Below are 46,067 nucleotides of genomic sequence, written 5' to 3'. Positions count from 1 at the left end.
CAACCGACTCGTCGGCATCCTCCACGGATGCCTCAAAACCCACACTCACTACAACGAAACCACCGCCTGGGCCCACCACACCACCATCGCCGCTTGACAACCAAAACCCAGGGATGTCTTCACGGACCGAACGCGTTTCATCAAGTTTTCATCATTCGTCTTTAGCGTGAGGTCGTCTGGTGAAATCAGTGATGGAGGCGAAGTGGATCACGCATTCCCGCCCGCAGGCGGGCAGTGGCCGCCGCAGGGTTGGGTTCCTCAACCGGCACCGGCACCGCCCGCCCGGAAACCCCGGCTTTGGCTCCTGTTCGGCGGAATCGCCGCACTCGTGCTCGTCCTCGTCGCCGGGCTGACGACTTGGCTGCTGTGGCCGTCGAAGGGTGACCGCGGGCCCTTCGAGCAGGCGCTGGCCGGTCTCTCGTCGGCGCCGGCGGTCCGCCACCACACCTCCGCGCTCGGCGGGATGATCGAGACCGACGTCAAGACCACCTCCTACGGCGAGACGTCGGGCACGATGTCCTTCCAGGGCCGGAAGTTCGAGATCCTCGCGGTCGGCGGCAAGGTCTACTTCAAGGCGCCCGACGGCCTGCTGCCCGGGTCGCAGGTGGACTCTTCGGCGGCCGAAGGCCTCAAGGACCGGTGGATCACCGGTGAGGACGCGCTGTTCGGCCCCGTCCTGCAGCAGTTCGAAGCGCCGGAGAAGCTCGCCGCCCGGCTGCGCGAGGCGCTGGAGCGGGCCGACGAGATCCCCGACGACCAGAACGAGTCGGTCCGGGAGATTCCGGCGCTCAAGGTCAGCACCCCCGCCGGCGACCTGTACGTCTCGAAGGAGGCACCGCATCGCGTGCTCCGCTACTCGGTGAAGGTGCCCAGTGGAATGCCGTCCGTCCCCCGGCTGCCGACGGCGCCGGGACCGGAATCGCGGCCCGCGATGCCGACGGGAGGCGGGCTCGGCGAGTCCGATGTGGACGCGTTGTCGCCGGAAGAGACCGACGCCGTCTACGAAATCCTCATGTCCAACACCCGGAAGCTGACCGACGCGGTCGATACCGGTATCCGGTTCGACATGGACGGCTCGGCCACGGTCACCTGCGGCGCCGGAGGGTGCACGGTCACCGCGAACGTGAACAGTTCCGCGTCGGCGACGAACGGCGGGAAGGTCACCGGCCAGGTCAACGCCACCATGACCGCGAACGTGAGCATCGAGGGCCGCTCGGCCGGCAGCTGCACGAACACTGCTGTCCTCCCGTTGAACGGCTCCGGCTCGGTCAGTTGCGTCAACGGCGGGGCCGGCGGCGTCTTCTCCTCCGTCGAGGCGGAGAAGAAGGCGGACGCGGAAGCGCGGTCACAGGCGGCGGGCGGCGTGCCGATCCAGTACCAGATCCTGAGCACCGCCGCGGTTTCCGTGCTGGCCAACGCGATCGGCCAGGCCGAGGTCACCAGGCTCGTCGACGAACTGGGGCAGCGGCGAGCCGAGGTCGGTGGCGGGTGACGCGGTTCACCAGGGGAGTGGCCCCGAGGATCTCGGGGCGCAGCCGAGCGCCGCCTCAGCAAGGGCAGGGAACGCGTGCGTGACCCGTGCGATGCCGAAGACGTTGGTCTCGAACGTCGTGCGCAGGTCGTCCGCCGTCATTTCGGCGGCGCTGATCACTCCGCCGTCCGCGTTCGGCGTCCCGGCTGCCGAGGTGGACGGTGTGGCCGTCGGCGATGAGGCGGCGGGCGGTTTCGTAGCCGAGGCCTTTCCGGGTACCTGACGCCTGGAGTCCAACGGCTGCTGGACCGGCTGGCCGGGACGCCTGTCGCGGTGTTCGACGCCACCTGGACGCTGTTGTCCGCGAGCCCGGCACACCCCGGAATCGCTGCTGGTCTTCGAATCCGTTCTCGTCGCGGACCTGCGCGCGGCCGCCGCCCGTTATCCGGCCGACGAGCGGCCCCGGCGCCTGGTCGCGCGGCTGTGGGACTCCGGTGCCGTCGGCCGGCACGAGTCCGCGCGCAAGGTCATCGACCATCCGTCGATCGGGCCGATCGAACTGGACTGCGACGTCCTCACCGTCGAGGGCTGCGACCTGCACATCATGGTCTACACGGCGGAACCCGGCTCCGAGGCCGCCGAGCGGCTCGCGCTCCTCGCCGTCCTCGGCACCCAGTCCTTGACCGGGTAAAGAACAGCGCCGGGCGAACGGCTTCGATGCCGCGCACCCGGCGCTTTCGCGTCCCGTTTTCGTTCGGGTCAGTCTGTTCCGGATTCGATCGCCGCGAGGTCGAGCAGTTCGTCGTCGCCCGAAGCCTTGCCGCGCGAGGCGATGACCTGGGCGCCGCCCGCGTCCATCGCCCCGATCAGCCCGGTCGAGGCCGCCTGAGCGGCCCCGATGAGCGTCGGGTGCCCGCCGCCGACCATGCCCAGCCCGGCGTACTGCTCGAGCTTGGCGCGCGAGTCGGCGATGTCGAGGTTTCGCATGGTGAGCTGGCCGATCCGGTCCACCGGGCCGAACGCGGAGTCCTGCGTGCGCTCCATCGAGAGCTTGTCCGGGTGGTAGCTGAAGTACGGGCCGGTGGTGTCGAGGATCGAGTAGTCCTCGCCGCGCCGCAGCCGCAGGGTGACCTCGCCGGTGACGGCGGCGCCGACCCAGCGCTGCAGCGACTCGCGCAGCATCATCGCCTGCGGGTCCAGCCAGCGGCCTTCGTACATCAGCCTGCCGAGCCGGCGGCCCTCGTTGTGGTAGCTGGCGAGGGTGTCCTCGTTGTGGATCGCGTTGACGAGCCGCTCGTACGCCGCGTGCAGCAGCGCCATCCCCGGCGCCTCGTAGATCCCGCGGCTCTTGGCCTCGATGATCCGGTTCTCGATCTGGTCGGACATGCCGAGCCCGTGCCGCCCGCCGATGGCGTTGGCCTTCAGGACCAGGTCGACCGCGGTGGCGAACTTCTCGCCGTTGATCGTCACCGGGCGGCCCTGTTCGAAGCCGATCGTGACGTCCTCGGGCACGATCTCGACTTCGGGGTCCCAGAACCGCACACCCATGATCGGGTTGACGATCTCGATGCCGGTGTCGAGGTGTTCGAGCGACTTGGCCTCGTGGGTCGCGCCCCAGATGTTCGCGTCCGTGGAGTAGGCCTTCTCGGTGCTGTCGCGGTAGGGGAGGTCGCGGGCCTGGAGCCACTCCGACATCTCCTTGCGGCCGCCGAGTTCGGTGACGAAGGCGGCGTCCAGCCACGGCTTGTAGATCCGCAGGGACGGGTTCGCGAGCAGGCCGTAGCGGTAGAACCGCTCGATGTCGTTGCCCTTGAAGGTGGAGCCGTCGCCCCAGATCTGGACGTTGTCCTCCAGCATCGCGCGCACCAGCAGGGTGCCGGTGACCGCGCGGCCGAGCGGGGTGGTGTTGAAGTAGGTGCGGCCGCCGTTGCGGATGTGGAAGGCGCCGCAGGCCAGCGCCGCGAGCCCTTCCTCGACCAGCGCGGCCTTGCAGTCGACGGCCCGCGCGATCTCGGCGCCGTAGGCCTGAGCCCGGCCGGGGACCGAGTCGATATCGGGTTCGTCGGCCTGGCCGATGTCAGCGGTGTAGGTGCACGGCACTGCACCCTTCTCGCGCATCCACGCGACCGCTACCGAGGTGTCGAGGCCGCCGGAGAAGGCGATCCCGACGCGTTCGCCGACAGGCAGAGAGGTGAGTACCTTGGACATGTTGGAAGTATATGCATAGCTATGTATGACCATGCAAGCCGGGGTGAGCAGCGCAACTCGGGTGGGTGGTCCCGGACCGCGATCAGAGGACTGAACGCATGAGTGACGTGAGCACCGGCAAAGTGGTCGTCAACAGGGCGATGTCGCTGGACGGCTTCATCGCCGGTCCCGGCCACGCGATGGACTGGATCGCCGATTACCTGACCCCGGACACGTTCCCGGAGGTCATGACGGCCACGGGCGCCATGCTCGTCGGCCGGGGCACGTACGAGGTCGCCAAACGGATGGCCGACCAGGACACCCCCTACGACGGGGGAGCGCAGTTCGTGCTCACCCACGAGCCTCCCGAGGAGCCGGACCCCTCCGTCACCTTCCTCACCTGCGGGCTCGAGGAAGCCGTCGCCACCGCCCGCGGCGCCGCGGGCGGCAAGAACCTGGAGATCCTCGGTGCCGACGTGGCCGCCCAGTGCCTGCGGCACGGGCTCGTCGACGAGATCCTGGTCTATGTCGTACCCGTGCTCCTCGGCGACGGCGTCCGCTTCACGCCTCCGAGCATCGACAGGATCGACCTGGAACCTTTCGGCAACATCCAGTCGGGCGCCGTCACGATGCTCCGCTTCCGCGTGCGGAAGTAGGCGGCACCCCTCGGTCCACTGTGGACGGGATCGGCCCGTGTCTCATTTGTGACCTGTCCGCGAGGGCATCCGTCTCGAATACTTGTCGAGGCCCTGTGTGGGCTTGAGTTTTTCCTTGCTAGACAAGAAAAAACCAGTCCGAAGCCGGAGCTGCCACGAATACCGGGCATGAAGACTTCGCAAGCCGTCCGGGAACGACGACTTCCCCTGTTCGGCGCTGCGCTGCTCGGTGTCGTGGCCCTCCTCGTGGCACTCGCCGCCGGGCATCTGGTGGCCGGGTTCATCAGCGCCAACGCCTCGCCGTACCTGGCGGTCGGCAACGGGGCGATCGATCTCACCCCGGTGGAACTCAAGGATTTCGCCGTCCGCACGTTCGGCGTCTACGACAAACTCGTGCTGCTCGGCGGTATGGCCGTGGTGATGGTGCTCGCCGCCGCGGCGGCCGGGGTCGCCTCGCGCCGGTCACCCATTCCGGGCATGGTGCTGATCGCCGCCTTCGGTCTTCTGGGCGCGTTCGCCGTGTCGCAGCGGCCCGACCTCTCCCTGATCGCGTTGCTGGCCCCGCTGGCCAGCCTGATCGCCGGAGTCGCCGTGTTCGCCTGGCTGCACCACTTGGCCACGGAGCGAATGCTCGCCAAGGAAGAGGATTCCGACGGCGAAGTGGCCCCCACTCGCCGGTCGGTGCTGCTGGCCGGCGCCGGTGCCGTCGTGGCCGCGGGTGCGGCCGGGGCGGGAGGACAACTCCTCGCCGGCAGCCGCGACGCCGAATCGTCGCGAGCGGCGGTGGGTGCGCTCACCGTGGCCCGCCCGGCGCCGCCGATCCCGGCCGACGCGGATTTCGCCAAGCTGGGCACGCCGCCGTTCCTCACCCCGAACCGCGACTTCTACCGCGTGGACACCGCGTTGTCGCTGCCGCAGGTCCGGACCGAGGACTGGAGCCTGCGCCTGCACGGCATGGTGGGCAAGGAAATGCGGTACAGCTACTCGGATATCCGCGACCGGCCGCTGATCGAGCGCACGATCACCATGACGTGTGTGTCCAATGAGGTCGGTGGAACCTATGTCTCCACGGCGAACTTCATCGGCGTCGACCTCGGTGATCTGTTGCGAGAAGCCGAAATCCTGCCCGGTGCCGAGCAGATCTTCTCCACCAGTGTCGACGGCTGGACCTCGGGCAGCCCGGTTCTCGCCGCGCTCGAAAAAGAACGCGGCGCGATGCTGGCGATCGGGATGAACGGGGAACCGCTGCCGATCGAACACGGTTTTCCGGCTCGTCTGGTCATTCCTGGTCTCTATGGCTACGTCTCGGCCACGAAATGGGTCAAGGATCTGGAGATCACGACGTGGAAGGCGCGCCGGGCATATTGGCTCGACCGAGGTTGGGGTGAACAGGCCCCGATCAAAACCCAATCCAGGATCGATTCCCCGAAAGGTTTCGACACGGTGCCCGCCGGCAAGGTCCGGATCTCGGGTATCGCCTGGGCGCAGCATACCGGGGTCGAGCGGGTCGAAGTCCGGCTCGGTGCCAACGGAAACTGGCAGCCCGCGATGCTTTCTCGCGAGGTGGGCCTCAACACCTGGCGGATGTGGTGGACGGAATTCGACGTCCCGGCCGGTAGTCACCAGGTCGTCGTCCGCGCTGTCGACAAATCCGGCTACACCCAGACCGATGCCCGCGCCGGAACGGTTCCGGACGGCGCGACGGGCTGGCACACCATCAGTTTCACCGCACGGTGATCGGTGTCACTCGAAAGAGGACCAATCCGATTCCGAGCCAGTTCCGAATACACAGTAAGAAACAGGCCCCGGGTTCGGGCTTGTTCGTCCGCAGAAATAAATGGAGTGATTTTCAGTGAGCAAGCTTCGCGTCGCAGGAATCGGTTTCACCGCGGTCGCCGCGCTGGCCCTGGCCGCCTGCAGCAGCAACGACACCGCCTCGTCCGGCAGCTCCAGCAGTGCCCCCGCTCCCGCCCCGTCCTCGTCGGCTCCGATGTCGAGTGCCGCTTCGGGTGACGGCGTCACCACCAACGCCGATGTGTTCGGCCCGGCCTGTTCGCAGCTGCCCCAGGGCAATGAGCCGGGTTCGCTGGACTCGATGGGCCCGCAGCCCGTCGCCAGCGCCGCCTCGACCAACCCGCTGCTGACCAAGCTGGTCGCAGCGGTGAAGGCCACCAACCTGGTGGACACCCTCAACAGCCAGCAGGCCATCACCGTGTTCGCTCCCGCGGACCCGGCGTTCGCCGCTCTCGGTGACGCGAAGTTCACCGAGCTCGCGGGCAAGCCGGACGAGCTGGCCCCGATCCTGCAGTACCACGTCGTCGGCAAGCGTTACGACGCCAAGGGCCTCGAGTCCGCCAAGACCCTCGAAAGCCTCAACACCGCCGGTGGCCCCCTCAAGATCGAGGGCTCGGGCGACAACATGACCGTCAACGGCGCCAAGATCCTGTGCGGCAACGTCCCCACCAAGAACGCCACCGTCTTCGTCATCGACAAGGTGATGACCCCCGGTACCAACAAGAACTAGTCTCCCGTGACGATCGCGGTGGCCACGCCCTCGGGCGAGGCCACCGCGATCATTGCTGTGTCAGGAAAGGTGCTTCAGGGAATCAGTGCGGCCGCGTCCACATCGGTCACGACGATCCGCAACGTCGCGTTCTCCCAAGGAGTTCCGGCCAGGACCGGACGCAGCGCAAGCCCGGCCGCTTCCGTCAGCGGCGGAATGGGCACCGTCAGCGCGACGACCCGGATCTCCACCGCTCCTTCGGTGATGTCCACGGCCATCACGTCGAGGTCCCACGGCAGGCTCGCCCCGGCGGCCGTCGTGGACGGCGTCGCCGGGCGCAGTCCGGGTACGTCCCGGAGCACGGTGAGCAGCGACGCGGTCAACTCGGAACGAGCGGTCACAGGAGCCCTCCACGGATTTCGATATCCAAAATGGACACCGAGACGGCCGAGGGGATGAGCCCCGTCGCCTCGGTGACGGCACGGGTGACCGCGCGCTGCACCGCCTGCGCGGTCGCGGCCGCCTGATCCAGCCCGGAGAGCGACAGATCGATTTCGATCCGGACGTCGGGCGGATCGTGTTCGAGGAAGGCGCGGACTCCTTCGGTCGGAGCCGGGTCGAGGCCCTTGATCCGCTGCCGCGCGATCCGGGTCAGCGAACCGGCCAGCCCGCGCAGACCGGGTTCCAGGCGTACCACGCCGGGGACCTTCGCCGCGGCATGCGCGGCGACCGCCGCGATCACCGGCGGGGTGATCACCGTTTCGACCAGCCGGGCCGTCGGTGTCATCGGCGCCGTCCGTGGCTGTTCATTCGTCATAGATGTCCTCCACCACGAGATCCAGCCGCGCGAGCCGGATGCCGATCCGCGCACCCGCCGCCGCGGTGACCCGCTCCCGGACGACGTCCAGCGAATCGCCGTCGAAATCGGGGGCGATCGCGAGGCTCAGTTCCACGTCCACGGCGAGTTCGTCCTCCGTCGATCGCCGGACCCGGCAGTGCCGAGCGCGGACGCCTTCGACGGTGTCGGCGGCGAACCGCAGCACCGCGGCCACGGCCTGATCGCTCACCTGGACCTCGCCCGGCTCGGGGGTGACCAGCGGAACCAGGTCCCGGCGGCGCACCTCGGCGCGCACCGCGGACATGATCCGGCTCGCCAGATCCGCCGACGGCTCGGCGTCGTCGTCGGCCAGTTCCCTGGTCAGCCCGCGCAGCACGCGGAGGCTTTCGCGGGTGGCCCGGCAGTGCGGGCAGTCGAGTTCGTGCGCGTCCGCCCGGCCGGCGTCGACCTCGCCGAGCCGGTCCCAGATCTGTTCGACATCCCGGCCGCACGGCAGTAGGTAATCCTGAGTCGCGTGGTTCATCGCCATGGCGCCATCACCTCCGCCAACTGTGCTCGTGCTCGTGCGATACGTCCCCGCACCGCGGTGGGGGTCGCCCCGATCGCCTTCGCGATCTCGTCGTAGGACCGGCCGTGGACCTCGCGCAACAGCCAGCAGGCCCGTTGCTCGGCGGTCAGCTCGTCCAGCGCGCCGGTCAGCGCCGTCATCTGCGCGCTCGTCTCGGCGGCCCGCTCCGGTCGTCCGGCCGAACCGGCGGATTCCTGCTGGTCCAGCTCGACGTCGGCCACCGGTTTCCGGCCGCGGAGCACGTTGAGGCACCGGTTGGTCGTCATCCGGTAGAGCCAGCCGATGAACGCCGCGTCCTCCTGCAGCTGGTCGAGCCGCCGCCAAGCGGTGAGGAACACCTCCTGGACGGCGTCCTCGGCGTCTCCCTTGTTCCCCAGCATCCGCAGCGCCAGCCGGTACATCGGACCCTGGAACCGCAGGACGAGCTGCTCGTACGCGCGGATCTCGCCGTCGCGTGCCCGTGCCACCAGCGTCGCGTCGTCCAGCACCGTTTCGCCGGCGGCCGGCGCGGCCGAGTCCTCTCTCGCCGATGTCGTCATCCAGCGCACCTGTGCAGTGCCGCCATGCCGAAGCTCCCTTCACGCCACCGACCGCGGTGACACCCGTAGGACACGGCTACCCCGGAATCGTCACGCGGAAAACCCTGATGCCCGGTGACCAGCCGACCACGGCTCGCCGGATCGCGCACCCTGAGGTCAGGTGAAGACCCGGAGCGCGGGGTAGTCGTCGAGCGTGATGTCGGTGGCGAACCTGTCGGTCACCCACAGCATCCCGCGCAGCATCAGCGGGCGGCGGAACATCTGGTTGCGCAGGCTGATCCGCAGTTTCGTCGGCGGCGCGAGGAACGGACCCGCGTTGGCCTGCCGGGCGACCTTGGCGTAGCCGCGGAACTTCTCTTCATACCGCCGGAAGGCCACCGTGTGGTCGCCGTCCGCCGAGGCGAGTTCGCCCGCGATAACATGCGCGGCCACGATGGCGAGCCCGGAGCCGAAACCGCCCAGGGTGTTGCCGTACGCCGAATCACCGATGAGCCCGACCCGGCCGGCGGAGTAGTGGTCCATTTTGACGCGCGCGAGCGAGTCGAGGTAGACGTCGTCGGACCGCTTCACCGCTTCCATCAGCTCGGGCAGCCGCCAGCCGCCGTCGGCGAACGCGGTGGTGAGGATGTTCTTCTGCTGATCGATGTCCATCCGGTCGTAGGCGAGTTCGGGCGACGAGAACACGAAGAACGCGGGAGCCTTGGGCCCGCCGGCGGCGGCGAGGCGGCCAGGCTCGTTGTACATCACGGAAATGCCGCCGGGGCCGCGGAAATCGTCGCCCTCGCCGAGTTCCACCAGGGCGTAGTAGTGGCCGAGATGTTCCACGTAGTCGACTTCCGGGCCGAACGCCAGCCGTCGCACGGTGGAGTGGATACCGTCGGCGCCGAACACGAGATCGAACCGCCTCGGCGCTCCGCGTTCGAAGGTGACGTCGACGCCGTCGGCCGTTTCAGTGAGCGAGGCGATGGAGTCGCCGAAGACGTACTCGCAGTCCTGCGCGGTCCGTTCGTAGAGGATCTCGGCCAGGTCGCCGCGCTGGATCTCGACGTCGCCGCCGGTGAACTCGCCGCTCATCACGGCGAGCGGCCGCTCCTCGGCGTCGATGATGGTCTGGTCGTGCCCGCCGGTCTGACGGCGGTGGACCTCGTCGAGGATGCCCATCCGCTCCAGCACGGTGCGGTGGGTGGCGCCCTTGAAGTCGACCGCCTGGCCGCCGGAGCGGAGCGTCGCCGACCGCTCGACGACGGTGACCGCGTAGCCCTGGCGGGAGAGCCAGAAGGCGAGCGCGGGGCCGGCGATGCTGGCGCCGGAGATGAGGACTGTCCTGTTCGTCATGGCCCGAAGCTTCGCCGCGGGCGTTGACGAGGTGCTGACGATCCGCTGACGGTCGCCGTCAGCTCCAGCCGGGGAGCGGGAGGGTGAGCTGCCCGGGGTCGTCCGGCGGCGCGGTCTCGTACCTCGCCGGTGTCGCGGACAGGCCGATCGGGTTGCGGGTGAGCCGCACGGAGGTGCCGTCGGGCCGCGGGAGGTCGACGGTCGGGTTCAGGCCGAGCCGCTCCGCCAGCGCGAACGCGCCCGCGACGTCGTTGACCTCCCCGGCGGGCACCCCGGCCGCGCTCAGGTCCGCCGCCCACTCCGCGGCCGGTCGTCGGCCCAGCTGTGCTTCGAGCAGCGCTCGGAGTTCGGCGCGATGCTCGACGCGGGCCGGGTTGGTCGCGAACCGGTCCTTCTCCGCGACCTCCGGCAGGCCGATGACCTCGCATAACGCCGCGAACTGCCGGTCGTTGCCGACGGCGAGGGCGATCTCGTGGTCGGCGCAGGGAAGGAGTTCGTAGGGGGCGATGCTCGGATGCCGGTTGCCCATCCGTGCCGGCACCGCGCCGCCGGAGGTGTACGCGCTGCCCTGGTTGACCAGCGCGGCGAGCAGGCTGGACAGCAGATCGATCTTGACGCGCTGTCCCTCACCGCTCCGGTCGCGGTGGCGGAGGGCGGCAAGAATGCCCACGCTCGCGAACAGCCCGGCCAGCACGTCGACGAGCGCGACGCCGACCTTCTGCGGCTCGCCGCCGGGGTCGCCGGTGATGCTCATCAGCCCGCCGACGGCCTGGATCAGCAGGTCGTACCCGGGCAGGGCCGCACCGCCGCCGGAGCCGAATCCCGTGACGGAGCAGTAGATCAGCCCGGGATTGGCCTCTCGCAGCGTTTCCGGGCCGAGGCCGAGCCGGTCCATCACGCCGGGCCGGAAGTTCTCGACCACGACGTCGGCCTCCAGCGCCAGCGCGCGCGCCTTCGCGAGGTCGTCCGGATCGCCGAGATCCAGCGCCACACTCGTCTTGTTCCGGTTCACCGACTGGAAGTAGGTCGCCTGGCCGGAGGCGTCGAACGGCGGTCCCCAGCTGCGGGTGTCGTCGCCGATACCCGGCCGCTCGACCTTGACCACCGTCGCGCCGAGGTCGGCCAGGAGCATGGTGGCGAACGGACCGGCCAGTACCCGCGAGAAGTCGAGTACTCGCAGCGGCCCGAGCGCGGTGTCCGGTGTCGGCATGCCTCGACCCTAAGCCGACGTCCTCGGCGGCGCCCGCAAGGATGTGATGCCGGTCACGAAAGGCCGGGTTTCCCATTACTTTCCTCTAGGTACCTACTATCTCCGCGAAGGTAGCTTCGGTCGCGTCAAGAAGAACGCGAACCGAGGAGCGAACATGATCGTGGTGACCGGAGCGACCGGGAACGTGGGCCGGCGACTGGTGGAAACCCTGGCCGCGGCAGGGGAAAAGGTGACGGCGGTGTCGCGCCGGATCTCGGCGGGCGACGTGCCGGACGGTGTGCGACACGTCCGAGCCGACATCGCGGAGCCGAGCGGGCTGAGTCCGGTGCTCACCGGCGCGGACCGGCTTTTCGTCCTGACGTCAGGGGAATTCCTGGGAGCGGGCGGCGACGTCGCGGAACTTGCCGCGGTGGCAAGGGAAGCCGGGGTGAAGCGGATCGTGTTGCTGTCGTCCCAAGGCGTCGGGACCGGGCGGCACGCGCCGGCGTACGAAGAAGCTGTCAAGGCGTCGGGTCTGGAGTGGACGGTGCTGCGGCCGGGAGGCTTCGCTTCCAACGCATTCCAGTGGGCACCGGGGATCCGTGACGGCCGCGTCCTCGCCGCACCGTTCGGCGACGTGGCACTTCCGGTGATCGACCCGGCCGACATCGCCGACGTCGCGGCCGCCGTCCTGCGGGATCCTGGGCACAGCGGGCAGACCTACGTGCTGACCGGTCCGGAGGTGATCTCGCCCCGGCAGCAGGCCGAGGCTATCGGTGCCGAGCTGGGCGATCCGGTGCGGTTCACCGAACTGACCGAGGACGAGGCTCGCGCGGCGATGCTGGGCTTCATGCCGCCGCCGGTAGTGGACGCCACGCTCGCCATTCTCGGCGCGCCGACGGCGGACGAGCAGCGTGTCAGCCCCGACGTCGAGCGGGTGCTGGGGCGTCCGGCGCGGACCTTCGCCGAGTGGGCGGCGCGGAACGCGGCGGCGTTCAAATGAGTAGAGGGTGAGCTGCTCCACGCGGGCTGTGCTTAGACTGGGGTCTATTCAAAGGGGCCCATATGGACCAGCTCACCCTCGGTGTCATTTCCCGCTCGCGCAAAGAAAACGAGCGACGGCTTCCCATTCATCCACGGCACCTGGACCGGATCGACCCTGGTCTCCGGAAGAACATCTATCTCGAAATCGGCTACGGTGAACGGTTCGGGATCCCGGACGAGGATCTGGAGCCGCTCATCGGCGGCTTGCGTTCCCGGGAACAACTCATCGCCGAATGCGATGTCATCTTGCTGGCCAAACCGCTCGCGGACGACCTGGCCGAACTCCGGACCGGGCAGATCCTGTGGGGCTGGCCGCACTGCGTCCAAGACGAAAAGCTCACTCAGCTCGCCATCGACCGGAAGCTGACGCTCATCGCCTTCGAAGCGATGAACCACTGGCGCAGCGACGGCTCTTTCGGCCTGCACGTCTTTCACAAGAACAACGAACTGGCCGGCTACTCCTCGGTGCTGCACGCCCTTCAGCTGATCGGTTCGACCGGCGACTACGGCCGTCGCCTCCGTGCCGTGGTGATCGGCTTCGGGGCGACCGCGCGCGGCTCGGTGACGGCGCTGAACGCCCATGGAATCCATGACGTGCACGTGCTCACCCATCGCCGCGTCGCCGCGGTCGGTTCGCCGATCCACTCCGCGAACATCGTGCGTCTCGACCACGACGTGCACAGCCAGGGTGATCTCCGCCGTAGTCACGCGATCACCGAGAACGGTCGCGTGCCGCTCGCGGATTTCCTCGCGGACCACGACATCGTCGTCAACTGCGTGTTGCAGGACACGAACGAACCGTTGACGTTCCTCATCGAGGAGGACCTCGCCGCGTTCAGGCCGGGCAGCCTCGTCGTCGACGTTTCCTGTGACGAGGGCATGGGTTTCAGCTGGGCGAAGCCGACGACCTTCCAGGAACCGACCTTCCTGGTCGGCGGCGCCACCTACTACGGCGTCGACCACAGCCCGTCCTACCTCTGGGATTCGGCCACCTGGGAGATCAGCGACGCCCTGCTGCCGCATCTGCGGCAGGTACTCGCCGGGCGATCCGCGTGGGCCGCCGACGAAACGCTCGACAGGGCCATCGAAATCAGTGAGGGCACGATCCGGAATCCCGACATCCTGGCCTTCCAGCACCGGGCTCCGGAGTATCCGCACGCCCGAGTCTGATCCGTGCGGCGTCCGGGCCGGATGAGAAAGTTCTCATCGACCTCTCATGGGTGACTCACCCGCGCCCGGCACGCTGGAGAACATGCGAGTCCGAACCTTCGTCCTGGCCGGGGTCGCCGCCTTCGTGGTGGCGGCCGCCGGCACGTTCGCCGTGATCGCGGCCACCGCGGCCTCGCCGCCCGACCTCGGCCCGGCGGTCGTCGCCCCGGCGGGGCACGCCGTCGCCGGGCCGGGGGAGAGCGGCGCACCGCCCGCCGTCGTGCCGCCCCGGCTGGCCGGGACCGACGACGACCCCGATGATGATCCCGATGACGTCGACGACCACTTCGACTTCGATCTCGACGACGACTGAGCGGGGGCGCCGCAGATGAGTGCCCGCGCCCGGATCCTCGCGTGGGTCCTGCTCGTCGTGCTGCTGGCGCTCGCCGGATCGCTGCTGGCGACCCGCACCGTGCTGCACAACCAGCTCGACCAGCGGCTCGACAACGAGATCGCGCACGAGACCAACAAGCTCCGGGCCTACCTGGCCTCGCCCGATTCCCGCCCGGCCGGGCAGCCTGCCACCGTGGAGGCGGTGCTCGGCCGTCACCTCGAACGGAACCTGCCGGAGAAGTACGAGACGTTCTTCTCGATCATCGACGGCGCCGCGTCCCGCCGGAGCGCCATCGAGCCCCCGGCCCGGCTCGACACCGACCCCCAATTCGTCGCCGAACTGTCCCGGGTCACCAGCCCGGCGTACGGCACGGTCACCACCGCTGTCGGGTCCGCGCGCTACGGGGTCGTCCCCGTGACCATCGAAGGCTCGCCGGGACAGGGCTCCCTGGTGGTCGTCGAGTTCGTCGACCACGCGGCCGGTGAGATCAACGACGTCGTCGGTGTCATGGCCGCGATGTCGGGAGCCGCACTGGCGCTGGCCGGGCTGATCGGCTGGCTGGTCGCCGGCCGCATCCTCGCCCCGGTGCGCGAGGCCCGGCTGGCGGCGGAACAGATCGGCGAGACGGATCTTTCGCGGCGTATCGAGGTCCGCGGCTCGGACGACGTCGCCGCGCTCGGCCGCACCTTCAATACCATGCTGGACCGGCTGGAGCGCGCCTTCGCCGGACAGCGCGAGTTCATCGACGACGCCGGGCACGAACTGCGCACCCCGATCACCATCGTCCGCGGCCACCTCGAGCTGATGGGCGACGATCCCGAGGAGAACGCGGCCACCCGGCACCTCGTCCTCGACGAACTCGGGCGTATGCAACGGATCGTGGACGACCTGCTGGTCCTCGCGAAAACCGGTAGCCCCGGCTTCGTCTCACCCGGCGACGTCGACCTCGCCGACCTCACCGTCGAGACACTGGCCAAATCCCGGCCGCTGGCCGAGCGGGCCTGGCGGCTCGACGCCGTCGCGGAGGTGGTGATCCGGGCGGATGGCCAGCGGCTCACGCAGGCGTTGCTGCAGCTGGTCTCCAACGCCGTCCGGCATACCGGGCCGGGTCAGGAGATCGCCCTCGGCTCGGAAGTCACCGAGACCACCGCCCGGCTCTGGGTCCGCGACACGGGGGAAGGCGTCCCGGCCGATTCGCGGAGCCGGATCTTCGAACGGTTCAAACGAGGCAGCAATTCCAGCGGTGACGACGGCGCCGGTCTCGGCCTGCCGATCGTCGCCGCGATCGCCGAGGCGCACGGTGGCCGCGTCCTGCTCGACACCGTGCCCGGCGAAGGCGCGCGGTTCACCATCGAGATCCCCGTCGGAGGAGGTGCGGACCGGTGACCAGTGTGCTGGTGGTGGAAGACTCCGCCCGGATCGGCGCGTTCGTCGAGAAAGGCCTGCGGGCACAGGGATTCGCGACCCGCTGGGTCAAGACCGGCTCCGAGGGGCTGACCGAGGCGCTGACCGGCGCGCACGACCTGGTCGTGCTCGACCTCGGGCTGCCGGATCTCGACGGCTCGGATCTGTTGCGCGCCTTGCGCGCGGCGGGCCGGACCGTGCCGGTGATCATCCTGACCGCGCGCGACAGCGTCGTCGACCGGGTCGCCGGGCTGTCCGGCGGCGCCGACGACTATCTGGCGAAACCGTTCGCGTTCGAGGAACTGCTGGTCCGGATCCGGTTGCGGCTGCGGGGAAACCAGGAAGCCGAACCGGCGGTGCTGCGGGTCGGAGACCTCTCGCTCGACCTCCGCACGCGGAAGGTTTCGGTGGCGGGGGAGGAGAAGGACCTCACCGCCCGGGAATTCGCGCTGCTGGAGACGTTGCTGCGCAACCGCGGCCAGGTCCTCTCGCGGGAGCAGTTGCTCGGCGGCGTCTGGGGTTTCGATTTCGATCCCGGCTCAAACGTGGTGGACGTCTACATCCGTTACCTGCGCGGCAAGATCGGCGCCGAGCGGATCGAAACCGTGCGGGGGATGGGATACCGGCTCGGTGAGTCCTCATGAGAGGAGTTCTCATCGGGTTCTCATGGCCCTCTCGTTCCACGGCGGCACAGTGGTTTCCATGACCACGACACTGATCCATCTCGCCGTCGACCTCGTCGCGGCCGTCATCCTCGCCTACGGTCTCTACGCCCGCAGGCATCATCGCGGTGACCTCGCCTGCGCGTATCTCGCGCTGAACGTCGGCGTCTGCGTGTCGGTCGCGGTACTGCTGTCCGTGTCGACCGCGAGCGCGCTCGGGCTCGGCCTGTTCGGGGTGCTGTCGATCATCCGGCTGCGGTCCGATTCGATCAGCCAGCAGGAGGTCGCGTACTACTTCGTCGCTCTGGTGCTGGGTCTGGTGAACGGACTGCCCTCCGCGGACTGGCGGATCGTCGCGGTCTTCAACGTCCTGCTGCTCGCCGTCATGTACATCGCCGATCACCCGTCGCGCGCCCGCGGCCCGCAGCGCCGGACGGTCGTGCTCGACACCGTGTACCCCGACGAGCAGACGATGCTGATGGAACTGCAGGCGCGCCTCGGGGGAACCGTCGTGCGGCACAGTGTGTCCGAAGTGGACTATGTCCGCGAGGTCACCGTCGTCGACGTCCGGTTCCGGCCGGGTCCCGCGCCGGTCGTCCACGGCGAGCCCGCCGGGGCGAGTCACCGATGAGCGGGCGCGGAACGGCGACGGTCACCGCCGTGGCCAAAGGACTCCCTTCGCTTTCGCTGCCCGAAGTCGTCGCCACGAGTGGGCTGATGAGCCGGACGGACCGCAAATACGTCCTGCGGCTCAACGACTTTCTCGCCGTCACCGAGGCACTGGGGGAGTCACTGTCGTGCCTGGAGATCGGCGGGCGACGGGTGTTCGGCTACTCGTCGACCTATTTCGACACACCGGATCTGGCGATCTTCCGGGCGCACCGGCAAGACCGGCGGCGCCGGTTCAAGATCCGCACCCGCACCTACACCGATTCGGCCGACACCTTCTGCGAACTGAAGGTCAGCGGCCGCCGGGACGAGACGGTCAAGGTCCGCCGCCCGCATCCCGCGGAAGCGGCCCACGGCCTGACCGCACCGGCGCTCACGTTCCTCGACGACGCCCTCACCGCCGCCTACGGCCGCCCCGCGCCCCGGCCGCTGGCCCCGGCGCTGGTCACCGACTACCGGCGGACCACGCTCGTCACCGCCGACCGCCGCACCCGGATCACCTGCGACACGTCCCTCGTCTGGCGTTCCGGCTCACGGAGCCTCGCCGCCGGGGGCGATCTGGTCCTGCTGGAGGTGAAGTCGGCGGCCGAGCGCACCAGTGTCTCCGAGGCGCTGGCGAAGCTGCGGATCCGGGAGCAGTCGGTGAGCAAGTACTGCGCGGGCCTGGTGGCGCTGGGGCTGGCGACCGGCGGGAACCGGTGGCGCCCGGCGTTGCGGCGGCTCGGGGTGGCGTAACGGGCGCCGCGAAAGCCACCGGTCACGTGAGGTCTGGGTCGGGTTGTCGTGAGTGATTCGGGTCGTTCTAACGACCCAAATCACTCACGACCCCCGCCATGCAATACCGCAGCCTCCCCGGACGTGACTGAGCGGACGACACGCCCGCGGCCGGATTCCGCCCAGTGTCGTCCGTCTGAACACGCTCGCCGTCCGTCTGTACACACATGTCGTCCCTCCAGTCACGCGAAACCGCCGCCCGCGGACAGGCCGGCAGAGCCACCAACCTCAAGCAAGCGGAGAGCGCAAAGCTCGCCCGACGTAGGTACCTAAACCGCGCTTGCCCCGCCATCGAGGGCCGGTCGACCGTCCACAAGGGACTCAGGTTACCGGGGTCGCGGCGAGGGCCGGTCGCGCAGTTCGTCGGTGAAGATCGCGTCGATCCGCAGGCTGGCCCGCCGCAGTGTCCGGACGCTCGCTCTCAGTAGCAGCGCGGCGCTCAAAGCGCCCACGACGCCGAGCCCGATGGCGACCGAATTCGCCACGAGCGCCTCCCTGTACTGGTGGGCGAGAAACCCCAGGCCCATCCCGATGGTCAGCGTGTCCCCGAGCGCGAGCAACCAGGTCCGATGCACTCGTGGTGCGGCTGGGAAGGCAGGCATAGGTTTCACCGTCCCCGCCCGCACTCGGCGTTTGTCCCTGCAACCTAGACGAGGTGACGCCGTCGCGCGGCGGAAACCAGTCGATTGGCCTAGACGATCGCGGCTGGTGAGCGCTGTGATAACTTGGAGCGAACTGGGACTTCTGTGCGTTAGCAAACCCGCTGCCAGGGCTGGTGACAGCCTTGACCGAGGTCCCGGAACACCGTTGGGGCCGGTAGCTCAGTTGGTTAGAGCAGGGGACTCATAATCCCTTGGCCGTCGGTTCGAGCCCGACCCGGCCCACCACATCGACATCGCTGCCGACCTGCGGGGATGTTGGCGCTTCGGCGGCAATTTCGCCTCGGCGTTGATCGCGACTGGGCTCCGTTATGTCTCCGTTTGCTCCGGTGTGCCGATAGGCGGAGGAGTGCTCTGCAGAGCCGGTTGGTGGCGTAGCAGCCTTTCTGCTTCCTCGTCACAATCGCTGTGGTGGGGACTTCAGCAGGTCCGGCGTTCTTTGCTTCCACCGCTGGACAAGCTGGGTGTGATCCGTGTTCTCGAGCAGAAGGCCAGTGACGTCCACGGTTTCACCCTCTCCCTGCGCACTTTGGAACCGACGCGGTCACGTCGGGCGGTGCATTTGAGGTAGCCGATGGGAGTCATGAGCTCGGCGTGGCATTGGTTGAGGTTCGTCCCCCTTCGCCATACACGGCGGGTGTGGGTCAAGCGTCGCGTGGAGTGGGCCAGGCGAGTGGATCCAGGATCTACGAGGTCTTGTTCGTCGGCCGGGGTGTGGGGTCGCGGTTGTACGGTCGCCGGCCGATTCGGAGGTTCCAAGAGGATTCGGACTGGGGCTTTGAGACGTCACCTGCTGTGTGGCGCCAGTCCTTCGTTTCCGGCGACGACCAGGGAATCGACTAGCATCTGCCACTCGTCTGGATGACCGAGTTCCTCTGCCGTGCCGCGAATCTCTTTGAGCCAGTCTTCTGTTCGCCGCCGTGGTTCAGATGGTCCAGCGGGCGCGGACGATTCCGTCGTCGTCGGGTCGCACGGCCACGAGCAGTGGGTTGTGGCCGTCGGTGGTGTGCGGCAGGAGGATGGCCGCGCGGGCGCCCGCGAACGCTTCGGCCAGGGCTGCCCGGTCATCGCCGTCGGCGTGGAAGCCGTGGATGCCGCCGTCCGCGTGTTCCAGGACGGCCCAGCCGGTAAAGGTCGGCGACATCGTGTGCAGCACTGCTGGAACATCGGTGGACAGGTCCGGCCACACGTGCAGCAAGGCGCGCGGACCGAGGTCGGGCACAGTGTCAGCGGTGAGCCGATGCCAACGAGAGTGGTTGCCGACGACCTGCTCTTCCAGCAGGACACCGCCGCCTTGTGCCACGAGTGCCGCCACCTCGGCCCAGAACGCCGCGTCCGCCGGACGCGATTCGTACGGCCCGTCGCCCGGGTCGTAGGGCGAGCCGTCCAGCGGTTCGGCGAACAATCCGTTCGCGGTGGTCAGCGCGACCGCATGTCCGCACGGTTGGTCGCTTCCGATGTACAGGTACTGGTCGTAGCCGACGTGGACGAAGAACCGGTCTTCGGCCTCGAGTCGGCACCACGCACCGTTGTCACGCAGCATGACGCGCACCAGCACGTCGTGCTTCTACCGGATCACCAAGTACAACCCCGCCGATCGCGATGACCAGGGCGCGTACCGCGGGTCCGAGGACTCATGATCGGCTGGCCCTCCCTCGGGGAGCGTGGATGATCGATCCGGTCACGCTAACCGGGCCACCACGCCGACAACGACCCGGCGGTCCAGTCGCCTGTTGGATCAACTCTGCGGTAGCGGTCGCGCTGCCCCGCGCGCACAGCGATTCTGACCCCTCACTGCCAGTGAGATTCGGGCAAGCCTCCGACTTGCGACGATAGAGAAACGCCACGTCAAACGCTGCCGTATGGCACAGTTCAATGCAGTTGAATGCAGTTCAGAGCGCGCGCGTGCTCCAGATTTGCTCCAGGAGTACCAGCGTGAACACGAATCAACATTTTGCAAAACTCCCCTAACGCATGACATAAAGACTACGCCTCAATCTGATCGACATCAAAGGTCACGGCGCCACCCACAAGAGGCCCCCGCCCGCTGCCATTAAGTAAGAATCTAAATCGAGGAGTCGAAGGGCACCGTCTGCACGCTGCCGTCCTACCCCTTCGTGGACGCCGTCAGTCCGTGCGTGTCGCGCTAGGGCGAAAGGCAGCGTTCAGATCAGCGGCAGCGGTGCCTTGCGAAACGAGCCTGTGCGTCCCGATACCGCTGTTGGACGTAGCTCTTGCGGAGATGGCTTCCCCGGGGGAACTCCTCCTGGTGGCCGCACCGCGCGCACACCAGCTCAGGCATACCCTCGGGCGGGGGTTCAGTAAGGGCGATGTGGTGCTTGGGTACCGTCAGTCGCACGGCGTTGCCGTGGCCGGTGACGCCGACCTCTTCCGCCGCGGTCGATCCGATGATCCAGCCGGCGATGAAGCCGAAGGCCATCGCCACGGAACCCCAGACGACCTGGCCCGCGACGAGGCTGGCGACTCCGGCGAAGAAGAGCACCACACAGGCCCAGGTGGCTGCCCGCCAATAGCCCTGCCGTCGGCGTGTGGCCGCGACGCTGTGCACGGTGAAGGTCAGTTCCCTGGCGCATTCTCCACACCGGACTGCCAATCGTTCCGCAGATTGTCCGTCATCGGGTCGCACCACCTCCCGGTTGACACCTTGGTATTTCCACGAAACTGTCGATGGCCCGCTCGGTTGCCCGAAGAAATTCGTTCTGTGGGACACTACCGCATGCTGTTTCTTCGCAATTCCGAGCGGCATTCTCATTCCTTTCCGGCATGACGTTGTCCGAGTCGATCCTCCTGTGGCGCGAACACGTCGTCAAGAGGATCTTTTCGGTTGCCCTCGGGCGCGCTACTGAGGAGTTGCCAAACTGCTGTCGACCGCCGGCTTTGCGAAATCGCAAGGGCGTCGTCGCGTCCACCACCACTACATCAAAGTTGAGACGCAGAGCCAGCGGCTCGCCGGCGTGGCCCAGTTCCAGTCGCTCCTAATGAGCGGCGGTCTCGCGAATCGGCGTCGCAGGTATCGATCCCACGGGCTCCTGGAACCGACGTCGGGCCCGTTGCGCTCCGTGCCCTCGTCGCGCAAGCTGAGGTGGTCCTCGATCCGGCCGTCGAGGACTTCGACCCCGTTGCGGTAGAAGGTGTCAGTCCAGGTGATCGTCGCCGGCCCCGCGTCGGTGCTGAGTCCGACGCCCATGACAGCGTGATGCCAGTTTCCGTAGTCCCATCGTGCGGGTTCGGAGGCGAAGTTGTGGACATCCCAGTAGTCCACTGCCAGGAGCCGACGGCTCCGGAGTCCGCTCAGCCTTGCCTCAAAACGCCCGCGCAGATCGTCAACCTCATCCGTCATGTCACCGGCAGGACTCCATGGCGCTTAACCTGGGTCTTTCGCGCAGTGTGATGTAAAACTGTTCTGGAAATGGAGGAAGTGCCTGTCCTGTAAGGAAAAATGGTGTTCGCGAAGACATCAAGTTCTCTCAGCAGGAAGGCACTTCCTTGGTGCAGGCGGACGGCACGGGACTGGTGTCGCGGGCGGGGGTGGCGCTGCTGCGGGAGATGACGATCAACACCGGCCTGGGCACCGGCTGGTCGGAAACGCTGCTCGACACCTACGACGGGATACCAACCCACCTGCCAGGGCGGGTCCTGGCGCTGGCACATCTGGCGACGCTGCGGGACCAGGACAAACTACCGGAAGACGTGCGCGTCCTGCTGCGCAAGGCCGCGGTGCTCGGTGACGAGTTCGACCTCGACCTGCTCGCGGCGATGGACGACGACCACGGACCAGAGCCGGACTACGACGCGGTCCTCGAACGCGCTGAAACCGGGCTGGCGACAGGAATCCTCGACGACGGAACCACCGAAGGCACCCTGCGGTTCACCCATGCCCTGATGCACGAAGCCGTCTACGCCGAGATCTCCACACCACGACGGACACTGTGGCACCGCAAGGCCGCGGCCACCCTCGAACGGCTCCAGCCGCACAACGTCCAAGCGCTCGCCAGACACCACCTGCAAGCACCGAGCGCGCGGACGGCGACGTCCGCGATCCGCTATACCCGCATGGCCGCGGACCAGGCGACAGCCCGATTCGCCTACCACGAAGCGGTACGGCTGCGCACCGCCGCGCTGACCGTCGCCGACCGCTTCGGCGGCACACTCCGCGACCGGTTGACCATCGTCGGCGAATTGCTCCAGGCGCACGCTTTCCTCAGTGACAAGCCCGCCATGCGTGCCTTGCGCGCCGAGTCGCTCGCGCCGCTGGCCGAGCTGGCCGACCCCGCCTTGACCGCGCAGGTCGTCATTTCCCTGGACCCTGGAAACCCGGTGCTCGCTGAACGACGCGTGGCCCCCGAACAAGCCGTTCACCTGCGGCGCGTGGTGGACCTGCTGGCACAGAACCTGAGCCGGCTGACCGACGAGGACAGCGAGCTTCGCGCCCTGTTGCTGACCAAGCTGGCCATCGAGCTCTACGGCCACCCCGACGACCGCGAACGCGACCGGGGCCGCGCGGCCGCCGCACAAGCCGAGGCGATCGCCCAGCGGATCGACCTCTCCGCCGGTACCAGGGCGGAAGTGCTGATCGCCGCTCATACCCAGGCTTACGCCACCCCGGGCGGTCTGGCCCGGCGAACCCGGCTGGCGGCCGAACTGGTCGCACTGGCCCAAGAACACGAACTCGTGGTGTCCGAACGCCTGGGCCTGCTGTGGCAGCTCTACGCCGCCGAGCAACGCGGCGACCTGACCGGAGCAGAGCACGCTCTGTCCAATCTGGACAGTCAGGTCCGCAGGCTCCCGCACCCCGCGAGCGCCGCCAGAGTGCAGTGGCATCGCGCCATGCTGCTCGACCTGGCCAACGCTCCCGACGAGGACGTGACGAAGGCCTATCAGGCCGGCGCGCAGGCTCTGGAAGCCGCCGGGGTCCAGCGAGCCGACCTCCTGCTCATGACGGTGCGCTGGTGCCGGGCCTACCGCACCGGCCGCGCAGCAGAACTCCTGCCCGACTACGCGGACCGGTATCCGGCCTGGCCCGCCTCACCCCAACTCTTCGCGCCCACCCTCGCCTTGGCAGGCGACCTCGACCGGGCACGCGAAATACTTCCGGCGGCCCTGCCGGCGTTTCCGGACGCCACTTACGAACTCGACATCGCGCTGGTCGGCTTGACCGCGATCCGCACGGATGACAAGCACATCGCCGAGATGGCCTACCAAGCGCTGCTGCCGTCGGCCGACGAGATCCTCGGACCAGGAGCCTGCGTATTGGTCCCGGCCCGGCAGGTACTCGCCGAACTCGCAGATTATCTCGACGCGAGATGACTCAGAACCACAGCCGACGACGCAGGCACGGACGCACGTTGTCGGCGTCACCGCGCTGTCTCCGATTGGGCTCCGTTGCCGAAGTAGAGCCTGATACGGCCCGACGGGACGCGATACTCGGCCATGGCTTGGTACGTCGCTGAACTTGCCGACATCGCTGAGCTGCGGACTTCGGCATTAGCGGCCGTGAGAGAGACGAACTGCGAAACCGTCGGTCACGCAAGATCAACATGTCAGGTGCGATGAGACCTGCAGTCGGCGGAAGTCTGATCAGTTGTCCGCGGCGCGAAGATGTCCGCGAGCGCCAATGCGGTGGCGGTGTCGTGTCCGGGCGCTGGTGCTCACCCGGTTGGAGGTTCGCGGTGTCGCGTTCACATGGTCCAGGTTTCGACAGGACCGTTGGGTGAGCCGAGCGTTCGTTGCGCGAGGGTGGCGGTGATGGTGGTGACGTGGCCGTGCGCGTCGTCGCGGGTCGCGTGCAGCGAGACGTGACGACCCTCTGATAGGCCGTCGACGACGAGGACCCAGACGCTGGCGGCGGCGCGGTCGAGCATCCTGCGGCAACGCAGGTCCAGTGCGCCGTCGGGGTGCGCAGCCGAGTCTCTCGGCAACAGCAAGGCTGTCGGCGGCCAGTCCCAGCCGGATGCAGCGGCCGGCTATGTCGATCTCGGTGGCGTCTACCGCGGTGACCAGTTCGGCCGTGGGGCGGCGGTACTTCCAGCCGTGGGTCAGGATCTCGTCGCGACCGGTGGTCCATTTCCGGCGGAGGCTGCAAGGGAGGTTGGCCGCAGGGTCGAACTCGGGATCGGTGGCGCGTTTGTCGCGAAGGACGAGGTCCGCGTCGGCTCGCGGCTGTCGGACTCAGTGTGCCCGGGTTCTGCACAGTCGCGCTGAGCCCCGGCGACGATTGGGGCCGCGGTTGGCCCTGCTTCCCGACGAACACTCAGCTCGCTAAGCGAAGGCAGCAAGTAGTCACCCATAGGGGCACTTCTCGTGGGCGCGGTATCACGCTGGGTCGGCCATTCGGCCGATACGCACCCGGCCGATGAGCCGATCCAGCTGTGATCATCACCCCATAGCGTGACGACTGTCAGCAATTCGTCGTCTACGGGGAGTTCATGATAATGCTTCGCAAAACAGGCGTACTAATGGTGGGGTTGGCCGTGGCGGGAGCGCTGGTACCGGGGGCTGCCGCGGCGGCTGACGGGCCGATGCCCTACGTCATCGGCGGGCACGACGCCACCGAGGACTATTCGTTCATGGTGTCGTTGCTGCAGGACGGGAATCACTCTTGCGGCGGCTCGCTGATCAGTGAGAACTGGGTGGTGACCGCGGCGCACTGTGTGCAGGGAGTGCGACCGGAGCAGGTCAGGACCAGGATCGGGGCGCGGCAGCACAACAGCGGGGGCACCGAGACCGGTGTCAGCCGGATCATCGTGCACCCAGACTTCGCCAGGCAGAAGCCGCCGGGCGGGGACATCGCGCTGGTGCGGTTGGACAAACCGGTGACAGAGCAGCCGATCAAGATCGCCGAAGCCGTGGGCGGCGCGGGAACGGCGACCCGGATCCTCGGCTGGGGCGAGCACTGCGCCGAGCAGAACTGCGGCGCGCCGGAGATCCTCCAGGAGTTGGACACCAGGGTCATGCCGGCGGAGGAGTGCCGCAATATGGCGACGGGCAAGGAGATCTGCACCGGTTCCGACACGCCGGACGCGATGGGCTGCTACGGCGACTCGGGTGGGCCGCAGATCAAGGGCAGGCCGGGTGAGTGGGAACTGGTCGGTGCCACCAGCCGCGATGGTGACGCGGATCCGAAGTGCGCCAGCGGTCTGGGCATCTGGACCGATGTGACGGTGTACCGGGACTGGATCGCCGAGCAAACGAGCCGAACGTCAACCGTGGCGTGATGTCGGGCGTGTCGCGAAAGACACCTTTAACACCGCGGAAGTGGCTTTCGCGACACATCCGGCCTCGTGGCCACGTTGGCGGCAGCAGGCGGTTTCGGTGTGCGGCTGGAACAGCAGGTGTCGAGTGCGGGGTCGGTTGTTTCGAACCCGCGCGCCCCGGTTCGGCCCGGTGCTTCTCGTGGCCGAGATGCTCGGTCGACTCCGCGTTCCTCGCGCGGGAGGCCCTGCGCAGCAGGCTGAAGCAGGGCCGGCCGGCCGGCCGCCTACGCCTTCCTTCGGCTGCGCAAGGAACGTCCCGATCGAGGCCTCGCCGCTGGCCCTGGAACGCAACCAATTCGTCGACGGCGACACGCTGGCGTTCTCCGCCACTCTCATCGCCAGCGATACTGCGGCACTGCACGTGATGTACGTGATCTCGTCCACCACCCAGCGAGGGACCCCGCGCGAAAAGGTCTACTTCCTGACCCGCACCGTGGCCGAGCCGGGCCATTCCCTTTCGCTGACGAAGTCACACGCCTTGCGGTCGACCGCCACATGAACCTCACTTCTGGGCCGTACACCATCGCGTTGCAAGTCAACGGCTTTCGGTTCCCGCAGTGCCGTTCGACGTTCTCGATGCATGACACGGAAACCGGGTAACCCACGCGATTCGTCTCGGGGGCAACGACATTGGCCGCAGCGGGACTCCTCCGCATCCAGGACGGGATGGGGGTGGATTCCACCGTGCACGTCGCGAGAAGAGGGCGCCGAATGGCTTCCTTAACCCGCACTTCTCGGGGTTGTGCAGGGCGCCAGCGGCGCGGGGGCGGGAACTGCGAGTTCGTCGAGGGCTCGGCGCCGGTCGCTGTAGTAGCGATTCCTCGTCGAGTTGCAAGACCACGTCGCCGCGGCGATCATCGCTACCGAGCAAGCGCGTCTGGTCGGTTCGCTGCAACATCCGCTCGTCATGGGTCAAAATGCCGCTGCCGGCGACATTCTCCGCGCGCTGGCACCGACCTACGACGAACTGCGAGTGGCCCTCGAGCGTCAGATGTGGCCGGTCTGCGGTCAACGTGATGACCGGTCTCGCCATGCTCGATATCGCCCGCACGTGCGCGGGCGAACTTGGCCGCGACCCGCGTGGTGCGGTGCCGGCCGCCGTCCCCGAGCCAGTTGATCGGACCGAGGCAACCACCGCTCGGTGCTGTGCGTATATCGGGTACGCGAGCGAGGGTGGACGGTATGGGGACCAGGCGGGGCGAACCGACGCCGGAGGAGATCGAGGCCACGCGAATGTGGCTGGGCGAACGTGGTGTCGAGGTCGAAACGCCGACCAGGGTGATCGCTGTCCGGGTCGGTGCGCGGCGGACGGCGAATACCACGAGCAAGATGATCGTGTCCGGTTGCTTTGGGATCGTCGGGTTGGGACTGTTGATCGTCTTCGGGGTCCAAGAACTCCTCAGGGACCCAGGAGTCGAGACGACCTACAGCCGGTACGCCTATGTCGTCTTCGCGACGACCCAGCTCGGGGCCTGGGTGTCCTCGCTGTATCGCGAACGGCAACTGGGCGGCCTGCCGGTGATGGACCGGCGGCCCTCCGCTTTGCAGGTCCTGGGTGGCTGGTATCTGGCGACGTACGTGATCACCTTCGGCGGTGGCGCAGCGCTGGCCGTGGCGATGTACGCCGGCACCACGGCACAGACCTATGCGGGGAGTTGGCTGATCGCCCTCGGCTGGGCGGCGCTGTCCACCGGGACGATCCTCGCCGGATCGGCGTTCCGCCGGACGCGCGCCGAGGACGCCGCGTCGATCGCCGTCGATTCCGAACTACGATTTCAGGACTGCCGTCTCGCCGAGCCCGCCCTCTTCGCGGTGGCGATCCTGCTCGACGTGGTGTTCAGCAGCCGGGTTCCGGCCGAATTCACCTGGTGGCTGATCGTTTATGCCGCGCTAGCGGCAAGCGCGACGCTGGTCGCGCGCCGGCGGGCCGGGCACCGTCCGGCCTTTCCGCCCGGCGACTACGGCACTCCCGTACGCCCCGACGTGGATCTTCCGTCGGAAGTTTAGGCGAACCATGGTGTGTCAAAACGGTTAAAAGCGCCAGACGTTCGGGGGGATACGCCGAGGGCGTGCGCTCTTACCGTCGGAGGGAGATCGGAAACTCCTGCTCCTGGTCGTCTCGGCGGTCCGGACTCTCCTGTGAGGAGCGCGCCAGATGAAGATCGTGCGCATGATGGGGCTGGCCGTGGTGACGGCTTCCGCGTTGATGTTGTCGATGACGGCGGCGTCCGCGCACGACCCCGAGACGGCGGAGGGGCAGGCGGCCGCCCGGACCTTCATGGCGGACTACGTCCCGGCCGACCGGCACACCGTCACCGGCACCGCGGCGGGTGTGCCGTGTGTCAACGGCAAGGCCGACATCTACCCGTGCAAGAACGTGGACTTGCTCAGTGTCCTTCCCCTGTCCGGTCTCGGTGGTGGCAACGGGAACGACATCTGGGGCTGGACCGATCCGTCCTCCGGCAAGGAGTACGCGATCGTCGGGCGCACCAACGGCACCGCGTTCGTCGACTTGAGCGTCCCGACCTCGCCGAAGTTCCTGGGCAACCTGCCGTCCAACGGCGGCAGCAGTTCCTGGCGCGACATGAAGGTGTACAAGAACCACGCGTTCATCGTGGCCGACTTCATCACCGGCCACGGCATGCAGGTGTTCGACCTGACCCGCCTGCGGACGGTCGCCACGCCGCAGACCTTCACCGCCGACGCGCTGTACAAGGACTTCGGCCCCGCGCACAACATCGCCATCAACGAGGAGACCGGTTTCGCCTACGCCATCGGTTCCAACACGTGCAGCGGCGGGCCGCACATGGTGAACATCCAGAACCCGAAGGCCCCGGTCAAGGCAGGCTGCGTTTCCCAGGACGGCTACACCCACGACACGCAGTGCGTCGTCTACCGCGGACCGGACGCGGCCTACCGCGGCAAGGAGATCTGCTTCAACGCCAACGAGGACACGCTGACCATCGTCGACGTGACCGACAAGGCCAGGCCGGTCCAGATCTCCCGCAAGGGCTACTCGGGGGCGCAGTACTCCCACCAGGGTTGGCTGACCGACGACCAGCGGTACTTCCTGCTGGACGACGAACTGGACGAGTCGCGCGGCACCGACAAGCGCACCAAGACCTACGTCTGGGACCTGGCGAAGCTGTCCGCTCCCGTGCACACCGGCGTCTACAGTTCGCCCGCGACCGCGATCGACCACAACCAGTACATCAAGGGCCGCTACTCGTATCAGGCGAACTACCAGGCGGGCCTGCGTATTCTGGACGTCGGCGGGGTCGCGTCGGCGCGGCTGTCCGAAGTGGGCTATTTCGACATCTATCCGGCGGGCGACGCGGCCAAGTTCAACGGAGCGTGGAGCAACTACCCGTACTTCTCCAGCGGCATCGTCATTGTCAACGGAATCGAGCAGGGACTGGTCGTGGTGAAGCCCAACCTCGCCGCCGCCCCGCGGTGACAGGCCGGAGCGGATCGTGCGCAAACCCCGGTTGACGGATTGGTTGTTCCTCGCGCTGGCGATGGTGATCGGAGTGGTCGCGACGTTCGTGGCGCTTCGCCCGACACCGGGACCCGCGCACTCCGCCCACCAAGCCGTGGTGTCGGCGGGTCTGGTTCCCGCCGCGCACAGCGACGGCTTGTCGGAGGCGGAGAGCGGGTACCGGTTCGAGCAGATCGTCACACCCTCGGAGCGGGGTCCCGACCGGCCGGTCATCTTCCGGATCATCGGCTCCGGTGGGCGGCCGGTCACTCGCTTTCTGGACAACCAGACCAAACAGATGCACTTCTTCGCCGTGCGCGACGACATGAACGTCTTCCAGCACGTGCATCCGACGTTGGTCGGCGACACCTGGCACACCACTCTCGCGTTGACCGACGGTGGCGCCTATCGGATGTTCGCCGAGTTCGTCCCGGTCGACACGAAGGATGCCCGGCATCCCGTGGTGCTGGGCGCTCCGTTCAGCGTGCCCGGTGACACCACCTTCGTGCCGGTCCCCGCACCCGCCGCGGAAACCGTCACGGCCACCGGGTACATGGTGGCGCGAGCCGACGGGACGGCCCCGATCACGGCCCTGCGCCCGCAGGTTCTCCGCTTCGCCATCCGTGGCCCCGACGGCGCGCCGGTGAAGGCGGTCGATCCGCACTTGGGCGCCAACGGCCACCTGACCGGATTCCACACCATGCTGCTGTCGGCCACCCACCTGCACCCGGTCCAACCTCTCGGCACGCGCTTGGCCAACGGAGAGCTGACCTTCCACTCCTTGTTCTCCGAACGGGGCGAATACCGGCTGTTCCTCGAGTTCTCGCATGGCGGCCGAGTGCACACGGCCTCCGTCACCGTCGCGGTGGCCTGACGAGACAGCCGGTCACCAGTGGACAGTCCTTTTCGGACCAATAACTTCCACCTCCCGGCATTCCCGTAGCGGTCCGGTAACGTCGGTTGTGTCCGTGGGAACGGTGTGGTCTGGTATCCGGATCCGCGTACAGGCGGAGCAGGTACGGGTGAGCGCACGGCAGCGGTCGGCGAGGAGGCGGGATGACGTTCGTCTTGTCGCGGCTGCTGGCGCGCTGGGTGCAGCAAGGCTGGATGCTTCCCGTCGTAGTGGTCCTCTTCGTCTTCGCGACCAGCTGGCCGCTGATGGTCCTGGCCGAACCCACGGGCAGTGACCTCGTCCGGCCGGGGAATTACTGGTGGTACTTCGTGGTCACGGCCGCGACCGTCGGGTACGGCGACTTCTCGCCGGAGACCACCGCGGGGCATGTCGTGGGTGCTTACGTCATCATCGGCGGGATCGCGACACTCACCACGGTGTTCACCAAGCTCGCTTCGAGGCTCGAACAGGCGAAGGGACGGCGGATGCAGGGCATGGAAGCCGTACGGGCGAGCGGGCACACGCTCCTGATCGGCTATACGGCCGGTCGCACCGAGAGGATCGTCGCGCAGTTGCTCGCCGACGGGGTGACCGGTCTCGTGCTGTGCGCGGGCGACGATGTGCAGGTTCACCCGATGCCGTCGCAGCCGGTGGACTTCGTCCGGGGTGAGCCGACCGCGGCCGACGTGCTCGCTCGGGCCGCCGTCGCGGGGGCGAGCACGATCCTGGTGGACATGCGCGACGACAATGAGGCCCTGGCCGTCGCGGTGACGGTGGACCACGCGAACCTGTCCGCGCATGTCGTGGTGACGTTGCGGGACATGGAGAAGTCCGAACTGGTCCGCTACGTGGATCCACGGATCAAATGCGTACAGTGGCACACGCCCCGGATGGTCACCGAAGAGCTGACCTCACCCGGAATCGCCGAGGTCTACTCCGAGCTGATGACGGCGGGCGGAACGGGGACGTACTCCGTGACCTTGCCCGAGTCGCTGGGGCGGCTGAGCACCGAGAAATGCCGGATGGCACTGGGCCGGACTTTCGGCGCCACGGTTCTGGCCTCGCGGACAGGCGAAGACCTCGTGGTCAATCCCGCGTGGGACGCCGAACTCTCGCCTGGCGCGGTGCTCTACTACGTCAGTCCTCGACGTCTCACCGACGCGGAAATCGAAACGGCTCTGCGGGACCGCGGCCGGTGATCTCACGACCGTGAATCATCCGAGACACTCGAGCTCGGCGAGCACGTTCGTCGCGTTCGGGAGGTGGCTGCACTTTCGCTGACACGGTGACGGTTCCCGCGTGGGCGAAGGTGAAGGTGATCGGGATCGTCATGGCGAGTATGTCCTGGGTGAGGCCATGTAGTTCCAGGTAGTACGGGCTGTGCTGATAGTCCGGCCCTGCGCTCGGCGCACGGACCTCTCCGCGGGCGGTCACCGGGAGCCAGGCGACCTGTTCCGCGGTTCAGCCGCGGTCCCAGCGGATGACCGCGAACCGTGCCTGCGGGCTGGAGACTTCGGTCAGAACGTCTTCGTCACGGCTGTTGTTGACGAGGGTGAGGCGGACTTCGGCGTCCTGAACGGCCTGATAGTGATCGGTGGAGCGGATCACGATGCTCTGCAGCCCGATCGTAGGCTGCGTGGATTGCCCAGCGTCCGACGATGGCGCACTTCCCGTTGGTGCACCTTTGATATTACCTAGCAGGATCATCGCGCGGCACGCCGTGAAACGATTCTTGTGCCAAGAGTCGCCTGAGAACCCGTCCAGGTAGCGCTGCTTACGTCGGGGACGTAGCTACCCGGGCCGCGGTCGCGGCCAATTGCTGGGGAGTTTTCGGCTGTCGCCGTGGTGCGGTGGGCGTGGCTTCGACCTTGGCAGGTGATTGCTCAAGCAGGTGGGGTCCTGGAAAAAATTCCCTCCAGGACCCCACCGCGGTCGCTGAATTCCCGGCTACCAGCGTGATCGGAGAGAGGGGACCTAGCGGTGCCGCCCTGGTGGGTTGGGATGCTGTGCTGACGGCACATATTTGACGCTGGCCGGCCAGGGCGCTGGATCGGCGTCCAGCGCAGTGTCACTTTGGGACGGGGTGGCCTGGCAGTCCAATCGCCGCGGGCGCGGAGCTCCCGCTTGGTCCGGCTGCGGCCCCCATCTACTGGGTACCCGAGAAAAACGCCGACTGTGAACGCAGAGAGCTCAGGCTGTTCGCCTTCGCCTCGTTCCGGGACTGAAGTGGGCCGCGCTGGCGATCGTCGTTACCTCAGAGGTAATCGACAGGGTGCGGTTTCTCGAAGATCCTTTGGGCAGAGCGGGAACACCCACCGAGGAAGCCGGTGAGCGACGTTGTCGACCACCGCACGTTCCTGCGCCGAGACGGAGCCGAGAAGCGGCTTTCCCCCGAAGCGATCGGAGAAAACCCATGCGGGTTTCGCGCATCATCCCCGCCCTCACGGCGGCCGTTCTGTCCTGCGCCATCCTGGCGACATCGGCGAACGCCGAACCGCTCGCCCGGCAACCGGACCGGACAACGGCGGAAGTGCCGGCGAACGTGCGGCAGTTCATGGACGCCTACCGTGACTGGGGACGGAACGCGCAGGATGTCGACGCATACCTGAACCTGTTCGTCCAAGACGGAACGGCGCGTCTGTGGGACAGCGGGCTCGAAACGCCCAGGGACTGGGCGGGAATCAAGAGTCAGATCGAGGGTGTGCTCCGGCTGGTTCCGGACTATGTCTTCGTGCCGGAGACCGTCACCTCCAGCCCGGACGGGAGAGTCGTCTTCGTCGAGGCGCTCAACACCGGCACCATCAAGGAGAAGCCGGTCTCCTTCAAGACGATGCACCGGCTCGTCCTCGGTAATCCGGCGGCGGGCAAGGATCCCACCCGGGTACAGGACGGCAGGCGGTTCTGGGACCAGGTCAACATGTTCCGCCCGGTCGAAGATCCGGCGAACCCGCTGCGGAACCTCTTCGAGGGAATCACCTCGTCGGCGACCGATCCGGCCCCGGCGATCCCCCAGCCGCCTCGCGTGCGGCAGCTGGCCTGGAACCGGGAAGCGGCCGAGATCCTGGTCGCCGGCGTGGACGGCACGGCGACCCTGCAAGGACCTGGCCTGATCACGCCGATCTCCGGCCGCCGGGCCATGACCGAATACCTGAACCGGTTGTTCGGCGCGGTCCGCGACATCCGGCTCGAGCCGCGGGCCACCGTGTCCGCGGCGGGCACCGAATACCAGGAGTGGGTCGGTACCGCGGTGGCGCTGGGTGGCGCCGACCCGCGCACGGTCTCCTTCAGTCTGGTCGAGCGGACGGTGAAGACCGCGACCGGCACAGCATGGTCGCTGCACTTCGACACCCTGGACCTGATCGCTTCCGTCCAGACAGTGAAAGAACTGCGCGCCCGGATCTTCGGCTAGACACCGTGTACGGGCCGCGCGTCGTTCCGCGGCCGGACCCCGGAAGGCTGGCGGCCTACCAGCAAACTGCTGCTCGAGTACACCACGCTCCCGATCTCCGAGGAGGAGTTCCAGCGGCTGGCAGCGTCCCACCCAGGCGAGGCGAGGGCCGACGACCCTGAGACAGTCGTGGTACGAACGCTAACTCCCTCGAACGTGCCACACAGTGGAGCCAAGGGAATTCCCTATGAGGCGACCACGCTGCAACGCACTCTCATGCCGCAGTGCGGGCCGCTGACGGACGCGCTCAACGATCCGAGAGCCCTGTGTCGGGAGGCGCGGGATCCAGCTCTGTCTCGGGCCATGACTGTGACGCGGGGCCGAACGCGCGTCGGGCGGCTCGGACTGCCAGGGCGGCGACGGTGGCGTTGGCGCCACCGCCGATCACCGCGCCGATGCCGAACGGAGCCACCCGGCCGAGCACGATGATGCCCTGCTTGGTGCCGTACTTGGTGATGAAGTTCTTGCCCAGGACGCTGTTGATCTGGCGCAGCGTCGCCGTGGGCACCTTGCTGACGAGCTGGCGGGCCCAGTGCTGACCGGTGCGCTCGGCGACCTTACCGACAATACGCCAGGGCGACCCGGTACCGACTGCGGGCGCGGCCGCGGTGGCCCCGACCGCTGCCCCTGTTCCCGCCAGGGCACTGACGTACATCCGCTCCAGGGTGCGCACGACCTCCGCCGGTGCCGCATCCGGGTTGCGCTGACGGGCCCGGGCGATGTTCTTGCGCACCAGCGGTGTCTGCAAGCCGATGGCCTTGTCCAGTAGCTTAAGGACCGGCTGCCCCGGCCCGCTCGACGCCGGCACCGGTCGTTCAAGGGCATCAGAGGCCACGGGGAGCTCCCTTCGCGTCGTCAAGTTGTCGCCAGTCTCGCACCCGCGCGGGCCAGAGCCCATCGATCACCCACGCCCGCCGCGTCCCGCTGTTGAGCCAGATCTTCACCGGAATCTGGGGTATGCAATGGTGTCCCGGGCGTAACGCAGATACGTCACGCGGGCCGACGGTTCGTTCAGCAGCGACAGACCATCGGCATGCCAGGACGTTGGCTCGTGTCCTTGTTTGGTTGGCTGTTGTTGCCCGGGGAAGGTGTCGGCGTCGCCGGGGCCGGACGGGACTGTGTACTCAGCTGCTTATCCCGGTGAGTCGGCGATGACCGGCACCCCGAGGTTGACAGGGCCAGCTGGACCGCGGGCGTGTGCTCGGTCGAGGCTGGTTAGCTTCCGGGCAGCTTCGTTGAGGCTGACCTGTAGTCCGGCGACCTCGCCGAGCGAGCCGTGGAGGTGAGCTTCCCGGATTCGGTCCCGAAGGTTGGCGATGATCTCGACCAGTCGCGGCCGGGCTGTGGGCGCCAAACGCAGGCTGGGGCAGCGGATGCAGGCATGTTCGTGCTTGCATGGCGTGCCATACGGACGCCCGCACTCACCCAACTCGAGCTTGCGGGTCTGAAAATGTTTCCTGGAACTCCGTCCATTCTTCCTCAGTCGGTTCCCGGTACTCAGCTTCGGGCCGGGCAGCTCGGCGGCGGTCGAGGGATGCACGATACGTGCGGACGAGAGCTTCGTCGAAGAAAATGGTGACGTCAGATATTCAAACCGTCCGAATGGGTGCGGCGTCAGGGTTCTTGGCGAGGTGTTCGTAGACTGTTGTTCTCCGTGTTTGGGTCTGCGGCCGATAGGGTGGCGATCATGGCGATTCGTGCGGTGGTGTTCGACATCGGCGACGTACTGGAGATCGCGCCCGACCTTGGAGTCGGCAGGCGGTGGGAGGCCAGGCTCGGTCTCGTAGAGGGTGAGGTCGGCCGACGACTGGCGGACGTCTGGGCAGCCGGGGCCATTGGCGGGGTCATCGAGGATGAGGTGCGTCAGGCGATCAGCGATCGATTCAGCGTTGCCAGGGAACAGGCCGATGCGATCATGGCGGATTTCTGGGAGCAGTATCTGGGCACCGGCAACTCCGAGTTGATCAAGTATTGCCGGGGGCTGCGCCCGCGCTATCGGACCGGCATCCTGAGCAACAGCTTCGTCGGCGCCCGGGAACGGGAGCAGGCCGCATACGGGTTCGAGGACCTCGTAGATGACATCGTCTATTCGCACGAGGTCGGCATGAGCAAGCCAGATCCACGGATCTACGAGCTCAGCTGCGCGCGACTCGAGGTCCGCCCCGAGGAGATGATTTTCCTCGACGATTTGGAGCCCAACATCGCCGCTGCCTGTGCGGTCGGCATCCGCGGGATCCACTACCAGGACAACACTCAGGTAATCGCCGAGATCGAGGAGTTGCTGACTCCAGCCGGTGATTGAACCGGTGTCCCATCCGGATCTAACGAGTGTCGTGAATTGGCGGGCCATGAGGCTGCCACGTGGGTCCGTGCTCGAGCCGTGCGTGGATGAGCCGACGCCTGGTGTTGCTGCCCCAGACTGACCAGACAGTGCCTCTGCCGGTGAAGCTGCGGCCACGGTCCATCAGACGGTGCAGCAGCAGGTACAGCCCGCCCGGGGTGTGCAGGCGACGATGGGCGTACCCGATCTCACAGGTTACGGTGTTGAACCAACCGCGCGCCGCGGCGCGCGGTTGGCCAGCTGCAGCCCCACCGCGCGGTCACCGGCGAGGAGGTGCTCGGCCGGCAGCTCCTAGGGCGCCACCGTTCAGCGGCATGCCCGCACGTTGGTCGTTGTCGCGCGGATGATCGTTGCGACAACTGCCAGCACCGCGTCGCAGTCGTCGCGGACCTCCTCCATCTTCCGACGCCACCGTGCCCGGCTGCTTGGCGCCGACGGGTCTTCGTAGTCAACATCGTGCACGATCGCGTTTCGTGCCTTGAAGAACTTGTCGAGCGTTTCGATCTGAGCGACTGGGAACTGGGCGTTCGAGATCCCGAGAGTGTCGCGCACTCGGGCTTTGACATCACTGCTGCCCTGCCGACGTAGAGCCCGATACAGGCCGACACGCAGCGGCACTCGGCCCGGGCTCAAACTGGCGTTGACCTGCACAAACCGGCAGAATCTAGCATCCAATGACACTGGCTGACGTGCCGGAGCTGCGGTCTCATAATCCCTTGGCCGTCGGTTCGAGCCCGACCCGGCCCACGTTGATCCGCCGTGCGGCATGCCGGGTCCACTGTGGACACGGCGGCTCAGAAGTGGGGCAGCTCCAGCAGGTTGTTCTTCCAGATCCCGTCCGCTCGGGTGCGGAGGTACCTGGGGCCGAAGGTCGGTTTGATGATCTCCACGGCCACCCGGTGGATCCCCTCGTCGACGTAGGCCTTCCCGTCGTCGTCCTCGATCCACGCCACGATCGCCGAAACGAAGCTCTCGCCTGTCTCGCCATTGCCGGGGTTGGCCCAGCGCAGTTTCGTGATGTTTTCGTGGAATTTCCCGCCTTCGAGCCGCGATGCGATGATTCTGATGGCCATGGTGCTACCTCTTCGGCTGTGCCCTTCGAAGCGAACAGGGGTAATGCTGTACTCGCCGTCCGTCGGCACCCTGTTACGCCACCTGGCCGCCGTGCCTCGAACGTTACGAGTTCGAGCGCGGGCCGACCGTTCTGAGTCAGATGACGCAGACCGCGCCCGTTCCGCCGTGTCAAAGTCCCTTCGCCGGCCGGGAACACCGGCTGGAAGAGAGGGGAACGACCATGTGCGCTGCCAAGAAGACACTGACCGGCATCCTGGGGGCGACGGGGATCGCCCTGGCCACGACGGTCCTGGCCGGCTGCGCCCCGGACCCGGCGCCGCAGGCGATGCCGGCGGCACCGTCCGCGCCGCCTTCGCCGTCCGTCGCCGACGAGGCCGCGACGGTGGCCTGGATGAACGGGTTCTGTGGCTCGGTCAAGGATTTCATCGACGGCAACAACAAGATGCAGACCTCCGGTGGCGAGACCATCGAGGCCATCAAGAAGAACACCAGCGACCAGCTCGGGTACTACGCGACCATCCTGGGTAAGACCGTCGACGGTCTCAACGCCCTGCCCGCCTCCCCGATCGCCGCCGCGGAAAAGGCGAAGAAGGAATTCCTCGAGAAGTACACCGCGGCGCACGACAAGGCCACGAAGGCGAAAACCGCACTGGACGCGTCGAAAAAGGACGATACCGCCGCGCAGGGTATCGCTGTCGAAGGATTGATAGCGGCCCAGAAGGACGCGCACAGCGCGCTCGACCCGGTGAAGGCCGTGCTCGATTCCCCTGAGCTGACGAAGGCGTCGGCGACTGCCCAACGCTGCCGCCCCTGAATGCGCGTGAGGGCCAGCCTCAGGGACTCTGAGTCCCCGAGGCTGGCCCTCACGCGCTTTACGACTCGTCGGTGAGGATGTTCCGGAGTCGCGCCAAAGCGCGGTGCTGAGCAACCCGCACCGCACCGGCCGTCGAGCCGACCACCCCGGCGGTCTCCTCCGCCGACAGACCGACGACGATCCGCAGCACGACGATCTCGCGCTGCTTGTCCGGCAGGATCCGCAGCAGCTCGCCCATCCTGTCGCTCAATTCGTTGTGCAGCGCGCGCTGCTCCGGGCCGACGGAATCCGCGACGCCGTCGGGGACTTCGGGGACGGGCTCGGAGCGGTTGCGGGCGGCGGCGCGGCGGGCGTCGGCGACCTTGTGCTGGGCGATGCCGTAGACGAACGCGAGAAAAGGGCGCCCCCGTTCGCGATAGGTGGGCAGCGCCCGGAGGATCGCCACGCAGACCTCCTGCGCGACGTCGTCCGCCGAGGCGTACGTCCGTTCCTGACGGCCGATCCGCGCGCGGCAGTACCGGACCACGAGCGGGCGGATGGTGGTCAGCAGATGGTTCAGCGCCCGGGAATCGCCCTGGCCGGCGGCCACGACGGCCGCGTCGAGGGAATACCAGTGCTCCGGGACCACTGATTCGGGCGCCGCGGCGGCGTCCGGTTCGTCCAGGGCGAGTTCCCGGATCGTCGCGCGGTTCTTGATCTGGGACAGGGTGTCCTCGACGTCGAGGCCCACCCGCAGCGCGTCCACGAACGCGTCGTTCGCGTGGTCCAGGAAGCCGGTCGCTTCGGGATGGCTTTCGTGGAGGCGGGTCCGCGCGTGCCGCAGCGTCGAGCGGACGGCCTCGTCCGCGATCCCGAGCACCCCGGCGATCTCGACGGTGGTGAAGCCGTCCAGTGCCCAGGCCATACCGAGCTGCTGCCGTTTCGGGAGCTGTCCCAGGATGGTCAGGACGGACGACGCCTCGTCGGCGAGGGTGGCGAGTTTGTCTTCCCTGTCCACGTCGGCGAGCGCCCAGTCGGCCCGGACCGCGGACTGTTCCTTCGCCCGCCGATGCCCGACCCGGCGCACCCAGGACCTCGGGTGGGTGATCGTGTGCCAGTCCTCGTAGGCGTTCAGCATCGCCTCCCCGGCCGCGTCCCGTGCCGGATCGAGGTCGAACCCCGCCTTGCACAGAAAGCCGGTGAGCAGCGGAAATTCGGCATGGAAGAACTCGTCGAACTCGTCGTGTCCCATCACCCGACTCACCGCTCCCAGCCGCCGAACGCGCTCTGCCTCATAGGACAGGTGCACTGAGCGGGCCGCTGAGTGTAACGATCGGGTAAAGGTGCTCTGGGCTCGGCTCTGGTTAGGAACTCGGTTGACGGGGAATGGACCATGGAAGAAGAGGAGGTGAGAGGAAAATGGAAATGATGATGGTGGGTGACCTGAGCCAGGCCGCTTGCCGTGGTGTGGATCCTGAACTGTTCTTTCCGGTCACCGAAATCGGTCCCGGCGCACAGCAGGTGGCCAGGGCGAAGGACGTCTGCGCGCGTTGCCCGGTGGCCTCGGCCTGCCTGGACTTCGCCGTGGACAACGGACTCGCGTATGGCGTCTTCGGTGGTCTGTCGGGTGCCGAACGGCGCCGTCTGATTCTTGTCCCCAGCGCTGCCTGAAATCGTGCTGAGCGGACTGTGAACCCGCGCCAGTGAATTGCCGCTGCGGTTTCGTGCGCGAAAAAGGGGCCCGGTTCGCGTGAACCGGGCCCCTTTTTCGCGGTGGGTCAGACGGCAGTGCTCGTGGTGCTCTCTTCGGCCAGCCGCTCGCTCCCGGACTGGGTCTTGAGCGGCGAGTGCTTGAGGAACGCGACGGCGACCACGACCAGCGCCGCGATCGGCGCGGCGATCAGGAACAGTTCGCTCGTCGCGGTCCCGTAGGCCTCGCGGATGACGTTCGCCACCGGTTCCGGCAGCGTGGCGAGGTTAGGCACCGCGCCACCCTCACCGCCACCGGGCATCGGGCCGAGACCGTCGGTGATCAGCGCCGTCACCCGGCTGGCGAGTACCGCGCCCAGCGCGCTCACGCCGATCGAGCCGCCGAGGCTGCGGAAGAACGACAGCGTGGACGTCGCCGTGCCGAGGTCCTGCGCGGCGACGTCGTTCTGCGCCACCAGCACCAGGTTCTGCATCAGCATGCCGACGCCGACGCCGAGGACCACCATGTACGCGCTGAGCAGGACGATGTCGGTCTTCGCGTCGATCGTGCCCAGCAGGGCCAGGCCCGCCGTCATCAGGACGCTGCCGAGCAGGAGGTGGCTCTTCCATTTGCCGGTCCGGCTGATCAGCTGGCCCGAGACCGTCGAGGAGACGAGGAGGCCGAAGATCATCGGCAGGCTCATCAGCCCGGCGACCGTCGGCGACTTGCCCAGCGACAGCTGGAAGTACTGCGACAGGAACACCGTCCCGCCGAACATCGCGATACCGACGAGGAAGCTCGCGACGGTGGTCAACGTGATCGTCCGGCTGCGGAACAGGCCCAGCGGCAGGATCGGCTCGGCCACCTTCGACTCGACGTAGATCGCCAGGCCGAGGATCACCACGCCGGCGGTCACCAGACCCGCCGTCCACCACGAGCCCCAGGCGAACTGGTGCCCGGCCAGCGACGACCAGACCAGCAGGGTGGAGACACCGGCCATGATCAGGAACGCGCCGAGATAGTCGACCTTCACGTCGCGCCGGATCGTCGGCAGTTTCAGGGTGCGCTGCAGCAGCAGGATCGCGGCGATCGCGAACGGGACGCCGAAGAAGAAGCACCAGCGCCAGCCGAGCCACGAGGTGTCCACCATGACGCCGCCGATCAGCGGGCCGGCGATGGTCCCGACCGCGAACACGGCACCGAAGATCCCCGAGTACTTCCCGAGTTCACGCGGCGAGACGATGGCCGCCATGATCACCTGCGCGAGCGCGGTGAGCCCGCCGGCGCCGATGCCCTGCGCGATCCGGCTGCCGATCAGGATCTCGATGTTGCCCGCGAACCCGGCCAGCAGCGAGCCGACCACGAACAGCCCGAGCGAGAGCTGGATCAGCAGTTTCTTGTTGTACAGATCGGAAAGCTTGCCCCAGAGCGGAACGGTCGCGGTCATCGCGAGCAGTTCGGTGGTGACCACCCAGGTATAGGAGGACTGCGTGCCGCCGAGTTCGGAAACGATGCGCGGCAAGGCGTTCGCGACCACCGTCGAGGCGAGGATGGCGACGAACATGCCCATCATCAGGCCGGACATGGCTTCGAGGACCTGTTTACGGCCCATCGAGCCGGACGACGAGTCCGGTTCTCTCGGTTCGGTCATGGATACGGACATGGTCGTCCCCCTTCGTGTGTGTGATGCCGTGTGCTGTGATGCCGTGCGTCAGTGCGCGTGGCCGCCGGGCTCCGGGAGTCCGGCGAGAAGAATTTCGAGTGCCTCGTCCAGCAGGTCCATCGCGGAGACCCGGCCCTCGCGCTGGTACCAGAGCCTGAGCGTGGCGTTGAACGCGCCGCCGATCGTGGTCAGCAGCAGCACCGGGTACAGGTCGGCCTCGGGGTCGGTGCCGGAGCGGCGCGCGATCGCCTCGATGGTCGGCGCGATGGTGTGGTGGTTCATGGTCACCGCGCGCGAATGCAGCGTGGGATTCTCCTGAATCGCCTTCATTCTGCCGAGCCACTCTTCGCGGTTCCGGTCGATCTCGGCGAAGTCCTCCTTGGCTGCCTCGACGAATGCGCGCGGAGTGCTGACTTCCTTCGGTGTGGCCAGGAACCTGTCGATGACGCGCTGCGAGCGTTCGGCGTAGTCGGCGTGGGCGATCACGACGGCGTCCTCTTTGGACGCGAAGTAGTTGAAGAAGGTGCGGGCCGAAACCCCCGCCGCGGCACTGATGTCCTCGACCGTCACATGGTCAAGACCGCGCTCGGCGACCAGCCGGACGGCGGTGGTGGCCAGCGCGCGGTGGGTTTCCAGCCGCTTGCGCTCGCGCAGGCCTTTGACGGGTTCGGGCATGAGCACCACGATACGCCTAAAGATGCACAGACTGCAAAATTGCATTCTGTGAAGCGTGCCACTCGCGAGTGGCCCTGGCTCGCCTGGCAGACTGCGGCGGGTGAGCGGAACGGTGCTGGTACTGGGCGGGCGCAGCGAGATCGGCCTCGCGGTCGCGGAGCGGCTCGCCAAGGGCGGAGCGAGCAAGATCGTGCTGGCCGCGAGGCGGAGCGCGGATCTCGGCGCGGAGTCCGAGCGGCTGCTGGCCGCGGGCGCGGAGACGGTCGACGCGGTCGAGTTCGACGCCGACGACCTCGCCGGGCACGCTCCCTTCCTGGAGAAGGTCGTCGTCGAGCATGGGCCGCTGGAAGTCGTCGTCACCTCATTCGGGATTCTGGGTGACCAGGAGCGGGCCGAGGCCGACGCCGCCCACGCCGTCGCGATCGTGCACACGGACTATGTGGCTCATGTGAGTGTGCTGACGCAGGTGGCCACTGTGCTTCGTGAGCAAGGCAGCGGAAGCCTCGTGGTGTTCTCGTCGGTCGCCGGGGTCCGGGTGCGGCGCGCGAACTACGTCTACGGATCGGCCAAAGCCGGTCTCGACGGCTTCGCGAGCGGGATGGCCGACGCGCTGCACGGCACGGGTGTGCACCTCCTGCTCGTCCGGCCCGGGTTCGTGATCGGCCGGATGACCGAGGGCATGTCGCCGGCGCCGTTCTCGAGTACGCCCGATCAGGTCGCCGACGCGACAGTCGCGGCGCTGCGGAAGCGTCGGGGTACGGTGTGGGTGCCGGGGCTGCTGAGGCTGGTGTTCGCGGTGATGCGCGTGGTGCCACGCGCGATCTGGCGCCGGATGCCCCGATAGGGAGCGCTGCGCGGTCGGACCGGTACACCCCGTCGCGATCGGGTTGTCTGCTTGATCACTTTCGGCCGGAAACACTGGGCCGAACGGGCTTTAAGACGCAGTCATGACAATTTTCTCAGGTTATTCCCAGCTAACGCGGTGATCCTCGAATACGGGGGATCATTCATGGGAAGCGGGGAGAGGGTCGTGCTGCTCACGTCGCGAGGACGGCGGATCGGCGGCCGCGTCGCACTGGGCCTGGTGTCGACGGTCGTAATAGGGGTCACGGGTTTCGCGTGGACACAGTTGAGCCGTTTGGACGAAGCGATCGTCATGGCCGACGTGATCGCGCCGACCGCTCAGGTTCCCGACGGCCCGGCCGGTGAACCACTGAAGGTGGCGCAGAACATCCTGGTGGTCGGACTCGACTCGCGTACCGATGCCAACGGGAACCCGTTGCCACAGAACGTACTCGACGCGTTGCACGCCGGAAGCGGCGACGACGGCGGCGACACCACCGACACCATGATCGTCGTCCACATCCCGGCCGGCGGGGCGGCCGCGACCGCCATCTCCATTCCACGTGATTCCTATGTGGACATCGCGGGCGGATTCGGCAAGCACAAGATCAACTCGGCTTACAGTCGCGGCAAGAACGCTGCGATGGGCACGCTGCGGGCTCAGGGCCTGACCGGCGCGCAGCTCGAGGTCAAGGCCAACGAGGCGGGCGCCAAACTCGCGATCCAGACGATCGAACAATTCACCGGGCTCAGCATCAACCACTACGCCGCGATCAATCTCGCCGGCTTCTCCGCGCTGAGCGAGGCCGTCGGCGGCGTCGAGGTCTGCCTCAAGGAACCGGTGCAGGACAAGTACTCCGGAGCCTCGTTCCCGGCCGGGAAGCAACTGCTCTCCGGCGCGCAGGCGCTCGCGTTCGTCCGCCAGCGGCACGGGCTGCCCAACGGCGACCTCGACCGCATCGCGCGGCAGCAGGCGTTCCTGTCGAGTATGTCCAAGACCGTCCTGGACGCCGGGACGTTCACCGATCCCACGAGGCTGAGCGCCCTGGTCGGTGCCATCCAAGGATCCGTCGTCCTCGACCGCGGCTGGGACGTGCTGAGCTTCGCGCAGCAGCTGCGGGGCATGAGCTCGGGGGCGTTGAAGTTCCAGACGATCCCGATCCAGAGCCTTTCCCTGCAGACGCCGTCCGACGGCGACGCGGTGAAGGTCGACCCGGCCGAAGTGCGGGCTTTCGTGAAGTCGGCGCTGTCGTCGTCGGCCGTGGCCGCGGTGGGGGAGTCCACCGGAGGGAACGGGATCAAGCCGGTGGCGGCGACTTCTTCGCTTTCCGCTCCGCCTTCTTCTTCTGCTGGGGCTTCGGCTCCGCTGGCTGACGCGGGTTGCGTCAACTGACGTCTGGGATTGCTGACAGGCTCGCTGGTCCGCCTCGGGATCGGGGATGCCGCGCAATCCGGCCCTGCCTCAACGCCTGCCGGACCTCGCTGGGCAACCGCTCGGGACCTCGGCACCCCGTTTGTTGTTCACTTCTCGTGCTACTGCGGAGTTATGGCGGCCGATCCATGCGGCATTCACGCGGAACGACAGATTCTACTCAATTCTCAACTCTAAGAGCACGTCTCATGTGGTGAGTTTGCGGAGTTTCTTGTGGCAGGTGAGGCTGGCTCCGAGGATGAGGAAGGCGAGGAAGTGTTCGGCTTTGCGTTCGTAGCGCAACGTGAGGCGGCGGTATCCGGTGAACCAGGCCATGGTTCGTTCGATCACCCAGCGGTGTTTGCCGAGTTTGTCCTTGGATTCGGCGTGCAGCTTGTCCGGCTTACGCCGCCGCGGACCGCGGCGGGACTTGATCGCGGGTATCGCCATCACCAGCGGCTTGAGCGCGTAGGAGTCGTTCGTATTGGCGGCGGAGACGGCGACGGCGAGCGGCAGTCCGGCGCGGTCGGACAGGGCGTGGATCTTCGAGCCGGGCTTGCCGCGGTCGACCGGGCTGGGACCGGGGCCGGTCAGGGATCCCCTTTTTTGGCCCGTACACACGCTCCGTCCACGATCGCGCGGCTCCAGTCGATGTGGCCCTGGCTGCCGAGTTCGTCCAAGAGCGCGTGGTGCAGGCGCCGCCAGAGTCCGGCTTTGGTCCACTGGCCGAAGCGGCGGTGCCCGGTCTGGAACGGCACCCCGAACGACGGCGGCAGGTCCCGCCACGCACAGCCGCTGGTCAGCACGTACACGATCGCGGTGAACACCGCACGAGCATCCACCGGGGCAGTGCCACCGCCCTGCGGACGCGGCTCGAACACCGGGATCAACGGCTCAACCAGGTTCCACAGCTCATCCGGCACCAACCGCAACGACAAACGATCAACCACAGCAAAGATCACCGCTCATCAGCAACCGATCACCACGTAAGACACACTCTAAGCCGCAAATAATATGGCAGTCGAACGTGAGTTCGAGTATAATCATTGCCATGAACCTTAAGCTCGTTTATCAAACTCAGGCCGCGCGTTTCCTTGAGTCCTCGTTTGTCGAGGAGTTGGTGCTTCGGCGGGCGCAGGGTCGTCAGGTGCGTGCGTTAGCGGAGTTCGCTGGAATCGGTGGGTCGCGAAGATCGGTGACCGAGGAGGTCGCTTTGCGCTTCTCGGTCTCTCGTAATCAAGCGTTCCTGCTGCTCGAAATCTCCTGCGCTCTCGTGTCACGGCTGCCGAAGACGTTGGCAGCGTTGGACTGTGGCGACATCGACCTGTTCAAAGCATCCAAAGTCACGCAGCTGACGCGCGAAGTCTCCGACGAGGTCGCCGGGCTGGTTGATGAGCACATGTCGTCTCGTCTGGCCGACCGTGACCCGGGTGCGATTCGCAGTTCGGTCGATTGGGCGGTCAAGAAGTACGACCCCGACGGCTATCGCGACCGGGCCAAGAAGAAACGCGCATTGCGGCATGTGTCCCTGCAGCATGAGGGCGAGACCATGTCCACCCTCTCCGGGTATCTTCCCTCGGAAGTCGCCAGTTCCGTTTATGCCTCACTCGACCTCGGAGCACACACTCGGCGCGACAACGACAAGTCCAAGACGTTGGATCAGCATCGTGCCGATCTGTTCGCCGAACGCCTGCTCGCCGAAGACGGACACGGCAAGCCGAAGGCCCACATCCACGTCTACGTCGACTTCCTGACCCTCACCGGCGCCCGCAACGACCCGGCGTTCCTCGCCGGATATGGCCACATCCCCGACTGGCTCGTCCGGGAGATCGCCTCCGACCCCAAGTCGACCTGGTCGCGGCTGATCACCGATCCCGCCACCGGTCAGCTCTTGGAAGCCGGCGCCGACAAGTACCGATCACCAGCGTCGCTGGCACGGTTGATCAAAGCCCGGGATCGGGAATGCACGCAACCTGGATGTCATCGTCCGGCGGAGTTCTCGGAGATCGATCACATCGTCACCTGGGCGCAGAACGGAAAGACCAACCACCACAACTGCCACGGCTATTGCAAGATCCACAACCTGCTCCGCAACGAACCCGGCTGGTCGGCAGTGCCCACTGGGAACGGCGGGATGACGATCACGACTCCCAGCGGCCACACCTACACCGCGACACCCGAACCGCTGCACGACCCGAGACCCGAACCCGACGAAGAGCCACCGCCCTTCTGAGGCGTTCTGCTCCAGGCGCTCGTCCGCGAACGTTCCGCGACGTCCTGGTCGACAACCGCAGCGGCTCGTGCGCGGTCTTCCAGGGCTCTAGGGCGTGTCCTGCGAATCTTTCTCATGATCGTGTGCAGATGATGGGTTGTGGTTGGTCGTGGTGAGCTGACGGATAAGGCGTGGGCGGTGATCGCGCCGTTGTTGCCTGCGGAGACGGGCC

46 protein-coding genes, 1 tRNA gene and 2 pseudogenes are annotated in these 46,067 nt (G+C 67.3%); 28 read left to right on the top strand and 21 right to left on the bottom strand.

Going from position 1 to position 46,067, the window contains the following annotated elements; translation table 11 throughout:
- Window positions 1–202 precede the first annotated feature (202 nt).
- The 3 genes from ACLJRL_RS40905 (at window position 203) to ACLJRL_RS40895 (ending at window position 2,162) form a co-directional block, all read left to right on the top strand.
- On the top strand, window positions 203–1,492 hold the full coding sequence (locus ACLJRL_RS40905) for an SON protein (RefSeq protein WP_410661797.1): 1,290 nt from the start codon (window positions 203–205) through the stop codon (window positions 1,490–1,492).
- Between the two features lie 79 nt (window positions 1,493–1,571).
- Window positions 1,572–1,754, top strand: a complete 183-nt coding sequence (locus tag ACLJRL_RS40900) for a hypothetical protein (RefSeq protein ID WP_410661796.1) — start codon at window positions 1,572–1,574, stop codon at window positions 1,752–1,754.
- A 3-nt stretch (window positions 1,755–1,757) separates the two neighbouring features.
- Window positions 1,758–2,162, top strand: coding sequence for a hypothetical protein (locus tag ACLJRL_RS40895; protein WP_410661800.1), 405 nt, complete (start codon window positions 1,758–1,760; stop codon window positions 2,160–2,162).
- 68 nt (window positions 2,163–2,230) lie between these two features.
- Here the strand turns inward: ACLJRL_RS40895 and argG are convergent, their stop codons facing one another.
- Window positions 2,231–3,679, bottom strand: coding sequence for an argininosuccinate synthase (gene argG, locus ACLJRL_RS40890; RefSeq protein ID WP_410661795.1), 1,449 nt, complete (start codon window positions 3,677–3,679; stop codon window positions 2,231–2,233).
- 98 nt (window positions 3,680–3,777) lie between these two features.
- Here argG and ACLJRL_RS40885 point away from each other — a divergent pair, with 98 nt between their 5' ends.
- The 3 genes from ACLJRL_RS40885 to ACLJRL_RS40875 all read left to right on the top strand — a co-directional run bounded on the left by ACLJRL_RS40885 (window position 3,778) and on the right by ACLJRL_RS40875 (window position 6,838).
- Window positions 3,778–4,314 (top strand): dihydrofolate reductase family protein, encoded by a 537-nt coding sequence (locus ACLJRL_RS40885; protein ID WP_410661794.1) that lies wholly within the window; start codon window positions 3,778–3,780, stop codon window positions 4,312–4,314.
- A gap of 168 nt (window positions 4,315–4,482) precedes the next feature.
- Window positions 4,483–6,051 (top strand): molybdopterin-dependent oxidoreductase, encoded by a 1,569-nt coding sequence (locus ACLJRL_RS40880; protein WP_410661793.1) that lies wholly within the window; start codon window positions 4,483–4,485, stop codon window positions 6,049–6,051.
- Between the two features lie 115 nt (window positions 6,052–6,166).
- Window positions 6,167–6,838 (top strand): fasciclin domain-containing protein, encoded by a 672-nt coding sequence (locus ACLJRL_RS40875; RefSeq protein WP_410661792.1) that lies wholly within the window; start codon window positions 6,167–6,169, stop codon window positions 6,836–6,838.
- Window positions 6,839–6,912: 74 nt separating this feature from the next.
- On the opposite strand, the gene ACLJRL_RS40870 is transcribed toward ACLJRL_RS40875, so the two are convergent.
- The 6 genes from ACLJRL_RS40870 to ACLJRL_RS40845 all read right to left on the bottom strand — a co-directional run bounded on the left by ACLJRL_RS40870 (window position 6,913) and on the right by ACLJRL_RS40845 (window position 11,307).
- Window positions 6,913–7,218: a hypothetical protein gene (locus ACLJRL_RS40870; RefSeq protein WP_410661791.1), complete on the bottom strand. Its 306-nt coding sequence runs from the start codon at window positions 7,216–7,218 to the stop codon at window positions 6,913–6,915.
- Window positions 7,215–7,634: an Asp23/Gls24 family envelope stress response protein gene (locus ACLJRL_RS40865; protein ID WP_410661790.1), complete on the bottom strand. Its 420-nt coding sequence runs from the start codon at window positions 7,632–7,634 to the stop codon at window positions 7,215–7,217. Before ACLJRL_RS40865 ends, ACLJRL_RS40870 begins: the two co-directional genes overlap by 4 nt.
- The gene (locus tag ACLJRL_RS40860) at window positions 7,624–8,184 is read right to left on the bottom strand and encodes an Asp23/Gls24 family envelope stress response protein (RefSeq protein ID WP_410661789.1); all 561 of its coding nucleotides are present in this window, start codon (window positions 8,182–8,184) and stop codon (window positions 7,624–7,626) included. The genes ACLJRL_RS40865 and ACLJRL_RS40860 overlap by 11 nt, the downstream gene beginning before the upstream one ends.
- Complete coding sequence (locus ACLJRL_RS40855) at window positions 8,175–8,762, bottom strand: RNA polymerase sigma factor (RefSeq protein ID WP_410661788.1); 588 nt, start codon at window positions 8,760–8,762, stop codon at window positions 8,175–8,177. The genes ACLJRL_RS40860 and ACLJRL_RS40855 overlap by 10 nt, the downstream gene beginning before the upstream one ends.
- 156 nt (window positions 8,763–8,918) lie before the next feature.
- Window positions 8,919–10,097 (bottom strand): FAD-dependent monooxygenase, encoded by a 1,179-nt coding sequence (locus tag ACLJRL_RS40850; RefSeq protein ID WP_410661787.1) that lies wholly within the window; start codon window positions 10,095–10,097, stop codon window positions 8,919–8,921.
- Window positions 10,098–10,155: 58 nt separating this feature from the next.
- Window positions 10,156–11,307: a CaiB/BaiF CoA transferase family protein gene (locus tag ACLJRL_RS40845; RefSeq protein WP_410661786.1), complete on the bottom strand. Its 1,152-nt coding sequence runs from the start codon at window positions 11,305–11,307 to the stop codon at window positions 10,156–10,158.
- A 154-nt stretch (window positions 11,308–11,461) separates the two neighbouring features.
- Here ACLJRL_RS40845 and ACLJRL_RS40840 point away from each other — a divergent pair, with 154 nt between their 5' ends.
- The 7 genes from ACLJRL_RS40840 to ACLJRL_RS40810 all read left to right on the top strand — a co-directional run bounded on the left by ACLJRL_RS40840 (window position 11,462) and on the right by ACLJRL_RS40810 (window position 17,343).
- Window positions 11,462–12,289 (top strand): NAD(P)H-binding protein, encoded by an 828-nt coding sequence (locus tag ACLJRL_RS40840; RefSeq protein ID WP_410661785.1) that lies wholly within the window; start codon window positions 11,462–11,464, stop codon window positions 12,287–12,289.
- A 62-nt stretch (window positions 12,290–12,351) separates the two neighbouring features.
- Complete coding sequence (locus tag ACLJRL_RS40835; RefSeq protein ID WP_410661784.1) at window positions 12,352–13,500, top strand: N(5)-(carboxyethyl)ornithine synthase; 1,149 nt, start codon at window positions 12,352–12,354, stop codon at window positions 13,498–13,500.
- Between the two features lie 82 nt (window positions 13,501–13,582).
- On the top strand, window positions 13,583–13,852 hold the full coding sequence (locus tag ACLJRL_RS40830; RefSeq protein WP_410661783.1) for a hypothetical protein: 270 nt from the start codon (window positions 13,583–13,585) through the stop codon (window positions 13,850–13,852).
- 15 nt (window positions 13,853–13,867) lie between these two features.
- Window positions 13,868–15,259, top strand: a complete 1,392-nt coding sequence (locus ACLJRL_RS40825) for a sensor histidine kinase (RefSeq protein WP_410661782.1) — start codon at window positions 13,868–13,870, stop codon at window positions 15,257–15,259.
- Window positions 15,256–15,921: a response regulator transcription factor gene (locus ACLJRL_RS40820; protein WP_410661781.1), complete on the top strand. Its 666-nt coding sequence runs from the start codon at window positions 15,256–15,258 to the stop codon at window positions 15,919–15,921. Before ACLJRL_RS40825 ends, ACLJRL_RS40820 begins: the two co-directional genes overlap by 4 nt.
- Before the next feature lie 58 nt (window positions 15,922–15,979).
- A complete protein-coding gene (locus tag ACLJRL_RS40815) occupies window positions 15,980–16,570 on the top strand; it encodes a DUF4956 domain-containing protein (protein WP_410661780.1) in 591 nt (196 codons plus the stop codon).
- Window positions 16,567–17,343, top strand: coding sequence for a polyphosphate polymerase domain-containing protein (locus ACLJRL_RS40810; RefSeq protein ID WP_410661779.1), 777 nt, complete (start codon window positions 16,567–16,569; stop codon window positions 17,341–17,343). Before ACLJRL_RS40815 ends, ACLJRL_RS40810 begins: the two co-directional genes overlap by 4 nt.
- A gap of 365 nt (window positions 17,344–17,708) precedes the next feature.
- Here the strand turns inward: ACLJRL_RS40810 and ACLJRL_RS40805 are convergent, their stop codons facing one another.
- The gene (locus ACLJRL_RS40805) at window positions 17,709–17,984 is read right to left on the bottom strand and encodes a hypothetical protein (RefSeq protein WP_410661778.1); all 276 of its coding nucleotides are present in this window, start codon (window positions 17,982–17,984) and stop codon (window positions 17,709–17,711) included.
- A gap of 208 nt (window positions 17,985–18,192) precedes the next feature.
- Here ACLJRL_RS40805 and ACLJRL_RS40800 point away from each other — a divergent pair.
- Window positions 18,193–18,269 (top strand) — tRNA-Ile (locus ACLJRL_RS40800).
- A 697-nt stretch (window positions 18,270–18,966) separates the two neighbouring features.
- Here ACLJRL_RS40800 and ACLJRL_RS40795 read toward each other — a convergent pair.
- The 3 genes from ACLJRL_RS40795 to ACLJRL_RS40785 form a co-directional block, all read right to left on the bottom strand.
- Complete coding sequence (locus ACLJRL_RS40795) at window positions 18,967–19,584, bottom strand: hypothetical protein (RefSeq protein ID WP_410661777.1); 618 nt, start codon at window positions 19,582–19,584, stop codon at window positions 18,967–18,969.
- Window positions 19,585–20,211: 627 nt separating this feature from the next.
- Entirely contained in the window at window positions 20,212–20,610 is a 399-nt protein-coding gene (locus tag ACLJRL_RS40790; protein WP_410661776.1) for a hypothetical protein, read from the bottom strand.
- Window positions 20,611–20,976: 366 nt separating this feature from the next.
- Window positions 20,977–21,402: a hypothetical protein gene (locus tag ACLJRL_RS40785; protein WP_410661775.1), complete on the bottom strand. Its 426-nt coding sequence runs from the start codon at window positions 21,400–21,402 to the stop codon at window positions 20,977–20,979.
- A gap of 146 nt (window positions 21,403–21,548) precedes the next feature.
- Between ACLJRL_RS40785 and ACLJRL_RS40780 the strand changes: the two genes are divergently transcribed.
- Window positions 21,549–23,369 carry a hypothetical protein gene (locus tag ACLJRL_RS40780; RefSeq protein ID WP_410661774.1) on the top strand — a complete coding sequence of 607 codons (1,821 nt, stop codon included), beginning with the start codon at window positions 21,549–21,551 and terminating at the stop codon, window positions 23,367–23,369.
- A 371-nt stretch (window positions 23,370–23,740) separates the two neighbouring features.
- Here ACLJRL_RS40780 and ACLJRL_RS40775 read toward each other — a convergent pair whose 3' ends face one another.
- On the bottom strand, window positions 23,741–23,923 hold the full coding sequence (locus tag ACLJRL_RS40775; RefSeq protein ID WP_410661773.1) for a hypothetical protein: 183 nt from the start codon (window positions 23,921–23,923) through the stop codon (window positions 23,741–23,743).
- Between the two features lie 570 nt (window positions 23,924–24,493).
- On the opposite strand from ACLJRL_RS40775, the gene ACLJRL_RS40770 reads away from it, so the two are divergent.
- The 6 genes from ACLJRL_RS40770 (at window position 24,494) to ACLJRL_RS40745 (ending at window position 30,884) form a co-directional block, all read left to right on the top strand.
- Window positions 24,494–25,276, top strand: a complete 783-nt coding sequence (locus ACLJRL_RS40770; RefSeq protein WP_410661772.1) for a S1 family peptidase — start codon at window positions 24,494–24,496, stop codon at window positions 25,274–25,276.
- Window positions 25,277–25,454: 178 nt separating this feature from the next.
- Complete coding sequence (locus ACLJRL_RS40765) at window positions 25,455–25,814, top strand: hypothetical protein (protein WP_410661771.1); 360 nt, start codon at window positions 25,455–25,457, stop codon at window positions 25,812–25,814.
- A gap of 683 nt (window positions 25,815–26,497) precedes the next feature.
- Entirely contained in the window at window positions 26,498–27,322 is an 825-nt protein-coding gene (locus tag ACLJRL_RS40760) for a hypothetical protein (RefSeq protein WP_410661770.1), read from the top strand.
- A 148-nt stretch (window positions 27,323–27,470) separates the two neighbouring features.
- Window positions 27,471–28,772 (top strand): choice-of-anchor B family protein, encoded by a 1,302-nt coding sequence (locus ACLJRL_RS40755; protein WP_410661769.1) that lies wholly within the window; start codon window positions 27,471–27,473, stop codon window positions 28,770–28,772.
- 16 nt (window positions 28,773–28,788) lie between these two features.
- Window positions 28,789–29,667: a hypothetical protein gene (locus ACLJRL_RS40750; protein WP_410661768.1), complete on the top strand. Its 879-nt coding sequence runs from the start codon at window positions 28,789–28,791 to the stop codon at window positions 29,665–29,667.
- A 182-nt stretch (window positions 29,668–29,849) separates the two neighbouring features.
- Window positions 29,850–30,884, top strand: a complete 1,035-nt coding sequence (locus ACLJRL_RS40745) for an ion channel (RefSeq protein WP_410661767.1) — start codon at window positions 29,850–29,852, stop codon at window positions 30,882–30,884.
- A 262-nt stretch (window positions 30,885–31,146) separates the two neighbouring features.
- Here ACLJRL_RS40745 and ACLJRL_RS40740 read toward each other — a convergent pair whose 3' ends face one another.
- Window positions 31,147–31,293 carry a hypothetical protein gene (locus ACLJRL_RS40740; RefSeq protein WP_410661766.1) on the bottom strand — a complete coding sequence of 49 codons (147 nt, stop codon included), beginning with the start codon at window positions 31,291–31,293 and terminating at the stop codon, window positions 31,147–31,149.
- Window positions 31,294–32,098: 805 nt separating this feature from the next.
- Between ACLJRL_RS40740 and ACLJRL_RS40735 the strand changes: the two genes are divergently transcribed.
- Window positions 32,099–33,094, top strand: coding sequence for a hypothetical protein (locus tag ACLJRL_RS40735; RefSeq protein WP_410661765.1), 996 nt, complete (start codon window positions 32,099–32,101; stop codon window positions 33,092–33,094).
- Between the two features lie 286 nt (window positions 33,095–33,380).
- Here the strand turns inward: ACLJRL_RS40735 and ACLJRL_RS40730 are convergent, their stop codons facing one another.
- On the bottom strand, window positions 33,381–33,968 hold the full coding sequence (locus tag ACLJRL_RS40730) for a hypothetical protein (RefSeq protein ID WP_410661764.1): 588 nt from the start codon (window positions 33,966–33,968) through the stop codon (window positions 33,381–33,383).
- A gap of 852 nt (window positions 33,969–34,820) precedes the next feature.
- Between ACLJRL_RS40730 and ACLJRL_RS40725 the strand changes: the two genes are divergently transcribed.
- Window positions 34,821–35,435 (top strand): HAD family hydrolase, encoded by a 615-nt coding sequence (locus tag ACLJRL_RS40725; protein ID WP_410661763.1) that lies wholly within the window; start codon window positions 34,821–34,823, stop codon window positions 35,433–35,435.
- Window positions 35,436–35,780: 345 nt separating this feature from the next.
- Here the strand turns inward: ACLJRL_RS40725 and ACLJRL_RS40720 are convergent, their stop codons facing one another.
- Complete coding sequence (locus tag ACLJRL_RS40720; RefSeq protein ID WP_410661762.1) at window positions 35,781–36,125, bottom strand: hypothetical protein; 345 nt, start codon at window positions 36,123–36,125, stop codon at window positions 35,781–35,783.
- 143 nt (window positions 36,126–36,268) lie between these two features.
- Complete coding sequence (locus ACLJRL_RS40715; RefSeq protein WP_410661761.1) at window positions 36,269–36,547, bottom strand: DUF3892 domain-containing protein; 279 nt, start codon at window positions 36,545–36,547, stop codon at window positions 36,269–36,271.
- 221 nt (window positions 36,548–36,768) lie between these two features.
- Here ACLJRL_RS40715 and ACLJRL_RS40710 point away from each other — a divergent pair, with 221 nt between their 5' ends.
- On the top strand, window positions 36,769–37,362 hold the full coding sequence (locus tag ACLJRL_RS40710) for a hypothetical protein (protein WP_410661760.1): 594 nt from the start codon (window positions 36,769–36,771) through the stop codon (window positions 37,360–37,362).
- Window positions 37,363–37,420: 58 nt separating this feature from the next.
- Here the strand turns inward: ACLJRL_RS40710 and shbA are convergent, their stop codons facing one another.
- Window positions 37,421–37,990: an RNA polymerase sigma factor ShbA gene (gene shbA, locus ACLJRL_RS40705; protein WP_410661799.1), complete on the bottom strand. Its 570-nt coding sequence runs from the start codon at window positions 37,988–37,990 to the stop codon at window positions 37,421–37,423.
- A gap of 183 nt (window positions 37,991–38,173) precedes the next feature.
- Window positions 38,174–38,479 (bottom strand): annotated as a pseudogene (locus ACLJRL_RS40700) (RNA polymerase subunit sigma-70); the annotation flags it as partial.
- A 281-nt stretch (window positions 38,480–38,760) separates the two neighbouring features.
- Here ACLJRL_RS40700 and ACLJRL_RS40695 point away from each other — a divergent pair.
- A complete protein-coding gene (locus ACLJRL_RS40695) occupies window positions 38,761–39,012 on the top strand; it encodes a WhiB family transcriptional regulator (RefSeq protein WP_410661759.1) in 252 nt (83 codons plus the stop codon).
- A gap of 107 nt (window positions 39,013–39,119) precedes the next feature.
- Here ACLJRL_RS40695 and ACLJRL_RS40690 read toward each other — a convergent pair whose 3' ends face one another.
- A complete protein-coding gene (locus ACLJRL_RS40690; protein WP_410661758.1) occupies window positions 39,120–40,694 on the bottom strand; it encodes an MDR family MFS transporter in 1,575 nt (524 codons plus the stop codon).
- 48 nt (window positions 40,695–40,742) lie between these two features.
- A complete protein-coding gene (locus ACLJRL_RS40685) occupies window positions 40,743–41,369 on the bottom strand; it encodes a TetR/AcrR family transcriptional regulator (protein ID WP_410661757.1) in 627 nt (208 codons plus the stop codon).
- A gap of 100 nt (window positions 41,370–41,469) precedes the next feature.
- Here ACLJRL_RS40685 and ACLJRL_RS40680 point away from each other — a divergent pair, with 100 nt between their 5' ends.
- Entirely contained in the window at window positions 41,470–42,213 is a 744-nt protein-coding gene (locus ACLJRL_RS40680) for an SDR family NAD(P)-dependent oxidoreductase (protein ID WP_410661756.1), read from the top strand.
- A 186-nt stretch (window positions 42,214–42,399) separates the two neighbouring features.
- The gene (locus tag ACLJRL_RS40675) at window positions 42,400–43,605 is read left to right on the top strand and encodes an LCP family protein (RefSeq protein ID WP_410661798.1); all 1,206 of its coding nucleotides are present in this window, start codon (window positions 42,400–42,402) and stop codon (window positions 43,603–43,605) included.
- 225 nt (window positions 43,606–43,830) lie between these two features.
- Here ACLJRL_RS40675 and ACLJRL_RS40670 read toward each other — a convergent pair.
- Window positions 43,831–44,573 (bottom strand): annotated as a pseudogene (locus ACLJRL_RS40670) (IS5 family transposase).
- Between the two features lie 245 nt (window positions 44,574–44,818).
- On the opposite strand from ACLJRL_RS40670, the gene ACLJRL_RS40665 reads away from it, so the two are divergent.
- Window positions 44,819–45,856 (top strand): DUF222 domain-containing protein, encoded by a 1,038-nt coding sequence (locus tag ACLJRL_RS40665; RefSeq protein WP_410661755.1) that lies wholly within the window; start codon window positions 44,819–44,821, stop codon window positions 45,854–45,856.
- Window positions 45,857–46,067: the final 211 nt, after the last annotated feature.

This window comes from Amycolatopsis sp. lyj-112 (assembly GCF_046549055.1).
Classification (GTDB): domain Bacteria; phylum Actinomycetota; class Actinomycetes; order Mycobacteriales; family Pseudonocardiaceae; genus Amycolatopsis.
This window is presented reverse-complemented; position numbering and strand designations above follow the sequence as displayed.

Excerpts from the sequence above, each read along its gene's own strand:
- argG (WP_410661795.1), bottom strand. The coding sequence starts at position 3,679 with ATGTCCAAGGTACTCACCTCTCTGCCTGTCGGCGAACGCGTCGGGATC.
- ACLJRL_RS40885 (WP_410661794.1), top strand. The coding sequence starts at position 3,778 with ATGAGTGACGTGAGCACCGGCAAAGTGGTCGTCAACAGGGCGATGTCG.
- ACLJRL_RS40880 (WP_410661793.1), top strand. The coding sequence starts at position 4,483 with ATGAAGACTTCGCAAGCCGTCCGGGAACGACGACTTCCCCTGTTCGGC.
- ACLJRL_RS40865 (WP_410661790.1), bottom strand. The coding sequence starts at position 7,634 with ATGACGAATGAACAGCCACGGACGGCGCCGATGACACCGACGGCCCGG.
- ACLJRL_RS40860 (WP_410661789.1), bottom strand. The coding sequence starts at position 8,184 with ATGGCGATGAACCACGCGACTCAGGATTACCTACTGCCGTGCGGCCGG.
- ACLJRL_RS40855 (WP_410661788.1), bottom strand. The coding sequence starts at position 8,762 with ATGACGACATCGGCGAGAGAGGACTCGGCCGCGCCGGCCGCCGGCGAA.
- ACLJRL_RS40850 (WP_410661787.1), bottom strand. The coding sequence starts at position 10,097 with ATGACGAACAGGACAGTCCTCATCTCCGGCGCCAGCATCGCCGGCCCC.
- ACLJRL_RS40845 (WP_410661786.1), bottom strand. The coding sequence starts at position 11,307 with ATGCCGACACCGGACACCGCGCTCGGGCCGCTGCGAGTACTCGACTTC.
- ACLJRL_RS40840 (WP_410661785.1), top strand. The coding sequence starts at position 11,462 with ATGATCGTGGTGACCGGAGCGACCGGGAACGTGGGCCGGCGACTGGTG.
- ACLJRL_RS40835 (WP_410661784.1), top strand. The coding sequence starts at position 12,352 with ATGGACCAGCTCACCCTCGGTGTCATTTCCCGCTCGCGCAAAGAAAAC.
- ACLJRL_RS40830 (WP_410661783.1), top strand. The coding sequence starts at position 13,583 with ATGCGAGTCCGAACCTTCGTCCTGGCCGGGGTCGCCGCCTTCGTGGTG.
- ACLJRL_RS40825 (WP_410661782.1), top strand. The coding sequence starts at position 13,868 with ATGAGTGCCCGCGCCCGGATCCTCGCGTGGGTCCTGCTCGTCGTGCTG.
- ACLJRL_RS40815 (WP_410661780.1), top strand. The coding sequence starts at position 15,980 with ATGACCACGACACTGATCCATCTCGCCGTCGACCTCGTCGCGGCCGTC.
- ACLJRL_RS40810 (WP_410661779.1), top strand. The coding sequence starts at position 16,567 with ATGAGCGGGCGCGGAACGGCGACGGTCACCGCCGTGGCCAAAGGACTC.
- ACLJRL_RS40805 (WP_410661778.1), bottom strand. The coding sequence starts at position 17,984 with ATGCCTGCCTTCCCAGCCGCACCACGAGTGCATCGGACCTGGTTGCTC.
- ACLJRL_RS40795 (WP_410661777.1), bottom strand. The coding sequence starts at position 19,584 with ATGCTGCGTGACAACGGTGCGTGGTGCCGACTCGAGGCCGAAGACCGG.
- ACLJRL_RS40785 (WP_410661775.1), bottom strand. The coding sequence starts at position 21,402 with ATGACGGATGAGGTTGACGATCTGCGCGGGCGTTTTGAGGCAAGGCTG.
- ACLJRL_RS40775 (WP_410661773.1), bottom strand. The coding sequence starts at position 23,923 with ATGCTCGACCGCGCCGCCGCCAGCGTCTGGGTCCTCGTCGTCGACGGC.
- ACLJRL_RS40770 (WP_410661772.1), top strand. The coding sequence starts at position 24,494 with ATGCTTCGCAAAACAGGCGTACTAATGGTGGGGTTGGCCGTGGCGGGA.
- ACLJRL_RS40760 (WP_410661770.1), top strand. The coding sequence starts at position 26,498 with ATGGGGACCAGGCGGGGCGAACCGACGCCGGAGGAGATCGAGGCCACG.
- ACLJRL_RS40755 (WP_410661769.1), top strand. The coding sequence starts at position 27,471 with ATGAAGATCGTGCGCATGATGGGGCTGGCCGTGGTGACGGCTTCCGCG.
- ACLJRL_RS40745 (WP_410661767.1), top strand. The coding sequence starts at position 29,850 with ATGACGTTCGTCTTGTCGCGGCTGCTGGCGCGCTGGGTGCAGCAAGGC.
- ACLJRL_RS40735 (WP_410661765.1), top strand. The coding sequence starts at position 32,099 with ATGCGGGTTTCGCGCATCATCCCCGCCCTCACGGCGGCCGTTCTGTCC.
- ACLJRL_RS40725 (WP_410661763.1), top strand. The coding sequence starts at position 34,821 with ATGGCGATTCGTGCGGTGGTGTTCGACATCGGCGACGTACTGGAGATC.
- ACLJRL_RS40715 (WP_410661761.1), bottom strand. The coding sequence starts at position 36,547 with ATGGCCATCAGAATCATCGCATCGCGGCTCGAAGGCGGGAAATTCCAC.
- ACLJRL_RS40710 (WP_410661760.1), top strand. The coding sequence starts at position 36,769 with ATGTGCGCTGCCAAGAAGACACTGACCGGCATCCTGGGGGCGACGGGG.
- ACLJRL_RS40695 (WP_410661759.1), top strand. The coding sequence starts at position 38,761 with ATGGAAATGATGATGGTGGGTGACCTGAGCCAGGCCGCTTGCCGTGGT.
- ACLJRL_RS40690 (WP_410661758.1), bottom strand. The coding sequence starts at position 40,694 with ATGTCCGTATCCATGACCGAACCGAGAGAACCGGACTCGTCGTCCGGC.
- ACLJRL_RS40685 (WP_410661757.1), bottom strand. The coding sequence starts at position 41,369 with ATGCCCGAACCCGTCAAAGGCCTGCGCGAGCGCAAGCGGCTGGAAACC.